General features: G+C 61.7%; 55 protein-coding genes and 1 tRNA gene. 25 read left to right on the top strand and 31 right to left on the bottom strand.

Annotation, left to right across the window (positions count from 1 at the left end):
• Positions 1 to 219: 219 nt before the first annotated feature.
• Entirely contained in the window at positions 220 to 1,101 is an 882-nt protein-coding gene (locus tag CO660_RS29470) for a 3-hydroxybutyryl-CoA dehydrogenase (protein WP_064805274.1), read from the top strand.
• Positions 1,102 to 1,274: 173 nt separating this feature from the next.
• Here the strand turns inward: CO660_RS29470 and CO660_RS29465 are convergent, their stop codons facing one another.
• On the bottom strand, positions 1,275 to 1,937 hold the full coding sequence (locus CO660_RS29465) for a TlpA disulfide reductase family protein (RefSeq protein WP_097601578.1): 663 nt from the start codon (positions 1,935 to 1,937) through the stop codon (positions 1,275 to 1,277).
• A gap of 24 nt (positions 1,938 to 1,961) precedes the next feature.
• Between CO660_RS29465 and argH the strand changes: the two genes are divergently transcribed.
• From argH to CO660_RS29445, 4 genes are all read left to right on the top strand, one after another.
• Positions 1,962 to 3,365, top strand: a complete 1,404-nt coding sequence (argH, locus tag CO660_RS29460; protein ID WP_097601577.1) for an argininosuccinate lyase — start codon at positions 1,962 to 1,964, stop codon at positions 3,363 to 3,365.
• 149 nt (positions 3,366 to 3,514) lie between these two features.
• Positions 3,515 to 3,709, top strand: coding sequence for a lipoprotein (locus CO660_RS29455; RefSeq protein WP_003582619.1), 195 nt, complete (start codon positions 3,515 to 3,517; stop codon positions 3,707 to 3,709).
• Positions 3,710 to 3,721: 12 nt separating this feature from the next.
• Positions 3,722 to 4,990, top strand: coding sequence for a diaminopimelate decarboxylase (lysA, locus tag CO660_RS29450; protein ID WP_097601576.1), 1,269 nt, complete (start codon positions 3,722 to 3,724; stop codon positions 4,988 to 4,990).
• 268 nt (positions 4,991 to 5,258) lie between these two features.
• Positions 5,259 to 7,928: a TIGR02302 family protein gene (locus CO660_RS29445; protein WP_097601575.1), complete on the top strand. Its 2,670-nt coding sequence runs from the start codon at positions 5,259 to 5,261 to the stop codon at positions 7,926 to 7,928.
• A gap of 33 nt (positions 7,929 to 7,961) precedes the next feature.
• Here CO660_RS29445 and CO660_RS29440 read toward each other — a convergent pair whose 3' ends face one another.
• From CO660_RS29440 to CO660_RS29430, 3 genes are all read right to left on the bottom strand, one after another.
• Positions 7,962 to 8,321: a response regulator gene (locus CO660_RS29440; protein WP_010028815.1), complete on the bottom strand. Its 360-nt coding sequence runs from the start codon at positions 8,319 to 8,321 to the stop codon at positions 7,962 to 7,964.
• A gap of 136 nt (positions 8,322 to 8,457) precedes the next feature.
• Positions 8,458 to 9,000, bottom strand: a complete 543-nt coding sequence (gene hpt / locus CO660_RS29435) for a hypoxanthine phosphoribosyltransferase (protein WP_064805282.1) — start codon at positions 8,998 to 9,000, stop codon at positions 8,458 to 8,460.
• Positions 9,001 to 9,129: 129 nt separating this feature from the next.
• Complete coding sequence (locus CO660_RS29430) at positions 9,130 to 9,783, bottom strand: hypothetical protein (RefSeq protein WP_097601582.1); 654 nt, start codon at positions 9,781 to 9,783, stop codon at positions 9,130 to 9,132.
• Between the two features lie 206 nt (positions 9,784 to 9,989).
• Between CO660_RS29430 and ftsE the strand changes: the two genes are divergently transcribed.
• The 4 genes from ftsE to CO660_RS29410 all read left to right on the top strand — a co-directional run bounded on the left by ftsE (position 9,990) and on the right by CO660_RS29410 (position 13,330).
• Positions 9,990 to 10,649, top strand: coding sequence for a cell division ATP-binding protein FtsE (gene ftsE / locus CO660_RS29425; protein WP_097601574.1), 660 nt, complete (start codon positions 9,990 to 9,992; stop codon positions 10,647 to 10,649).
• Positions 10,642 to 11,661: an ABC transporter permease gene (locus CO660_RS29420; RefSeq protein WP_097601573.1), complete on the top strand. Its 1,020-nt coding sequence runs from the start codon at positions 10,642 to 10,644 to the stop codon at positions 11,659 to 11,661. Before ftsE ends, CO660_RS29420 begins: the two co-directional genes overlap by 8 nt.
• Positions 11,662 to 11,728: 67 nt before the next feature.
• Positions 11,729 to 12,445, top strand: a complete 717-nt coding sequence (locus tag CO660_RS29415) for a YdcF family protein (RefSeq protein WP_176536409.1) — start codon at positions 11,729 to 11,731, stop codon at positions 12,443 to 12,445.
• An 87-nt stretch (positions 12,446 to 12,532) separates the two neighbouring features.
• A complete protein-coding gene (locus CO660_RS29410) occupies positions 12,533 to 13,330 on the top strand; it encodes a 1-acyl-sn-glycerol-3-phosphate acyltransferase (RefSeq protein ID WP_097601572.1) in 798 nt (265 codons plus the stop codon).
• Here CO660_RS29410 and CO660_RS29405 read toward each other — a convergent pair whose 3' ends face one another.
• Positions 13,331 to 13,861 carry a gamma-glutamylcyclotransferase gene (locus CO660_RS29405; RefSeq protein ID WP_097601580.1) on the bottom strand — a complete coding sequence of 177 codons (531 nt, stop codon included), beginning with the start codon at positions 13,859 to 13,861 and terminating at the stop codon, positions 13,331 to 13,333. It lies immediately after the preceding gene.
• Positions 13,862 to 13,910: 49 nt separating this feature from the next.
• On the opposite strand from CO660_RS29405, the gene CO660_RS29400 reads away from it, so the two are divergent.
• A complete protein-coding gene (locus CO660_RS29400; RefSeq protein ID WP_097601571.1) occupies positions 13,911 to 14,927 on the top strand; it encodes a DUF2125 domain-containing protein in 1,017 nt (338 codons plus the stop codon).
• Here CO660_RS29400 and CO660_RS29395 read toward each other — a convergent pair.
• The 4 genes from CO660_RS29395 to CO660_RS29380 form a co-directional block, all read right to left on the bottom strand.
• On the bottom strand, positions 14,924 to 15,379 hold the full coding sequence (locus CO660_RS29395; RefSeq protein ID WP_085779638.1) for a GNAT family N-acetyltransferase: 456 nt from the start codon (positions 15,377 to 15,379) through the stop codon (positions 14,924 to 14,926). The genes CO660_RS29400 and CO660_RS29395 overlap by 4 nt on opposite strands.
• 9 nt (positions 15,380 to 15,388) lie before the next feature.
• A complete protein-coding gene (locus CO660_RS29390) occupies positions 15,389 to 16,315 on the bottom strand; it encodes a prephenate/arogenate dehydrogenase family protein (protein WP_085779639.1) in 927 nt (308 codons plus the stop codon).
• Positions 16,312 to 17,409 (bottom strand): histidinol-phosphate transaminase, encoded by a 1,098-nt coding sequence (hisC, locus tag CO660_RS29385; protein ID WP_176536408.1) that lies wholly within the window; start codon positions 17,407 to 17,409, stop codon positions 16,312 to 16,314. The genes CO660_RS29390 and hisC overlap by 4 nt, the downstream gene beginning before the upstream one ends.
• Positions 17,410 to 17,531: 122 nt before the next feature.
• Positions 17,532 to 18,308, bottom strand: coding sequence for a class I SAM-dependent methyltransferase (locus tag CO660_RS29380; protein ID WP_088390792.1), 777 nt, complete (start codon positions 18,306 to 18,308; stop codon positions 17,532 to 17,534).
• A 53-nt stretch (positions 18,309 to 18,361) separates the two neighbouring features.
• Here CO660_RS29380 and gloB point away from each other — a divergent pair, with 53 nt between their 5' ends.
• Together gloB and CO660_RS29370 are read left to right on the top strand one after the other, a co-directional pair.
• Complete coding sequence (gloB, locus tag CO660_RS29375) at positions 18,362 to 19,132, top strand: hydroxyacylglutathione hydrolase (RefSeq protein ID WP_097601569.1); 771 nt, start codon at positions 18,362 to 18,364, stop codon at positions 19,130 to 19,132.
• The gene (locus CO660_RS29370) at positions 19,132 to 19,554 is read left to right on the top strand and encodes a cupin domain-containing protein (protein ID WP_097601568.1); all 423 of its coding nucleotides are present in this window, start codon (positions 19,132 to 19,134) and stop codon (positions 19,552 to 19,554) included. The genes gloB and CO660_RS29370 overlap by 1 nt, the downstream gene beginning before the upstream one ends.
• A gap of 3 nt (positions 19,555 to 19,557) precedes the next feature.
• Here CO660_RS29370 and CO660_RS29365 read toward each other — a convergent pair whose 3' ends face one another.
• Positions 19,558 to 20,448 carry an EamA family transporter gene (locus CO660_RS29365; RefSeq protein ID WP_097601567.1) on the bottom strand — a complete coding sequence of 297 codons (891 nt, stop codon included), beginning with the start codon at positions 20,446 to 20,448 and terminating at the stop codon, positions 19,558 to 19,560.
• 30 nt (positions 20,449 to 20,478) lie between these two features.
• Positions 20,479 to 21,258: a DUF3108 domain-containing protein gene (locus CO660_RS29360; protein ID WP_097601566.1), complete on the bottom strand. Its 780-nt coding sequence runs from the start codon at positions 21,256 to 21,258 to the stop codon at positions 20,479 to 20,481.
• Positions 21,259 to 21,498: 240 nt separating this feature from the next.
• Between CO660_RS29360 and rpmB the strand changes: the two genes are divergently transcribed.
• On the top strand, positions 21,499 to 21,795 hold the full coding sequence (gene rpmB / locus CO660_RS29355) for a 50S ribosomal protein L28 (RefSeq protein WP_008527777.1): 297 nt from the start codon (positions 21,499 to 21,501) through the stop codon (positions 21,793 to 21,795).
• Between the two features lie 109 nt (positions 21,796 to 21,904).
• Positions 21,905 to 22,540 carry a VUT family protein gene (locus CO660_RS29350; RefSeq protein ID WP_097601565.1) on the top strand — a complete coding sequence of 212 codons (636 nt, stop codon included), beginning with the start codon at positions 21,905 to 21,907 and terminating at the stop codon, positions 22,538 to 22,540.
• Here the strand turns inward: CO660_RS29350 and CO660_RS29345 are convergent.
• From CO660_RS29345 to CO660_RS29325, 5 genes are all read right to left on the bottom strand, one after another.
• The gene (locus tag CO660_RS29345; RefSeq protein WP_097601564.1) at positions 22,537 to 23,103 is read right to left on the bottom strand and encodes an AAA family ATPase; all 567 of its coding nucleotides are present in this window, start codon (positions 23,101 to 23,103) and stop codon (positions 22,537 to 22,539) included. The genes CO660_RS29350 and CO660_RS29345 overlap by 4 nt on opposite strands.
• A 58-nt stretch (positions 23,104 to 23,161) precedes the next feature.
• Positions 23,162 to 24,187 (bottom strand): esterase-like activity of phytase family protein, encoded by a 1,026-nt coding sequence (locus CO660_RS29340; protein ID WP_097601563.1) that lies wholly within the window; start codon positions 24,185 to 24,187, stop codon positions 23,162 to 23,164.
• Positions 24,188 to 24,208: 21 nt separating this feature from the next.
• Positions 24,209 to 26,110 (bottom strand): cobaltochelatase subunit CobT, encoded by a 1,902-nt coding sequence (gene cobT / locus CO660_RS29335; RefSeq protein WP_097601562.1) that lies wholly within the window; start codon positions 26,108 to 26,110, stop codon positions 24,209 to 24,211.
• A 13-nt stretch (positions 26,111 to 26,123) separates the two neighbouring features.
• Entirely contained in the window at positions 26,124 to 27,116 is a 993-nt protein-coding gene (gene cobS, locus CO660_RS29330; RefSeq protein ID WP_064805316.1) for a cobaltochelatase subunit CobS, read from the bottom strand.
• Between the two features lie 308 nt (positions 27,117 to 27,424).
• Complete coding sequence (locus tag CO660_RS29325; protein ID WP_085779650.1) at positions 27,425 to 28,042, bottom strand: J domain-containing protein; 618 nt, start codon at positions 28,040 to 28,042, stop codon at positions 27,425 to 27,427.
• A gap of 102 nt (positions 28,043 to 28,144) precedes the next feature.
• Between CO660_RS29325 and CO660_RS29320 the strand changes: the two genes are divergently transcribed.
• Positions 28,145 to 28,429 carry a BolA family transcriptional regulator gene (locus CO660_RS29320; protein WP_176536407.1) on the top strand — a complete coding sequence of 95 codons (285 nt, stop codon included), beginning with the start codon at positions 28,145 to 28,147 and terminating at the stop codon, positions 28,427 to 28,429.
• Between the two features lie 47 nt (positions 28,430 to 28,476).
• On the opposite strand, the gene CO660_RS29315 is transcribed toward CO660_RS29320, so the two are convergent.
• Genes CO660_RS29315 through CO660_RS29305 form a run of 3 tightly spaced genes read right to left on the bottom strand, consistent with a single transcriptional unit; the run spans position 28,477 to position 31,501 of the window.
• A complete protein-coding gene (locus CO660_RS29315) occupies positions 28,477 to 29,790 on the bottom strand; it encodes an HlyC/CorC family transporter (RefSeq protein WP_097601561.1) in 1,314 nt (437 codons plus the stop codon).
• Positions 29,787 to 30,917, bottom strand: coding sequence for a 3-dehydroquinate synthase (gene aroB, locus CO660_RS29310; protein ID WP_097601560.1), 1,131 nt, complete (start codon positions 30,915 to 30,917; stop codon positions 29,787 to 29,789). The genes CO660_RS29315 and aroB overlap by 4 nt, the downstream gene beginning before the upstream one ends.
• Positions 30,914 to 31,501 (bottom strand): shikimate kinase, encoded by a 588-nt coding sequence (locus CO660_RS29305; protein ID WP_097601559.1) that lies wholly within the window; start codon positions 31,499 to 31,501, stop codon positions 30,914 to 30,916. Before CO660_RS29305 ends, aroB begins: the two co-directional genes overlap by 4 nt.
• 148 nt (positions 31,502 to 31,649) lie before the next feature.
• On the opposite strand from CO660_RS29305, the gene CO660_RS33500 reads away from it, so the two are divergent.
• The 5 genes from CO660_RS33500 (at position 31,650) to CO660_RS29280 (ending at position 35,460) form a co-directional block, all read left to right on the top strand.
• Entirely contained in the window at positions 31,650 to 31,826 is a 177-nt protein-coding gene (locus CO660_RS33500; RefSeq protein WP_097601558.1) for a hypothetical protein, read from the top strand.
• 5 nt (positions 31,827 to 31,831) lie between these two features.
• A complete protein-coding gene (gene xerD, locus CO660_RS29295; protein WP_097601557.1) occupies positions 31,832 to 32,785 on the top strand; it encodes a site-specific tyrosine recombinase XerD in 954 nt (317 codons plus the stop codon).
• Between the two features lie 62 nt (positions 32,786 to 32,847).
• Positions 32,848 to 33,801 (top strand): acetyl-CoA carboxylase carboxyltransferase subunit alpha, encoded by a 954-nt coding sequence (locus CO660_RS29290; RefSeq protein WP_085779655.1) that lies wholly within the window; start codon positions 32,848 to 32,850, stop codon positions 33,799 to 33,801.
• 196 nt (positions 33,802 to 33,997) lie between these two features.
• Positions 33,998 to 35,230, top strand: coding sequence for a murein L,D-transpeptidase family protein (locus CO660_RS29285; protein ID WP_085779656.1), 1,233 nt, complete (start codon positions 33,998 to 34,000; stop codon positions 35,228 to 35,230).
• Positions 35,231 to 35,235: 5 nt separating this feature from the next.
• Positions 35,236 to 35,460 carry a sulfurtransferase TusA family protein gene (locus tag CO660_RS29280; protein WP_085779657.1) on the top strand — a complete coding sequence of 75 codons (225 nt, stop codon included), beginning with the start codon at positions 35,236 to 35,238 and terminating at the stop codon, positions 35,458 to 35,460.
• A gap of 62 nt (positions 35,461 to 35,522) precedes the next feature.
• Here the strand turns inward: CO660_RS29280 and CO660_RS29275 are convergent, their stop codons facing one another.
• Both CO660_RS29275 and CO660_RS29270 read right to left on the bottom strand, forming a co-directional pair.
• Positions 35,523 to 36,692 carry a GTP-binding protein gene (locus CO660_RS29275; protein WP_097601556.1) on the bottom strand — a complete coding sequence of 390 codons (1,170 nt, stop codon included), beginning with the start codon at positions 36,690 to 36,692 and terminating at the stop codon, positions 35,523 to 35,525.
• Between the two features lie 30 nt (positions 36,693 to 36,722).
• The gene (locus CO660_RS29270; RefSeq protein WP_097601555.1) at positions 36,723 to 37,856 is read right to left on the bottom strand and encodes a D-alanyl-D-alanine carboxypeptidase family protein; all 1,134 of its coding nucleotides are present in this window, start codon (positions 37,854 to 37,856) and stop codon (positions 36,723 to 36,725) included.
• A 157-nt stretch (positions 37,857 to 38,013) separates the two neighbouring features.
• Here CO660_RS29270 and CO660_RS29265 point away from each other — a divergent pair, with 157 nt between their 5' ends.
• Positions 38,014 to 39,177: a M20 aminoacylase family protein gene (locus CO660_RS29265; RefSeq protein ID WP_097601554.1), complete on the top strand. Its 1,164-nt coding sequence runs from the start codon at positions 38,014 to 38,016 to the stop codon at positions 39,175 to 39,177.
• A gap of 54 nt (positions 39,178 to 39,231) precedes the next feature.
• Positions 39,232 to 39,308 (top strand) — tRNA-Arg (locus CO660_RS29260).
• A 90-nt stretch (positions 39,309 to 39,398) separates the two neighbouring features.
• Here the strand turns inward: CO660_RS29260 and CO660_RS29255 are convergent.
• Positions 39,399 to 39,923: a DUF2937 family protein gene (locus CO660_RS29255; RefSeq protein WP_097601553.1), complete on the bottom strand. Its 525-nt coding sequence runs from the start codon at positions 39,921 to 39,923 to the stop codon at positions 39,399 to 39,401.
• A gap of 146 nt (positions 39,924 to 40,069) precedes the next feature.
• Here CO660_RS29255 and CO660_RS29250 point away from each other — a divergent pair, with 146 nt between their 5' ends.
• Both CO660_RS29250 and CO660_RS33495 read left to right on the top strand, forming a co-directional pair.
• On the top strand, positions 40,070 to 40,351 hold the full coding sequence (locus CO660_RS29250) for a hypothetical protein (RefSeq protein ID WP_097601552.1): 282 nt from the start codon (positions 40,070 to 40,072) through the stop codon (positions 40,349 to 40,351).
• 116 nt (positions 40,352 to 40,467) lie between these two features.
• Positions 40,468 to 40,620, top strand: coding sequence for a hypothetical protein (locus CO660_RS33495; RefSeq protein ID WP_176536406.1), 153 nt, complete (start codon positions 40,468 to 40,470; stop codon positions 40,618 to 40,620).
• Positions 40,621 to 40,677: 57 nt separating this feature from the next.
• Here the strand turns inward: CO660_RS33495 and CO660_RS29245 are convergent, their stop codons facing one another.
• Positions 40,678 to 40,968: a BON domain-containing protein gene (locus CO660_RS29245; protein ID WP_097601551.1), complete on the bottom strand. Its 291-nt coding sequence runs from the start codon at positions 40,966 to 40,968 to the stop codon at positions 40,678 to 40,680.
• A gap of 60 nt (positions 40,969 to 41,028) precedes the next feature.
• Positions 41,029 to 41,679 (bottom strand): hypothetical protein, encoded by a 651-nt coding sequence (locus tag CO660_RS29240; protein ID WP_097601550.1) that lies wholly within the window; start codon positions 41,677 to 41,679, stop codon positions 41,029 to 41,031.
• A 378-nt stretch (positions 41,680 to 42,057) separates the two neighbouring features.
• On the opposite strand from CO660_RS29240, the gene dxr reads away from it, so the two are divergent.
• Entirely contained in the window at positions 42,058 to 43,248 is a 1,191-nt protein-coding gene (gene dxr / locus CO660_RS29235) for a 1-deoxy-D-xylulose-5-phosphate reductoisomerase (RefSeq protein WP_097601549.1), read from the top strand.
• A 12-nt stretch (positions 43,249 to 43,260) separates the two neighbouring features.
• On the opposite strand, the gene ugpC is transcribed toward dxr, so the two are convergent.
• The 7 genes from ugpC to CO660_RS29200 all read right to left on the bottom strand — a co-directional run.
• A complete protein-coding gene (gene ugpC / locus CO660_RS29230; protein ID WP_176536405.1) occupies positions 43,261 to 44,334 on the bottom strand; it encodes a sn-glycerol-3-phosphate ABC transporter ATP-binding protein UgpC in 1,074 nt (357 codons plus the stop codon).
• Between the two features lie 23 nt (positions 44,335 to 44,357).
• On the bottom strand, positions 44,358 to 46,280 hold the full coding sequence (locus tag CO660_RS29225; protein ID WP_097601579.1) for a glycoside hydrolase family 127 protein: 1,923 nt from the start codon (positions 46,278 to 46,280) through the stop codon (positions 44,358 to 44,360).
• A gap of 127 nt (positions 46,281 to 46,407) precedes the next feature.
• Entirely contained in the window at positions 46,408 to 47,271 is an 864-nt protein-coding gene (locus CO660_RS29220; RefSeq protein ID WP_097601547.1) for a carbohydrate ABC transporter permease, read from the bottom strand.
• A complete protein-coding gene (locus CO660_RS29215) occupies positions 47,268 to 48,185 on the bottom strand; it encodes a sugar ABC transporter permease (protein WP_097601546.1) in 918 nt (305 codons plus the stop codon). The genes CO660_RS29220 and CO660_RS29215 overlap by 4 nt, the downstream gene beginning before the upstream one ends.
• A 74-nt stretch (positions 48,186 to 48,259) precedes the next feature.
• The gene (locus CO660_RS29210; RefSeq protein WP_097601545.1) at positions 48,260 to 49,498 is read right to left on the bottom strand and encodes a sugar ABC transporter substrate-binding protein; all 1,239 of its coding nucleotides are present in this window, start codon (positions 49,496 to 49,498) and stop codon (positions 48,260 to 48,262) included.
• A 54-nt stretch (positions 49,499 to 49,552) separates the two neighbouring features.
• Positions 49,553 to 50,617 (bottom strand): LacI family DNA-binding transcriptional regulator, encoded by a 1,065-nt coding sequence (locus CO660_RS29205; protein WP_245362110.1) that lies wholly within the window; start codon positions 50,615 to 50,617, stop codon positions 49,553 to 49,555.
• A gap of 252 nt (positions 50,618 to 50,869) precedes the next feature.
• The coding region (locus tag CO660_RS29200) for an aminotransferase class I/II-fold pyridoxal phosphate-dependent enzyme (protein ID WP_141504939.1) at positions 50,870 to 51,418 on the bottom strand (549 nt) is incomplete at its 5' end.

The following is a 51,418-nucleotide window of genomic DNA, read 5'->3' as shown; positions in this document are numbered from 1 at the left end:
TCCAGGTTGCCGACTACGGCCTCGTCGCCGATCTCTTTGACGCGCTGCCGGAATTGCAAAAGGCGCTCTGAGCGAGGCAAATGCCTTTCTTTCGCACTTGCGAATGACTGGAAAATTGTCTTTTATCGGTCTACTACTTACTGCCGGGCGATCTTTCGTCCGGCAGTATTGCTAATATAATACGGCAACGCGGGGGCGACTGCCGGCGGGGGTTTGGAGATGAATGCGGTGTTGAAGAATATTGGTATTATCGGTGCTGGCCAGATGGGCTGCGGCATCGCGCATGTTTCGGCCGCCGCAGGTTACAGGGTTCACATCTACGATCTCTCGCAGGACCGCATCGAATCCGGCCTCGCCACCATCAACGGCAATCTCGCCCGCCTGGTGACGAACGGCAAGATGACCGACGAGGAACGCAAGGCGACCCTGTCGCGCATATCAGGCTCCGCCGATGTCAACGATCTCGCCCCGTCCGATCTCGTCATCGAGGCGGCCACCGAGGACGAAAGCGTCAAGCGCAAGATTTATAGCCAGGTCTGCCCGGTGATGAAGCCGGAAGCGCTGCTGGCCACCAACACCTCTTCGCTTTCCATCACCCGTCTTGCTGCTGCCACCGACCGCGCCGAGCGCTTCATGGGCATACATTTCATGAACCCGGTGCCAGTGATGAAGCTGGTCGAGCTGGTGCGTGGCATTGCGACCGACGAGAAGACCTTCACCGCCGCCAAGGAATTCGTCGGCTCGCTGGAGAAGACCGTCACCGTCGCCGAGGACTTCCCGGCCTTCATCGTCAACCGCATTCTGTTGCCGATGATCAACGAGGCGATCTATACGCTCTACGAAGGTGTCGGCACCGTCGACGCCATCGACACGGCGATGAAGCTCGGCGCCAACCATCCGATGGGGCCGCTGCAGCTTGCCGATTTCATCGGCCTCGACACGTGCCTCTCGATCATGCAGGTGCTGCACGACGGGCTGGCGGACTCGAAGTATCGCCCCTGCCCGCTGCTGGTGAAATATGTCGAAGCCGGCTGGCTCGGACGCAAATCCGGCCGCGGCTTCTACGATTATCGTGGCGAAGTGCCCGTCCCGACCCGATAAGCAGAGATCATCAGAAAGGGCGAGTGGACCGCACGCCCGCTAAATGCTTTCCTTGCCGGAACGGGAGGAATGCCATGTCGACCGAAACACCCATGTTCCTGCTGCAATGCTGCGTCCTTATCGGACTCGCGGGCGTCTTCCTCATAAGAGGAGATGGGGACTCCTGAGCGCACTCACGACCCGATCGCACCCTTGATCAGCGCCTTTGCATCTTCGCTGTCCCAAGCGGCAGGCCCGTTCATGGCCGAAATCAGGCAGCCCTTGTCGTCGAGCAGCAGCGTCACCGGCAGGCCGAAAGCGAGACCTTCCTTCTTCAGGCTGTTGAAGACGCCGATCGTATTGTCGCGGTAAAGCTGCAGCGCATCGACACCGGTCTCGGCAAGGAAAGTCTTCGGCTTCTCATCATTGCCAGTGTCGATATTGACGGGCACGACCTGGAACTTGTCGCTGCCCATTTCCTTTTCCAGCGCGTTCAGCGCCGGCATCTCCTCGCGACAGGGCACGCACCATGTGGCCCAGAGATTGAGCAGCACGGTCTTGCCGGCGAAATGATCGAGCGTCAGCGATTTACCATCCGGTCCGTTGAAGGAAACCGTCGCCAGTTTGCGCGGCTCGTTGGCGGCAACCATGGCGGCGACCTGCCCCTTCATCAGCGGCGCCAGTTTGGCGGCGCTCTCCTTTGCCTGCGGGCATTCGGCCGAAGCGCTACTGCCGATGCCATTGCCAATGCCCGTCTCCTTCACGTATACCGCTGCCGCACCTGCAACGACACCTGCGACGGCGGCGATTGCGATCAGTTTTCCGGACGGCAGGCCGAAGGGTTTTTTCGTCGTCATTTCATTCTCCAGGACGGGCATCTTATGGCCGAGAACAACACGGACACCAAATCCTCCAACCAGATGTGGGGTGGGCGCTTCGCCTCCGGCCCGGACGCGATCATGGAGGAGATAAATGCCTCGATCGGTTTCGACAAGAAGCTATTCGCGCAGGATATCCGTGGTTCCGTCGCCCATGCGACGATGCTCGCCCATCAGGGGATCATTTCGTCAGACGATAAGGACAAGATCGTTCACGGGCTAAACACGATCCTGTCAGAAATCGAAAGCGGCAATTTCGAATTCTCCCGCCAGCTCGAAGACATCCATATGAATATCGAGGCACGCCTGGCGACGCTGATCGGTCCGGCGGCCGGCCGGCTGCACACCGCCCGCTCGCGCAACGATCAGGTGGCGCTCGACTTCCGTCTCTGGGTGAAGGAAGAGCTTGAGAAGACCGAACGGATGTTGACCGGCCTGATCGCCGCCTTCCTCGACCGCGCCGAGGAACATGCCGAAAGCGTCATGCCGGGCTTCACCCATCTGCAGACCGCCCAGCCCGTCACCTTCGGCCATCACTGCATGGCCTATGTCGAAATGTTCGGCCGTGACCGCTCGCGCGTGCGCCATGCTATCGAGCATCTGGACGAGAGCCCGATCGGCGCTGCCGCCCTTGCCGGCACCGGCTATCCAATCGATCGCCATATGACGGCCAAGGCATTGGGTTTCCGCGAGCCGACCCGCAATTCCATCGATACGGTCTCCGACCGCGACTTCGCCATCGAATTCCTGGCGATCGCCGCGATCACGGGCATGCATCTGTCGCGCCTCGCGGAAGAGATCGTCATCTGGTCGACCCCGCAATTCGGTTTCGTGCGCCTGTCCGACGCCTTCTCGACCGGCTCCTCGATCATGCCGCAGAAGAAGAATCCGGACGCAGCCGAACTGGTGCGCGCCAAGACCGGCCGCATCAACGGCTCGCTGATCGCGCTGCTGACGATCATGAAAGGCCTGCCGCTCGCCTATTCAAAGGATATGCAGGAAGACAAGGAGCAGGTGTTCGACGCCGCCGAGAGCCTGGAACTGGCGATTGCCGCCATGACCGGCATGGTGCGCGACATGACCGTCAACACCGCGCGCATGAAGGCGGCGGCCGGCTCCGGTTTTTCGACGGCGACCGATCTTGCCGACTGGCTGGTGCGCGAAGCGGGCCTGCCCTTCCGTGATGCCCATCACGTCACCGGCCGCGCCGTGGCGCTCGCCGAAAGCAAGGGCTGCGATCTTGCCGAACTGCCGCTCTCCGACCTGCAGGCGATCCATTCTGCAATCACCGACAAGGTCTACGACGTGTTGACGGTGGAAGCCTCGGTCGCCAGCCGCAAGAGCTTCGGCGGCACGGCCCCGTCCGAAGTCCGCAAGCAGATCGCCTTCTGGCGCGCCCGCAATTGAGGGTACAGGGCAGGCCGAAAGCCGCCTCGCCCTTCTGCCAGCGCTCGAAACCGCCCAACAATCAGGGTGCACAAGGCTGAGAAACTTCGCTATGAAGATCCCGTCGTTCGATGAACGATATCAGCCATAGGCCGCACAAGAGGATATCCATGCAGAAGAGCTTGCCGCACCTCATCCGCCTGACGGCGGTGCTCGCCGTCATCGGCCTTGCCGTTGCCGGATGCGGACGTAAGGGCGATCTCGATCCGCCGAGTGCTGCGGCGACGAAGGAAGGCGACGTTTCCAAGCCGACGAAACAGCCCGGCACCGTTGACAAGCCCTTCCTCCTTGACCCCCTCCTTTAAGGCGCGCACCCCGTGAACCATTTCGATTACCGCGACGGCATCCTTTACGCCGAGAACGTCCCCGTTCCGGAGATCGCCAAGGCGGTCGGCACGCCGTTCTACGTTTATTCAACCGCAACGCTGGAGCGCCACTATCGCGTCTTCTCGGAAGCCTTCGCCGATGTCGACTCCATGGTCTGCTATGCGATGAAGGCGAACTCGAACCAAGCCGTGCTGAAGACCCTGGGACGCCTCGGCGCCGGCATCGACGTCGTTTCGGAAGGCGAACTGCGCCGTGCACTTGCCGCCGGCATTCCGGCGAGCCGCATCATGTTTTCGGGCGTCGGCAAGACGCCGCAGGAGATGGATTTCGCCCTCGAGGCTGGCATCTACTGCTTCAACGTCGAATCCGAGCCTGAGCTGGAGATTCTTAACCAGCGCGCCGTCAACGCCGGCAAGAAGGCGCCGGTCTCCTTCCGCATCAATCCGGATGTCGATGCCAAGACGCATGCGAAGATCTCGACCGGCAAGAAGGAAAACAAGTTCGGCATCTCCTGGGATCGCGCCCGCGCCATCTATGCCCATGCCGCCAAGCTGCCCGGCATCGAAGTCACGGGCATCGACATGCATATCGGCAGCCAGATCACCGAGCTGCAGCCCTTCGACGACGCCTTCAAGCTGCTGCGCGATCTCGTCGCGACATTGCGTGCCGACGGCCACTCCATCCATCACGTCGATATCGGCGGTGGCCTTGGCGTTCCCTATAAGGATGACAACAATCCGCCGCCGCTGCCCGATGCCTATGCGGCGATCGTCAAGAACCAGCTTCGCGGCCTGAACTGCAAGATCGTCACCGAACCCGGTCGCCTAATCGTCGGCAATGCCGGCATTCTCGTGACCGAAGTTCTTTATGTTAAGGACGGCGGCGAGAAGACTTTCGTCATCGTCGACGGTGCGATGAACGACCTCATTCGACCGACGCTCTATGAGGCCTATCACGAGATCCGTCCGGTGACGATATCGGCAGCAAACGCGCCGCGCATCCGCGCCGACGTGGTTGGCCCCGTTTGCGAGACCGGCGATTATCTGGCGCTCGACCGCGAAATGGCGATGCCGAAGCCCGGCGACCTGATGGCCGTCAGCACTGCCGGCGCCTATGGCGCGGTGCAGGCCGGCACCTATAACAGCCGCCTGCTGGTGCCCGAAGTTCTGGTCAGGGGCAGCGATTTTCATGTGATCCGCCCGCGCAGGACCTATGCCGAGCTGATCAGCCTCGATTCCGTTCCGGCCTGGCTCGACTAGAGCATGCCGCTCGAAAGTGTGAAGCGATTTTGCGTTAACGACATCCGTAAAGCATAGAGCTAAAGCGCAAGAAGCGAATCTGAAAGATCGCGGCGCGCTTTAGCAGCACCATCACTTTTCGGCGAATAAACGTGAAAAGGCGGTATTCCTGCCCGTTCGCCCTCGCCTTCGCCACAAAGAGTGTTATCCTTTCGTTCATGAGCGTATTGCCCCGCAATCGCCGGAAGCGCCCTCTGTACCAGAACGCCAGATCGCGGAGACCGGACCGATGACAAGCCCCTCAAGGCAGAGGAAGGGTGCATTTGCGCTCCGTCCCTCGCTTGCCCGGCTGGTAACGACGAAACGCCTGCTGGCGCGCACCGTGCTTTTCTTCGAGCAACTGCTGCCGCTGCTGATGCCGGTCCTCTCCATCGTCGCCATTTATCTTTCGGCCTCCTGGTTCGGTATCTTCCGCAACGTGCCGGACTGGCTGCGCATCCTGTTGCTGATCGCCTTTGCCGCGGCGTTCCTCGTCTCGCTTGTTCCCTTCCGCCATCTGCGCTGGCCGAAAACCGCTGAAGCCGATCGCATGCTGGAAGAGCGCAACGGCCTGCCGCACCAGCCGGTTGCCGTCCAGGAAGACGAGCCGGCCTACGACACACCCTTTTCGCGGGCACTTTGGCGTGAGCACCAGGTGCGCATGGCCGAAAAGATCGCAGCACTCGATGCCGGCATGCCGCGGCCTGATATCGCCGCACATGACCGCTTCGCCCTGCGCGCCATCCCTGCTCTGCTTGTTGTCACCGCTTTTGGCTATTCGCTGTCGCTCAACGGTGGCTCGGTCAGTGACGCATTGCAGTCAGCGCCCGAACAGGTGGCGGTCGATCCGGCGGTGCGCATCGATGCCTGGGTGACGCCGCCCTCCTATACCGGTCGCGCGCCGGTTTACTTGACCGCCGACGGCAGCGAACAGGCGCCGATCGGCGTTCCGCAGTTCTCCGGCCTCACCGTGCGCGTCAGCGGCGGAAAGACGGCCGAAAAGGTCGTGTTCCGCAAGGCGAACGGCGAGGCGCGGGATATCGCCGTGCAGGCTGACGCAAAGCCACAGCAGGCAAGCGCGCCTGCCGGCGAGCAGCCGACGGCCGGCGCGCCTGCCAATAATGCCCTCATCGCGCAGACGCATGTGATGAAGCTTGAGGAAAACGGCGCGCTCGAAGTCAACGGCCGCCGCTGGAGCTTCGACGTGCTGCCTGACAAGGCGCCTGAAATCGCCTTTGACGGCATGCCGAAGGCAAGCGTCAACGGCGCGCTGGAAATCGGCTTCACCGTCAAGGACGATTACGGTGTCCAGGAGGCCCATGCGGAGATCGTTCCTCTGGAAAATGATGCGACGGCGACGCCGCTATATCCGCTGCCGGAGTACCGGCTGGATATTCCCCGTCGCAACGCCCGCGACGCCAAGGGCGTGACCAGCCGGAATCTGACCGAACATCCGCTTGCCGGCAAGCCGGTGCGCATTACCCTCGTCGCCAAGGATGCCGCCGGCCAGACCGGCCGCAGCCCGCCCTACGAGATGACGCTGCCGTCGCGACCCTTCAACGAGCCGCTTGCCGCAGCTGTCGCCGAGGAACGGCAGGTTTTCGCGCTCGATACCCGCAAGATGCCGCAGGCGATCGCGCTGAACGAGGCGCTGACCATCCGTCCCGAGGAGACCATCCCCAAGCTTACCAACTACTTGCTGCTGGAATCGGCCTTGGCCCGCATGAAGCTGGCAAGAGGCGAGGAGGCGCTGAAGGATACTGCCCAGTATCTCTGGGAAATCGCGCTCGGCATGGAGGACGGCGATCTTTCGCTTGCCGAGCGCAAGCTGCGTGAAGCCCAGCAGAAGCTTGCAGACGCACTGGACCGCAACGCGCCCGACGAAGAGATCAAGAAGCTGATGGATGAGCTGCGCAAGGCGATGCAGGACTATCTGACGGAGCTTGCCGAACGCATGCAGAATGCCCCGACGATGCAGCCGAACCAGAACGCGCAGAACATCCTGCGCCAGCAGGATCTGGAACGGATGATGGACCAGATCGAGAATCTCGCCCGCTCCGGCAATCGCGACGCGGCACAGCAGATGCTGTCGGAATTGCAGCGCATGATGAACAACCTGCAGGCCGGCCGGCCGCAGCGGGGCCAGCAGGGTCAGGAAAACAGCGAAGCCCGCAAGCAGATCGACAAGCTCGGCGAGATCCTGCGCGATCAGCAGAAGCTGATGGAAGAAACCTTCCGCCTCGATCAGCAGCTCAAGGACCGTATGCAGCGTGGCGAATCCGATATGGGCGAAAACGATCCGCTGCTCGACGATATGATGCCGGGAGAGAATGGCGAACCGCAGGACCAGCAGCAAGGGCAGCAAGACCAGAGCCAGCAAGGTCAGGGCCAGAAACCTTCCGACCAGATGACCGCCGAGCAGCTCAGAGAAGCGCTGAAGCAGTTGCGCGCCCAGCAGGATGCCCTCGGCAAGCAGCTCGGGGAATTGCAGAAGAAACTCGGCGAAATGGGCATGAAGCCCGGCCCGGGCTTCGGCCAGGCCCAACGCGAGATGGACGGCGCCGGCCGCGAGCTCGGCCAGGGCCGCGGCGACACGGCCGTCGAGAACCAGGGCCGTGCGCTGGAAGCCCTTCGCCAGGGCGCTCGCGACATGATGAACCAGATGATGCAGGCGCAGCGGGGCCAGCAGGGACAAGGCCCGAACGGCCAGGTCGGCCAGGGCGATCAGAACGGCCGGGATCCGTTGGGGCGACCGCGCATGACCAACGGCTATATCGACAACGATGGCGTGAAGGTGCCTGACGAAATCGACGTTCAGCGCGCACGCGAAATTCTCGATGCGATCCGCGAGAAGCTCGGCAACAATCCGCCACAGGAAATGGAACGGCGGTATCTCGAACGGCTTCTGGACATCCAGTAAGCCTTATACCGCCGTCAAAGATAGGCGTGCGCTTTAAGCGACAAGTGCCCGGGCGACAGCCTTGCGGATATCGGGAAGCGCAAATGGCTTTGCGACGACGTCGATGATTTTTTCTGCGAGATCGTCGGCGCGCTCGCGCTGCTCGGCATAGCCGGTCATCAGCAGGATCTTCAAAGCGGGGAAGGCGTCCTTCGCCTGATGGGCGAGTTCGATGCCGTCCATCACGGGCATGCGGATGTCCGACAGCAGCAGATCGTAGACCCCGTCCTTCAGCTTCTCCAGCCCCTCGGCGCCGTCAGCCGCTTCATCGGTCTCGTGACCGTCAAGCCGCAAGGCCCGGGCTACGAAAGACCGCAGGGAATCCTCGTCTTCCGTAATCAGAATTCTTGCCATATGTGCATTGCTCCGTCTTCAGCCCCGCGACGGAAATCACCAGACTTTCCTTTTCGATCGGTAAAGATGGCGAAGCGATAGGCGAGATGGTTAACAACCCGTCTTCACGCGGCAATGAAGCGACGCCTGCATTCCCTCAGGCGTCGCCGGTCACTACGCCCACGAAAGGCAGTTCGCGAAACGCATAGGCAACGTCCATGCCGTAGCCGACGACGAAGTAATCGGGACATTCGAAGCCGACATAATCGGCCTCCAGCTTTTCCTTGCGCTTGACCCGCTTGTCGAGCAGCACGGCGATCGTCACGTTGCGCGCGCCACGTTCGAAGAGCAGTTCCTTGGCAAAGAGCAGCGTCCGGCCGGACTCGAGAATATCGTCAATCAGGAGGACGTCTCGGCCATGTACGTCGCTGTCGATATCCTTGACGATGCGCACGCCCTGCGAAACGGTGCCGGTGCCGTAACTCGACAGCGTGATGAACTCGACCTCGGGGGCAAGTCCGGTGTCGTGCAGGGCGCGGATCAGGTCGGCGGCGAAGATGAAGGAGCCCTTGAGCACGGCAATGACGAGCAGGTCCTTGGTCGGACCGTTGGCGATCTCCCGCGCCATCGCATGATTGCGCTCCGCGATCTGCTCGGCGGTGAAGAGCGGCTCGATATTTTTTCCGCGCACGACAGGCATAAGGGCTTGCTCCATGAAAAGAAGGGTAAGCCGTTAGCACATATGCGCGCCTGAAACAGCCTCGCCGCTCATGAAATCAACGGGATTGGTGCGTCCTGTGGCGGAAAGCCATCACGAAACCCGTTATTTCTACGGCAGGAAAGAAAGCCGGACCTCCGGCAATTTTCCGCCGGCGTGCTGGACGCGGGCTGAAAAGCCACGGCTTTGGCCGTCGTAGATGACGTCGGCGGGCGGATCGATGACGACGCTTGCCGTCAGTCGTTCGTCGGTCACCAGATCGGCGCGGATCGGATGCACCGTCTGCGTTGTGCCGCTTTCGTTTTCGATGATGCCGTTGACGACGAGCACACGCATGCCGTTCGCATCACGCGGCGTCACGGTGACATGGGTGAAATGCAGCGGCGCTCCGGAGGAGGCGCCCGCGGCGGAAAGGCCGGAAAAGCCGCCTGCGAGCCCGAAAACGAGCACGGCGAGCGCCAGTACCAGCACCGCGAAACTGCGCGGCGACGCTCGCTGCAGCCAGGATTCCGCCCTTCGCAGAGCGGAAGCAGCCATCGCCGACAGGAGCGGCGGCCGTGCGACGCGCGCTGCCGCCATGCGCCCGCCGTTGTCGTTATGGATCTTGGTGCTGAAGTCCTTCGGCCGGGTTTTGCCGACCGTCACGAATTCGGCGTCGGAGACATCAGCAGGACGTGTCGAACGATACTGGCGGCGTACGGGTTCGGGCGGCAGGAAATCATAGGCCTGGCCCGGCGTACGGCGGCTGAAGGAGGATGCTTCCATGGTGGCTGCCTCGCAGATGTCCACATGGTTTCGCTGCCGCAAGAAATCTTGGCATTGAAACGAATCCTGCTCAGTCGTAAATTTTAATGGTTAATGCTTCGCAAAGATTGCCATTAAACGGGCGTCTTTTCGGCAAACTTTACCGGCTGTTAACGGTGTTGGTTAACAAGTCACGCGGTGAAACCAAGAACAGACTGAGCTGCCCGTTGATCCACTTCGAGAATGTCGGTTTGCGCTATGGCATGGGCCCGGAAATCCTCCGGGACATGACCTTCGACATTCCGAAGAAATCCTTTCAGTTCCTGACGGGCCCATCCGGCGCCGGCAAGACCTCGCTGCTGCGGCTGCTCTTCATGTCGCTGCAGCCGACACGTGGTCTGATCCGCATGTTCGGGCGCGACATTTCCGAAATTCCCCGGCCCGAACTGCCGCTGCTGCGCCGGCGCGTCGGCATTGTCTTCCAGGATTTTCGCCTGCTCGACCATCTCACGACCTATGAGAATGTCGCTTTGCCCTTACGCGTGCGCGGCAAGGAGGAAAGCTCCTACAAAACCGACGTTTTGGAACTCTTGAAATGGGTCGGGCTCGGCGAACGCATCAACGTGCTGCCGCCGGTCCTCTCCGGTGGGGAAAAGCAGCGCGCCGCCATTGCACGGGCGCTGATGGACCGGCCGGAAGTCCTACTGGCCGACGAGCCCACGGGCAATGTCGACCCGCCGATGGCAAGGCGCCTGCTCAATCTTTTCCTCGAACTCAACCGGCTTGGTACGGCGGTTGTCATCGCCACCCATGATCTGGCGCTGATGGAACAGGTAGAAGCCCGCCGTATGATCCTCTCGGAGGGGCATCTCGATATCTATGACTGAACCCCCGTCCAGGAACCGAGAGAAGGCGCCGGCTCAGCCTGCCGTTCAGCAGAAGCGGCCGGAAATGCGCGTGCGCCCGACCGCGCCGATCCTGCCGCCCTCCAATATCCAGGGCAACGCCCTGATGGTGGTTATATCGATCATGGCCTTTCTTGCCTGCCTGACGCTCGGCGGCGTCAGCATGGTGCGTTCGACGGCGGCAAGCTGGGAGAGCCAGATCTCCCGCGAGATAACCATCCAGATCAAGCCGGACGACAATCTCGATATGGAAAAAGCGCTGACGCAGGCACGCGACCTGGCGCTGACATTCGTCGGCACCAAAAGCGGCCAGATTGTCGACAAGGCAGCCACCGCCCGGCTACTCGAACCCTGGCTCGGCCCCGGCCTCGATCTCAAGGATCTGCCTGTTCCCCGTCTCGTCGTCATCACCATCGACGAAAACAGTCCGCCGGATTTCGATGCAATGCGAGGGCTCCTCAAGGACAGCATTCCGCAGGCGAGCCTCGACGATCACCGCACCTGGGTTGACCGGCTGGTCTCCATGGCGCACACGACGGTGCTGATCGGCACCGGCGTCCTGCTTCTGGTCTTCTCGGCAATGGTGCTGACCGTCGTCTTCGCCACGCGCGGCGCTCTGTCGGGCAACCGGCACATCGTCGAAGTGCTGCATTTCGTCGGCGCCGAAAGCTCCTTCGTCGCCACCGAATTTCAGAAGCATTTCCTGAAGATCAGCCTTAAGGGTTCGGCGATCGGCAGCGCGCTTGCCGCTCTTTTTTTCGCTAGCGCCGGCTTCTGGCAAAGCCGTACGTTGGCGACGCCGGAGACGGATCAGGCAACGGCGCTGTTCGGCACCTTTTCCGTTGGTGTCCTCGGTTATGCCGGCATCTTCGCGACAATGATCGTCATCGCACTCTTGACGACCGTCACGGCGCGGCTGACCGTCATGCGGACGATCTATGAAATCGATACATTGCGTTCGGACCCGACACGCACCGACGGCATCGCAAGTTGATCGTGACCATGCCGTTTTATCGTGAAAGCGTCTGTTCCGCGCCGCAATCAGCGTATAATCACGATTCATGACCATGGGCGATACGACACGCAATCCGATTCGGCAGGACCCGGAGCTTGATCGTCCGGCGGGCCTGCCGCCGCGGCGCGGTCCGATCCGCCGCCTGCTGCGCTGGGGCGGCTTTGGTTGCGTTCTGGCAATCGCCCTGGTGTTCGGCGGCTTTCTGCGGTTTGCCGATTCCGTGACAACGCTCAAGCCTCCGGCCGAGCCCAAGGCAGACGCGATCGTCGTGCTGACAGGCGGCTACCAGCGTATCGACCAGGCCGTGGAACTGCTGCAGAAGGGGGCGGGCAAACGACTGCTGATCTCGGGCGTCCATCCGACGACGACGCCGGCGCAGATTCGCAAGATGACGCAAGGCTCGGCCGATCTTTTCTCCTGCTGCGTCGATATCGGCCACGATGCGATAGACACGATCGGCAACGCCGAGGAAACCTCCAATTGGATCCACGCCAGGGGATACAGAAGCGTTCTCGTTGTCACGAACAATTATCATATGCCGCGCAGCCTCGCAGAACTCTCCTATGTCGATCCGGACATCGAGTTTATCCCCTATCCGGTGGTCAATTCGGACTTGAAGACCCGCAACTGGTTTACCGACCCGAACGCGATGCGGGTCATGCTCGCCGAATATGCAAAGGTGCTGTTAACGGGTGCTCGCAATATCACCGGCTTCGGCCGTCACACCGGACTGCGCTCGGCAGGTGTATCCGCCGCAGACTGAGCTTTTGCATCGGGGCGGCATCAAACGCTTTTTATCACGGGCAATATCGTGTAGGCCGGTCGCATGAGCATGCCTCGGGATAATTTCATGATCGCCCTGCGTTCCGTCCTCTTCAACACGATCTTCTATGCCAATCTCATCGTCCGGATGATCGTGCTCTCGCCCTATTATTTCGTGGTGCCGCGGCTGACCGCCTATGAGATCCCAAAGAATTGGGCGCGCTCCAACCACTGGCTGATGCGCATGATCGTCGGCACGACCTTCGAGATCGAGGGGCTGGAGAACCTACCTGAGGGCAGTTTTATCCTGGCGCCGAAGCACCAGTCCTTCTGGGACACCTATGCGCTGCTGCCTGATCTCAAGGATCCGGTCTACATCCTGAAGCGCGAGCTGATGTGGATTCCGCTCTTTGGCTGGTATGCGAAGAAGCAGCGCATGATCCCGGTCGACCGCGGCGCCCGCGGCAAGGTGATGGTGGAAGTGCTGAAACGCACCAGGGAGGAGCTTTCGACCGGTCGCCAGCTGATCATCTATCCTGAGGGCACCCGCCGCCCGCCGGGTGCCGAGCCGGTCTATAAATACGGCATCGCCCGCATGTACCGCGATCTTGGCATTCCCGTCGTGCCGGTTGCGATGCATCCAGGCCTCTTCTGGCCGCGGCGGAGCGTCCGCCGTTATCCCGGTCATTTCAAGGTCAGGATCCTGCCGCCGATCATGCCGGGAATGGATCCCGATGCTTTCTTCGCTCATCTGATCGAGGTCACGGAACGGGCAAGCGACGAGCTCCTCATCGACACCGTCGACCGTAATCCGCATCTGCCGTTGCCGCCGACAGCGGTCGCTCGGCTGACAGAGCTGCGCAAAGTGAGGGCGGCGACGGACTGATCAGCCGGCCCGCAGCCGCTCCACCTCGTTGCCGACCTGCTCCAGCCACGGGTCGCGAATGCCCATCTGTCTCAGGTGCGCAAGCGTGTTGAAGACGTAGGCGTCGTTCGGGCCTGACTGCCCCCTGGCCTCGTTCACCACCCGCGCGGCCGCAAGCGCATCGAGCGTACCGGCATATTGCTCGTGGTCGCGATCAGCGATGTAGGTAACCGCTTCCGTTCGGCGACCGCCGGCAAACTGCAGCCGAACCCGGCGCTCCAGATAGACATTGGTGACGAGTTCGCGGGCGCGGAGATAATCGATCACCTCGTCCCATTTCTGCGGCGAAACACGAAACGCCATGCCACGGCATGCTCCACCCCTGTCGAGGCCGAGAACCAGGCCGGGATTGTCCGGGGTGCCGCGATGGACGAAGGATCGGACGCACAGCGAACGTCGGTAACCATGCACAAGAGCTTCTGCCCGCTCCAGGAACTCGAAGCCCGGATTCCACATCAGCGAGCCGTAGCCAAACACCCAAAATTCGTCCATATCCCACGCCAGACCGGAATCACATTGCGATTCACCATTGGAGAACATCATGGCAGCGTCAAGCCGATCCGGCAGCAGCCAAACCGGCAACAGCAAGAAATTCTTGTTGCTGGGCGGAGGCATCCTCCTGGTGATCGCGCTTTATACCGGCGGCTGGTTCTATGCCGCATCGGCCTTGAAAACGACGGTGCTGAAAGCAATCGCGCCGCGCGATCAGGCCGGCGTCACCGGCGAATGTTCCGATATCGAATTCCGCGGCTATCCTTTCCGCATCGGTCTGTTCTGCTCCAAGGTGGATGTCGACGACAATGTCAACGGCGTCTCCGCCACCTTCGGCGCATTGCGGTCTGCCGCGCAGGTCTATGCGCCGAGCCATATCGTCTGGGAGCTCGATTCACCCGCCGATATCCGCACCACAAACGGCCTTTCGGTCTCGGCTCAGTGGACGAATCTGCAGGCGAGCCTGACGACCAGGCTGCAGGGCATCGATCGCAGCTCGACCGTCATCGAGGGCCTGAAGGCGACGGCGGTCTCCTCCTATACCGGCCAGACCATCAGCTTCGACGCGGCTCGCACCGAAATTCACCTGCGCCAGAACGGCGCCGATCTCGACGGCGCGATCTCCTTGCAGGATGCGAACACCGCGATCAAGGACTGGCCGCAGCTCTTCCCGAAACTCTCTGCCAGCATCGATCTCACGATTGCCGGCAAGGCCGGCCTGATCGACGGCAGCGACCCGAACGGCCTCAATGGTTCTGCCGGCGAACTGCGTCGCATCGTTGCCGACATCGGCGACGGCAAGGTCATGACGCTCACCGGTCCGTTTTCCTTCGACGAGCAAGGCTTTCTCTCCGGGAAGTTCAAGCTGGAAATTGAACGGCTCGGCCCCTGGGGCGACAGCCTGAAACAGGCTTTCCCGGATCTTGCTCCGACCGTCAACACGGCGACGAAGATGCTGAAGGCGCTGGCCGGCGGTAGAGACAAGGTCTCAGTCGATCTCGTCGTCGATCGCGGCAATGCCACCGTCAGCGGCTTCATTCCGCTCGGTCAGATCCCACCGATCTAAGGCTTTTCCGGGGCTGGAGTGCTGGAAAGGCCGTAATCAATCCGCTTGATAAAAAAAACCTCAGGCACCGATTGCAGACCAGGCAGCTCGATCGCACCGGTTTCTGTAAATCCGTTACGCCGATGCCAGTCCTGCGGCCGGCTCTCATCGCATTCGCTCGACGTCATCAGCAGCCGAGCGCCCTCGCCGCGCATGGCTCTTTCCCAGGCGAGAAACAGCGCGGTGCCGACGCCCGACCGGCGATGGCCGGGCAGAACGCGGATCATCTCCATATAGGGAACCCTGCCCCAGAAGCGGGAGAAGCGCAGGAAGCCGACGATCTCGCCGGCCTCCCTGGCAACGAGATATTCGCCAAGCGCGACGCATCGCGATACCCACACCTTGCCTGCAGTGGCATCCTCGCGAGCCAGCCAGTCGATATCCGCCTGACTTGCGCTCGCCACCTCCACCATCGCGAGAGTCTACTTCTTATCCAGCGCGTGGGGGCGGCCGAAATCGGGGGCGTCGACATCCTGGCCGGCCTGGATGATCGAGCGGCGGATCGCGCGCGTGCGGGTGAAGAGTTCAAAAATCTTGTCGCCTTCACCCCAGCGGATCGCGCGCTGCAGATAGGCGAGATCTTCTGAGAAGCGCGCCAGCATTTCGAGGATCGCATCGCGATTGTGCAGGCAGACGTCGCGCCACATCGTCGGGTCGGAAGCGGCAAGACGGGTGAAATCGCGAAAGCCGGAGGCCGAATATTTGATGACCTCGGACTCCGTCACCGTCTCCAGATCGTCGGCGGTGCCGACGATGTTGTAGGCGATGATATGCGGCAGGTGCGAAACGATCGCGAGCACCTTGTCGTGATGCTCCGCATCCATCTCGTCGACCTTCGATCCGAGCGCTTCCCAGAAGCCGCGCAGCCGCTTCAGCGCCGTCTCGTCGGTGCCGGCAACCGGCGTGAAGATGCACCAGCGGCCTTCGAAGAGGCCGGGGAAACCGGCATCCGGGCCGGATTTTTCCGTGCCGGCCAGCGGATGGCCGGGGATGAAATGCACATTGTCGGGCATATGCGGCTGCATCTGCGCGATGACGGATGCTTTGGTGGAACCGACATCGGTGACGATAGCGCCGGGCTTGAGATTGCCGGCGATTTCCTTCGCCACGCTTTCCGAAGCGCCGACCGGAACCGAAACGATGATGAGGTCGGCATCTCGAACAGCATCGGCCGAAGAGGTCGTATAGCGGTCGCCGAGACCGAGCTCTTCGGCGCGCTTCAACGTCTCGGCGCTACGTGTCGCAACGACGATCTCCTTGGTAAGCCCGAGCCGCCTGATGTCGTGGGCGAGCGAAGAGCCAATCAGGCCGATGCCGATCAGCGCGATGCGATCGAACAGCACGCTCATGCCTGCCGTCCCATGAACTCACGCAGCGTGGCAATGACGCCGCGATTGGCCTCTTCCGGACCGATGCTCATGCGCAGCGCATTGGAAAAGCCGTAGCTGCGCACGGCGCGGAGAATATAGCCGCGGCTCGTCAAAAGCTCGTCGGCATCGGCCGCGCGCTTTCCATCGATGTCGGGGAAGTGGATAAGGACGAAATTGGCGACGGACGGCGTCACTTTCAGCCCGATCGCTTCGAGAGCCTCCGTGAGCGTCTCCACCCACATCTGGTTGAAAGAGACGGCCTGCTGGACGAAGGCCTGGTCGCGGATGGCCGCGGCACCGGCGGCGATCGCGGCCGCATTCAGGTTGAACGGAGCGCGTACGCGGTTCACGGCGTCGACGATCTCCACTGGCGCATACATCCAGCCCACGCGCAGAGCCGCAAGACCGTAGGCTTTCGAAAAGGTGCGGGTCATCACCACGTTGGAACTGGACGATACGACCTCGATGCCGGCTTCATAATCGTTGCGGCGTACATATTCGGCATAGGCCGCATCGAGCACGAGGACGACATGCTTAGGCAGGCCGGCCTGCAGGCGGCGAATCTCGCTGACGGGAACGTATGTACCGGTGGGATTGCCGGGATTGGCGATGAAGACGATCTTCGTCCTTTCCGTCACCGCCGCCAGGATCGCGTCGACGTCGACGGTATAGTCCTTCTCCTTGACGATGACGGGCATGGCGCCCGTGCCCATGATCTGGATCTTGTAGACAAGGAAGCCGTGCTCGGTGATGATGCCTTCGTCACCGGCGCCCAGATAGACATGGCACAACAGGCCGAGCAGCTCGTCGGAACCATTGCCGCAGAGGATGTTTGCCGGATTGAGGCCATGTACAGCGGCGATCGCCTCGCGCAGTTCGACCGCCTGCCCGTCGGGATAACGTCCCAGATTGTCGGCAGCTGCCTTGACGGCCTCTATCGCCTTCGGGCTGGCGCCGAGCGGCGTCTCGTTGGAGGAGAGCTTGTAAACGCGGGCGACACCCGGCGCATGTTCCTTGCCCGGCACATAGGATGCGATATCGAGAATACCGGGACGCGGAACGGGCTTGCTCATCTCAACGCTCATGGGTCGACCTTGGATTTTCCGGAAAATGACCAAGTGGCATTAAAGCGGAATGTGATTGTTGTCGAGAGGCATGGGCGTGACACAAGCAACCGGAGAATGTCCCACGCTCTTCAGCTGTTGCGTGTGGTCGGTACGCCATGCGGCGCGAGAACGGGCACGAAGACACGGCGGGAGGCGCGGGCGGCGACCGGCAACCCCTGATAGAGCCGCTTCTGCGCCTCGACGATGATGACACCCGAAAAGGCTGGCCATAAAGTGCGGCCGATCCGCTCGAAGGCGCGGCGAAGGCGCAGGATGGTTCTGAGTTTCGAGGGCGGAAAGAACAACGCTTCGGCGGTCGCACCCGGCGTGAAATTCGTCTCGCGCAGCAGATGCGTCAGCTGACCGCGGGAATAGGGCCGGCCCGAGCCGAAGGGCGTGTGCTCCATGCGGGCCCAGACCCCGCGCCGGTTCGGCACCACGATAACAAGCCGCCCGCCCGGTGCCAGCACCCGCCAAAGCTCTTTCAGCGTCTCGCGCGGGCTTTCCGCAAACTCGAGCGAATGCACCATCAGCACCCGGTCGATCGAGGAATCCGGCAGCGGTAGTTCCTCATCGAAAATCAGCGTCGTCGACGACAGCGAGCCCATCGGCCAGTTCACCGCCCCCTGTCCGGCCGGCATGAAGGCGAAGGTGCGTTCGGTATCGGCCTGGAAGCGATCGAGGAACGGCACGGCATAACCGAGCCCGACGAGACGCTCCTGTGGCAGGCGCACCCACAGCGAGGAGAGCGCCATGGCGATCGACTGCTCGGCAAGACGCCCGAGGTCGGAGTGGTAGAACTGACGAAGGTCGACGATATCTGCGTGCATCGCGATAAATGTTATCAGCGGGCGGTTGGACTTCAAGGCCGGAGTCTCTACATTCCCGCGAGAGTCGTGGGACAAGGGATTGTTTGAAGATGAAACCTTTGGAATTAGACGTTTTTCTCTGCCGCACCGACAATTTCGGCGTGCTCGTGCACGATCCGGAGACAGGATTTACCGCATCGATCGATGCGCCGGAGGAGGCGCCGATCCTGGAAGCGGCAACACAGCGCGGCTGGAAGATCACCCACATCTTCACCACGCATCACCACACCGATCATGTCGCCGCAAACCTGACGCTGAAGGAGCAATTCGGCTGCGAGATCATCGGCCCGATCAACGAGGCCATCGCCATTCCCGGTCTCGACCGAACGATGGCCGATGGCGACAGCTTTCTTTTTGGCGATCACACGGTCAAGGTCATTGAGACCCCCGGTCACACCGCCGGTCACATCTGCTATCACTTCGTCGACGACAAGCTGCTCTTTGCCGCCGACACCCTGTTTGCCCTCGGCTGCGGCCGCCTTTTCGAACGCCCCGCCGCCGACATGTGGCATTCCCTGCAGAAGCTCGCGGTGCTGCCGGACGAGACCGCTGTCTATTTCGGCCACGAATATACATTGTCCAACGCCCGCTTCGCACTGACGGTCGATCCCGACAATGAGCGCCTGAAAAGCCGCGCTGCCGAGATCGAAGCTCGGCGCGCCGAAGGCAAATTCACCATCCCCACGACGCTCGGGCTGGAAAAGGAAACCAACCCGTTTCTGCGCGCCGCCGATCCCGCGATCCGCCGCAATCTGATCATGGAAGGCAAGACGAATGAGGAGGTCTTTGCCGAGATCCGCAAGCGCAAGGACAATTTCTGATGTCGCCTGAGAAGATTATTCGCGAGCTCGGCATGCAGCCGCATCCCGAAGGCGGCTGGTACGTGCAGACGTTCCGCGACACGGCGGGTGGAGAGCGCGGCCATTCGACGGCGATCTATTATCTGCTGACAAAAGGACAGCGTTCGCACTGGCATCGCGTCCATGACGCGGTCGAGGTCTGGCATTATTACGCCGGCGCACCGCTGGCTCTGCACCGCTCGCAGGACGGGATGACAAGCGAAACCCTGACGCTCGGAACAGACCTTGCCGCCGGCGAGCGGCCGCAGGCAATCATCCCCGCCAATTGGTGGCAATCGGCCGAACCGCTCGGCGACTTCGCCCTGGTCGGCTGCACTGTCTCGCCCGGCTTCGAATTTTCGAGCTTTGAGATGGCGCCGGCGGATTGGAAGCCGGGCGATTGAGGGCTACTCCGCTGCCGCAGATTGCGCCGGAATTTTGCGGCGGAACATTTCCTGGGCGGCGAGCACCGCTCCACCGGTGACGAGCAGGCAGGCGAGAGCAATGCGCCAGCTCGGCTCGGCAAATCCGAACAACGTCAGGATGAGCGTCGAAAGCAGCGGCGCGGCATAACTTGCCGCGCCGAGAATCTGGATATCGCCATTCTTGACGCCGTAATCCCAGGCATAGAAGGCCGCCCCGACCGGGAAGAGGCCGAGTCCGACGACGGCCACCCATTCGACGCTGGTTTCCGGCCAGACAGTCACCTCCAGGCCGAGATGGCTGAAGAGGGACAGGATGGAGGTCGCAAGGCAGAAGCCAGTGACGACATCTGTGGAGACAGCCTCGAAACGCCTGGTCAGCAGCGAATAGCCCGACCATGTGAAGGCGCAGAGGAAGGCAGCCCCATAACCGACCGCGTAGGCGCCGTCAAAATCGATGCCGTTGCGGCCGACGATCAGGAAGGTGCCGCAAAGCCCGGCAAGCGCGCCCGCCACGTGATACCAGCGCAACCGTTCGCCCGGCAGCAGCGCTGAGCCGACCACGATCAAGAGCGGCCAGAGATAGGCGATCAGTCCCGCCTCCACCGCCGGCGCGTTCCTGAGCGCGGTGAAATAGAGGAAATGATAGCCGAACAAGCCTGCAATACCGGTTATCCAGACCTTTGGCGGCTGCTTCAGCAACGCCAGCCGCGCCGGATTGAGGACAAGCATGACGAGGCCGGGAATGCTGCCGATCGCAAAGCAGACGGCCGAAAGCTGGAAGGGCGGCATCTTTCCGGAGCCGGCCGTCAGCAGTGCCAGGAACGACCACATCAGAATAGCCGTAAAACCGACCACCGTCGCACGAAGCTTCACCTGTCCCCCTTCACGGAGGCGAAAGCTCCGTCAGCTGACACTGCCATATTTGACGGCAGTGATCGTCACCATTCCATATTCCGTGGGAATGCGCACATAGACCGGAGCATATACATTGGCCGCCTCCGACTTGGCAAACCAGATCTCCATGCGGTCGCTCTTGCTGAGATAGTCGATGTCCTTGCGGCCTTTTTTGTAGCCGGAGCGCGGCACGAAGCGCACGCCGCAGACGACCGCCTTGCCCTTGAAGCCGTCGGTCGAAAAATCCTCGTCGCCTTTCGGCGAAAGCACGAGGTCCATGCGCGTCTCGCCGTCGAAGATCGGCAGCGTCTGCGCGCAGACCTTGGTATCCCCGGTGAAAACAAGGCCGGAGATCGGATCGAGCACCGAACGCATGTCGCCCGGCGTGACGTCGATCCAGTTCTTCGGCCGTTTCGGCGGCGGCGTCGTCGTTGCCGAGATGATGTTGCCGTTGCGGTAGCTGACCTCGTAGACGCGGGCCTTCCTGCCGCTCTTGTAATAGAGCGAATATTTCAGCGCCTGCAGCCGATCGTTACGGACGACGCCGGTGACGCTGGTCTTTGCCGAGATCGTCTTGACGAGATCGGCAAGCCCGGCGGATTTGATATCGCCGGCAATCTTGTAAGAGTGATCGTCCTCGATCTGCGTCAGAAACGCCGCACGCGCGATCGGCAGGCCGGCAAGCGTCACCCGATAGACGGTCTGATGCTGGATTTCGGCCGCCGATGCCGGTATGGCAAGGAGTGCGGCGATGGCCGAAATGAAAATGCGTCTGCCCGAATGAGCCATGAGTGAAGCCTTGTCTTGCCGCGCGCCGGCAGCCCTGCCGAACGCTCTATACTCCTGCCGTAAAGAGAAGAAAACAGCAGCTTTTTGACAGAATTGCGGGAAAGGCCAAGGTTTGGCTTGACGCGCGCAGCCTCTCTGACTATAGAACCGCAACTTTCCAATCATGCCTGTTGGATTGCGAGCCCGGTTTTGCCGGGGATAGCAATTCGATGGCCCGAGAAAAACAAGAATAGGTGTTCAATGTCCCGCGTGTGCGAATTGACCGGCAAGGCCGTCCTGACTGGTAACAATGTCAGCCATGCCAACAACAAGACCAAGCGCCGGTTCCTGCCGAACCTGTGCCAGGTAACGCTGATCTCCGACGCTCTCAACCAGCGTTACCGTCTTCGCGTTTCGGCTGCGGCTCTTCGCTCCGTCGAACATCGTGGCGGCCTCGATGCCTTCCTGATCAAGGCAAGCGAAAACGAACTGTCGATGCGCGCGCGCCTGCTGCGCCGTCAGATCGTCAAGAAGACCGCCGAAGCCGCTGCTGCGTAAGCTTCTGACCTTCTTTCATACGGCTTCAAAAGGCTTGAACGGATGATGCCGGACAAGCCTTTTGCTTTGCCTGGGCACTCCAACTGGTGGCATCACCCAGGATAAAAAAATGCTGAAGACCCGCTATACGCTTGCCTATGTCGCACTGATGACGCTTGTCGTCGTCGCCTCCAACTTCCTCGTCCAGTTTCCGCTGAACGCCGAAGTCTCGGGCATCAACTTGGCCGACATCCTGACCTGGGGCGCCTTCTCCTATCCGATCGCCTTCCTGATCACCGATCTGACCAATCGTCAGTTCGGCCCGCAGGCAGCCCGCAAGGTCGTTTTTGCCGGCTTCGTCGTCGGCGTGACGCTGTCCTTCTTCACCTCGGTGCCACGCATCGCCATCGCCTCCGGCTCGGCCTATCTCGCCGGTCAGTTGCTCGATATCGCCGTTTTCAACCGCCTTCGCCGCCAGGCATGGTGGCGCGCGCCGCTCTTGGGCTCGCTGATCGGCTCGGCGCTCGACACGGTGATGTTCTTCTCGTTGTCCTTTGCGGCGTTTTTCGTCTTCCTCGGCCCGAACGAGCCCTTTGCGCTCGAAGCAGCTCCTGTCCTCGGCATCTTCGCCGCCGAGGCCCCGCGCTGGATTTCCTGGGCGATCGGCGATTTCGCCGTGAAGATGATCGTCGGCCTCGTGATGCTGCTGCCTTATGGCGCGCTGATGAACGTGCTGCGGCCGATGCAGCCCGCACGCGTCAGCTAACGGCGCTGCCGGACCGCGCCAGCGGCGATTGCGGGATGCAGCAGAACCTCTGCAGCCAGATCATCGATCTCTCGTGACGAATCAAGCCGCAGGACCGGGGCCGTCTGCGTTTCCAGCCATTGCTCATGCGCTGCAAGACTGCGGCGTTCCGGACCGGCCGTGTCGTAATTTGCCGCCCATTCCATGAATTCCCCGCTTTTGATTTCCATGTCACCGCCAGGCCCGATCCTGTCTCCGTAGCGGGCAATCTCCCGCGCGCGGATCCGCGCCATCCGCAGCTCCGGCTCGATCCTGAGAAACACGATCAGTTCATAGAACGGCTCGATCGGCCTCGCCCATTTCAGCGCCGATCCGGAGAGGACCCAGCCGTCATGCCGTGCCGCTTCTGCAAGCAGCAGCCGAATGCGTTCGTCGGCGTCACGCGGCGTCGTGAATGGCGGGTCGGTCGGCAGCCAGAAGAAATCGTCAGTATCGAGATGGGCGATATCGAGCCGTTCGGCAAGCGTATGACCGAGCGAAGTCGTGCCGGAACCGGATGCACCCATGATATGAATATGCACCATGATTGTCCCTCCGAAAGCTGCTCTCGACGCGACAATGGCATAGCCGGGACATGTGACGTCAATCTGACGCCGCGCTGAGGATGCGGCTATCGGAGAGCCGGAATTCCAGCATCAGATTGCGCTGCAGGATCGAATGGTTGTCGTCCGACACCATGATGATATGGGTCGTGCCGTCGGCGGCCTGAAACACGTCAAGCCCTTCCATATTGTCGATCTGCGAGTTGAAATTGCCTTCGAGCAGCAATTCGCCATCAACGACGGCCTGCGGCCGGATATCGGCGCCTTTGATGCGCCGAAGCCGCATGCCGATGCCTTCGGCCATGTTGAAGCGCCGCTCCAGGAGCAGCAGGTCGCCGTCCGGCAGGAAAGCACCGTCGGTGACGTCGAAGCTGCCATCGCGTTTGATCGAGAACAGCCCTTTCAGCGGGCCGCTGAGAATAGCCGCCATCCGATTGCCCTCGCTGTCGAGACCGCGCTCGGAGACGATGACCACGCCGCTCTTCAACGGACTGGAGGCGGGTGCCACGGCTATGGTTTCGATACCGCGATTGTCGCTCAGCATCTGGCGCGGGATGAGGATCGGCAGGGTAGCGGTCGCGCGCGATGCGGCAAAGCCGGGATCGGGATAAACGTCGACGCGATGATTTTGCTCGAAAGAGACCAATATCCGGTCGCCGTCGAGCGCCACGCCCTCGGCATCCATATAGCCCTTGCCCTCGAGGCTGCGGCCGGCGCGGTTCTTCATCGGGGTGATCTCGACCTGAGAAAGGCCTGAAAGCCTGCCCCTCGCATCGCGCTCGATGCTGCCGGTCAGCCACTGGCCGGTATCGAGCACGACGATGAAGTGTTTCTGGTCCTGCCGGAAACGGATGGAGGAAAGCGAGCCGAACAACGCTCGGCTGGAAACCATCTCCAGCCCGCCGAGAAATTCCAGCGAGCCGAACGTCGTCTCCGACGATCCGATCCTGAAATCGGTAATTTGCCGGCTAATTATGGGTATCTCGTCGCCGGCCATAGCCGCGGAAGCTCCCCCTGCCAGGCAGAGCGAGATCGATGCCGCGCGGCACAGGCGCTTGACCATCATTCGATATGTTTCCTTCCCGCGTCAGCCGGCACGGCGTAACCGGCCGCCGCGAGGCTGGGCGGATTGATCTTCGAAGAGCGAGGCGAGCTGTTCGGTCATCGCGCCTGCAAGCTCGTCCGCATCGACGATCGTCACGGCGCGGCGATAGTAGCGCGTCACATCGTGACCGATGCCGATTGCCAGCAGTTCGACGGGCGAGCGCGTCTCGATCTGCTCGATGACGGCGCGCAGATGCCGCTCGAGATAATTGCCCGGATTGACGGACAGCGTCGAATCGTCGACCGGCGCGCCGTCCGAGATCATCATCAGAATGCGGCGCTGTTCACGGCGGGCGAGCAGGCGGTTATGCGCCCAGATCAGCGCCTCGCCGTCGATGTTTTCCTTGAGCAGGCCTTCGCGCATCATCAGCCCGAGATTGGCGCGTGCCCGCCGCCACGGCGCGTCGGCCGATTTGTAGACAATGTGGCGAAGGTCGTTGAGACGACCCGGCGTCTGCGGCTTGCCGCCGGCAAGCCAGGTTTCACGCGCCTGCCCGCCCTTCCAGGCTTTCGTGGTGAAGCCGAGAATCTCGACCTTAACGCCGCAGCGCTCCAGCGTGCGGGCGAGAATGTCGGCGCAGGTGGCGGCTACCGTGATCGGCCTGCCGCGCATGGAGCCGGAATTGTCGATGAGCAGGGTGACGACCGTATCGCGGAACTGCGTGTCCCGCTCCATCTTGAAGGAGAGCGGCTGCATCGGGTCGATGATGATGCGCTGTAGCCGCGCCGTATCAAGATAGCCCTCCTCCAGATCGAAATCCCAGGAGCGGTTCTGCTGTGCCATCAGGCGGCGCTGCAGCCGGTTGGCCAAGCGCCCGACCGCGCCCTGCAGATGCGCCAGTTGCTTGTCGAGAAAGGCGCGCAGGCGCTCCAGCTCGGCGGCGTCGCAGAGTTCCTCAGCGGTGATGATCTCGTCGAACTCTTCGGTATAGACGTGATAATCGACCTTTTCGTTGAAATCGGCAAACGGCGTATTCGGGCGGCGGGTCTCGCCAGGCGTTTCCGAATCGTCCTCGCCCTCTTCCATCATGTCGTCGTCGGAGATTTCGGCGCCTTCAGTCTCGCCGTCCTCCATCTGCTCGTCGGAAACCTCGCTGTCCTCGACCGGGGCGGCATCGGTACCGGCATCCTCGTCGACCTCGTCCTGGTCCTGCTCCTCGCCGCTCGGCTGGTCTTCCTGCTCCGACTGATCGTCATTGTCAGCTTCGCTGTCGTCGTCGCCATACTCCTCGGCCATTTCCATCGCCGACAGCATGTTGCGGACGACCTTGGCGAAGGCCTGCTGGTCGTTTATCGCACCCGACAGGTTACCGAGTTCAGCCCCCGCCTTGTCTTCGATGAAACCGCGCCAGAGATCGAGCACCTTGCCGGCGGAGGCAGGCGGACGCTGGCCGGTCAGCTTCTCGCGCACCATCATGGCGACGGCTTCGCCGATCGGCGCGTCTTCCTGGCGCTCGATGCCGGTGAAATTCGCCTTGGCATATTTCTCTTCCGTCATGGAACGCAGGTTCGCCGCCACGCCCTCCATGCGCAGCGTCCCGATCGATTCGACACGCGCCTGCTCGACCGCATCGAAGATCGCTCGGGCGTCGGAGCCCTGCGGCGCCATCGTCGTATGCATCTTCTCGTCATGGCAGGCGAGGCGCAATGCCATGGAATCGCCTAGCCCGCGGGTGACCGCCAGCTCATGCGCCGTCGGCCGCTTGGAAAGCTCCGGCAGCCGGATGCGCTCGCCGGTCATACCAGGCCGTTCGTTGGCGAAGGTCACCTCGACATCGCCGTCGCCGGCGATCGAGCGGACGCAGCCGGATATCGCCCGGCGCAACGGCTCGACGTCGACGGGCGCACCGGGCTTTGCTTTCGAATTGTCACCGCGAGCTGCCATGATCGGTCGGGCCTCAGGCTCCGAGGACGATGTTGGCAGCACTTTCCTTCAGCTCCACGCCGAAGGCGCGCTGATAGTGCTCGGCGACCAGCGGGCGCTCCAGCTCGTCGCACTTGTTGAGGAAGGTGACGCGGAAGGCAAAGGCGAGATCGCCGAAGATTTCGGCATTCTCGGCCCAGGTGATGACCGTGCGCGGGCTCATGACGGTCGAAAGATCGCCGTTCATGAAGGCGGCGCGCGTCAGATCGGCAACGCGGACCATCTTCGAGACGATCTCACGCCCTTCCCTGTCCTTGCCGAAGCTCTTCACCTTGGCGGCGACGATATTCACTTCGTGATCATGCGGCAGGTAGTTCAGCGTCGTGACGATCGACCAGCGGTCCATCTGCGCTTGGTTGATCTGCTGCGTGCCGTGATAAAGGCCGGTGGTGTCGCCGAGGCCGATCGTATTGGCGGTCGCAAACAGGCGGAAAGCCGGATGCGGCCGGATGACGCGGCTCTGGTCGAGCAGTGTCAGGCGGCCTGACGATTCCAGGACGCGCTGAATGACGAACATCACGTCGGGACGGCCGGCATCATATTCGTCGAAGACGAGCGCGACATTGTGCTGATAGGCCCAAGGCAGGATGCCGTCCTTGAACTCGGTCACCTGCAGCCCGTCCTTGACGACGATCGCGTCTTTGCCGACGAGATCGATACGGCTGACATGGCTGTCGAGGTTGATTCGCACGCAGGGCCAGTTGATGCGCGCCGCCACCTGCTCGATATGCGAGGATTTGCCCGTGCCGTGATAGCCGGAGATCATCACGCGGCGGTTATGCGCGAAGCCTGCGAGAATGGCGAGCGTCGTCTCGCGGTCGAACAGGTAGTCGGGATCGAGATCCGGCACATAGGCGTCACCCTTGCTGTAGGCAGGAACGCGGATGTCGGAATCGATGCCGAAGGTCTCGCGGACCGAAACGGTAGTATCGGGCAGTTCTGAAATATCGAGGTCGATCTTGCTCATCATGTCTCCAAGGCGGGTGAAGCCACCCGGCCAAACTGTCTCAGGCCATGTCGCAACCGTGACGCCGCGATTTTATTCCGCGCCCGTCCAGGTCGGAACGTCGGCGATACCTCTCCGGGACTGAAACGAAACCTCGGCGGATGATGACCGCGTGCGAGCATTCTTGAAAGAGTCCCGGACAAGAAACGCCGCGTCCGGAAGGTCGGCCGAGGCGATGTCGGGAAAACACGCAGATAGGAGCCGCGTTTGCCTGCGGCCTCAGCCGATTTGGACCATACCCGATTGAAGCCCAAGAGCAAGGACGGGAATTAACAAAAACCGTTCTGCTTCAACAATTGATACGCCTGGATGACGGCGCGGAAACGCTCTTCCGAGCCGCGGTCGCCGCCATTGGCATCCGGATGGTGCTTCTTGACCAGCTCCTTGTAGCGGCTCTTGATCTCCGCCGAGGTCGCGTTGGCGTGGAGACCCATCGTGTCGAAGGCTTTGCTTTCGAGCGATTTCAGCTTGCGCGCCTGGGGAAAGCGCGGCCCGCTGCCCTTGCCGCCTTCCTTGACGAAGCCGAAGGGATCGCGAACGCGCGAGTAGGCGCCGGAGCGCACCTCGGAATGCAGCGGGCTGTCCTTGGCCGACTTATTGACGCCGACGGTCCATGTCGGTCGATGGCCGGTGATCGCCTCTTTCTGGTAGCGCGCGATCTCGCCGTCCGAAAGGCCGGAGAAATAATTATAGCCCTTATTGTATTCCTTGACGTGCTCGAAGCAGAACAAAAAGAACTGGCCTTCCGCATTGCGCCCCACCGGAGCGCGATGCGCACCTTTCTTATCGCAGCCGTCCCATTGACAGGTAGGCGGCGCCTGCTCCGTCTCCTGCTCGCGTTTGCGGCGTGTGCGGATGCGATCGAAGTATTTTGAATCAAGTCTCATGGCGGCGCTAATTATGGGGCTGTCGCGAGGCGACAACAAGAATTGACAAATGGGAATGTTGCTGGCTTGGTGGGAACCCTTTTCGCGAAGCAGCAAGACCGGATGATGACCCTGCGGACCCGCATCGAAGAAAAACTTATCGAAGCCTTCGCGCCCGAACGCTTGAGCGTCATCGACGAAAGCCATCTGCATGCCGGCCACCAGCCTGACATCACGGGCACCGGCGAAACCCACATGCGGGTGAGGATCGTTTCGACTAAATTTGCCGGCCTCTCCCGCCTGGCGCGCCACCGGGCGATCACCGATCTGTTGAAACCGGAGCTCGATGCCGGCCTGCACGCGCTGGCCGTCGAACCGGCGGCACCTGGTGAACCCACCCGCTGGTAGCGGCACAGCAGCCTATATGGGTATAAGGCGCAGGCAATCCAACCGGATCACACCGGTTTTGTGTCGTCTTCCTGCGCGGGGCGGATGCGCAGCTTGGTGATGCGGTTTTTCTCCCGCTTCATCACGACGAAACGTTTGCCGTAGAAGGTGAAGGCCTGACGCTCTTCCGGGATGGTCATCGATTCATGGATGACGAGGCCGGCGATGGTCGTCGCCTCCTCGTCGGGCAGGTTCCAGTCGAGCGCGCGGTTGAGATCGCGGATCGGCACGCTGCCATCGACGACGACAGAGCCGTCCGCTTCCTGACGCACGCCCTGCATCTCGATATCGTGCTCGTCGGAAATGTCGCCCACGATTTCCTCGAGAATATCCTCCAGCGTGACGATGCCCTGCACCTCGCCATATTCGTCGACGACGACGGCGAAATGCTGCTTGCGGCGCAGAAAAGCGTTGAGCTGGTCCTCAAGATTGGTGCTGTCGGGCACGAACCACGGCTTCTGCGCGATCTTCACGATATCGAGATTCTGCGGCTCCATGTTCGGCTCGGCCAGTGCCCGCAGAAGGTCCTTGGCGTGGACGACGCCGATGATGTTGTCGATCGTGGCGCGCCACAACGGCATGCGCGTATAGGGACTTTCAAGAATGGCGCGCACCACCGCTTCCGGCGGATCGTCGGCATTGATCGCCCGCATCTTGGTGCGGTGGACCATGATGTCTGATAGCTCCAGCTGGCTGAGGTCGAGCACGCCGCCGAGGCGATCGCGGTCGGCCTTCACCACCGATCCCTCGCGGTGCAGCAGATCGACGGCGCCGCGCAGCTCCTCATGCGCCGTCAGCATCGAAACTTCCCGCGAAAGATTGATGCCGAACAGCGCCAGGATCTGTCGCACAACCGCATTGACGAAGGAGGACACCGGGCCGACGATGGCGACGAACAATCTGGCGGGAAATGCGACGGCGAGCGCGAAGCGTTCCGGCGCCGAGATCGCCCAGCTCTTCGGCAGCACCTCCGCGAAGATGACGAGGATGATGGTCATGGCGAGCGTCGCCAGCGCCACACCCGAACTGCCGAACAGCCCGAGAAAAAGGCTGGTGGCGATCGAGGAAGAGAGGATGTTGGCAAGATTGTTGCCGATCAGCAGCGTACCGATCAGCCGGTCGCGCCGTTCGATCAACTGCCGGACGAGGCCGGCGCGTTCATCGCCGTTGACCTCAAGCGTATGAATGCGGCTGCGCGAAACGGCGGTGAGCGCCGTCTCCGTGCCGGAGAAGAAGGCGGACGTCAGCACGAGCGCCGTGATCGAAAGGATCTCCGGCCAGTATGTCGCAAGAAACGCCAAAGCGCCTTCGATCGTCGTCAAGGATGTTTTTCCCGGAGAAAACTGAGCACTTCGGATGCCGGAACATCGTCGGCGACGAAGGACTGACCGATGCCGCGCGTCAGGATGAAGGTGAGCTTGCCGCTCTTGACCTTTTTGTCCTGCGCGATCGCATCCATCAGCGATTCAGCCGGCGGCAGCTCGCCCATGATATCCGCCATGCGGGTCGGCAGGCCGACTTCCTTCAGATGCCGCTCGACGCGCTGCGCAGCGTCTGGGCTCGCAAGGTTCATTCGTGCGGAAAATTCATGCGCCAGCACCATGCCGATCGACACGCCCTCACCATGCACCAGCCGGCGGCTGTCATAAGCGGTCGCCGCTTCCAGCGCATGCCCGAACGTATGGCCGAGATTGAGCAGCGCCCGCTGGCCGGTTTCCCGCTCGTCGGCAACGACGACATCGGCTTTCGCCTGGCAGCTGGCAGCGATGGCCTCGATGCGGGCCGAGCCGCCCGTAAACACCGACTTCCAGTTCGCTTCCAGCCAGGCAAAGAAATCCGGCTTGTCGATCAGCCCATACTTTGCGACCTCGGCGTAGCCTGCGCGGAATTCCCGCCCGCTCAGCGTATTCAGCACATCCGTATCGGCCAGGACCAGGTCCGGCTGATGGAAGACGCCGATCAGGTTCTTGCCGTGGCGGGAATTGATGCCGGTCTTGCCGCCGACGGAGGAATCGACCTGCGCCAGCAGCGAAGTCGGCACCTGCACGAAGCGCACGCCGCGGCGGACGATGCCGGCCGCAAAACCCGAGAGGTCACCGATGACGCCGCCGCCGAGCGCGATCACGCAGTCGTTGCGCTCGACCCTGGCTTCAAGCACCTTGTCGCAGACATCAATGAGATGTTCGAAGCTCTTCGTCTTTTCGCCGGGCGGCAGCACGACCTCGGCCGAGACGATACCTGCCGCATTGAGGCTCGCGACGACGGACTCGAGATAGAGCGGAGCGACGTTTTCGTCGGTGATGATGGCCGCCTTGCGGCCTTTGAGACGCGAGGCGATCTCGGCGCCGGCCCGCGCAATCAGCCCTGGCCCGATCAGGATGTCATAGGCGCGCTCGCCGAGCGGTACATGCACCGTCTGGACTGATGAGGTGGAGCTTATCGCATTCATGACGCTGCACTTTCTTTCTGTTCGACCACAGCCTTCAGCACCTCGTCCGCCATGATTTCCTTGCGCACATCACGCGAGAGTATGGTGAGGTCTGCCTGCGCATAGATCGGGTAACGCGCCTTCATCAGATTTTCGAGGGTCTGCTTGGGATTTTCGGTCTTGAGCAGCGGCCGCGTGTCACGCTTGTTGACCCGCTCCCAAAGCACGTCGAGATCAGCCTTCAGCCAGATCGACAGCCCGCCCTTTTTTATAAGCCTGCGGGTGCGGTCATTGATGAAGGCGCCGCCACCGGTGGAGACGACGCGCGGTCCGCTCTTCAGGAGCCGCTTCATCACTCGCGTTTCCAGCGCCCGGAACTCTTCCTCGCCATAGGCTGCGAAAAGTTCGGCAATGGTCATGCGCGACACCCGCTCGATCTCATGATCACTGTCGATGAAGGGAATGCCGAGTTGGCTGGCGACGATGCGCCCGACGGAGGATTTCCCGGCGCCCATCAGGCCGACGAGGATCAGATTGCGTGAACCGAGCGCAGCGCGAGCTCTGTCTTTCAGGCTGTCAGCAACGGTCAGCAGTGGTTCACTCATCGGTCCATTCACACTTTGTTTGCAAACCGTATCGACAAATGCAGGTGGAGCGTCAAGTCGCGGACAAGGGAATCATGGCTCGAATGGCGCTTCTTGCACTTGCGAATACGCTTCTTATAACAGAAGCACAGCATGAAGGAGTTGCCGGATGCCGACCCTGTTCCGTTTCCTGTTCTTCTGCGCGATTCTCGCCGGGACGGTTTACGGAGCGATGTGGGCGCTCGTGACCTTCGTCGAGCCCAAGCCGCGCGACGTAACGATCCGTATTCCCTCCGAGCGGGTCAACCCGCCGGCGACGGGCACAATCGACACGACCGGGAAGTGAGTGAGATGATGGATCTAAGCCGCGTCCACATGGAATCCTTCCTGGAAATGATGAGCGCCGAACGTGGGGCTGCCGCCAACACCCTGCAATCCTACCAGCGCGACCTCGACGATGTCAGCGCTTTCCTGAACGGCCGCAGCATAAGGTTGACCGAAGCAGGTTCCGCCGACCTGGCCGCCTATCTCGCCTCGCTCGCCCGCCAGGGCTTCAAGCCCTCCTCGCAAGCACGCCGGCTCGCCGCGATGCGGCAATTCTACAAGTTCCTCTATGCCGAGGGCCTGCGGACCGACGACCCCACAGGCGTTCTCGATGCGCCGAAGAAGGGACGTCCGCTACCTAAGACGATGGGGGTCGAGGAGGTCGGCAGGCTGCTGTCGCAAGCGCAGGCCGAGGCCGACGATCCGGCTCCGGGCCAGTTGCAGCGCCTGCGCATGCTGGCGCTGTTGGAACTGCTCTATGCCACCGGCATGCGCGTCAGCGAACTCGTCTCGCTACCGGCCCGCGTACTTGACCAGGAGGGCCGTTTCCTGATGATCCGCGGCAAGGGCAACAAGGAGCGGCTGGTGCCGCTGTCGCACTCGGCGATCGCGGCCCTGAAATCGTATGGGCGCCTGCTGGCGACCGAGACCGCCGCGGCGAAGGAGCCGCAGGAAAGCCCTTGGCTCTTTCCTGCCGCCTCCAAGGAGGGATACCTGCCGCGCCAGGTTTTCGCCCGCGACCTCAAGAACCTGGCGATCCGCGCCGGCCTGACGCCGTCGCTGATCTCGCCGCACGTCATGCGCCACGCCTTTGCCAGCCACCTGCTTGCCAACGGCGCCGATCTGCGCGTCGTGCAGGAACTCCTCGGCCATTCGGACATTTCGACCACACAGATATATACGCATGTCCTCGAAGAGCGGCTGCAGCAGCTCGTCCAGATGCATCACCCCCTTGCCAAACAGGCGAAAAAGCACGAATAGGACCGGCGACAAGGGGCGGAGCCAGGAAAACGCCCCGGGCACAAGGAACGGAAACGCACCTCATGCACAATTATCTCGACTTCGAAAAGCCGATCTCCGACCTCGAAGGCAAGATCATCGAGCTGAAGAAGCTCGCAATGGAAGACGAGAGCATCGACACCACCGATGAGATCGGCAGGCTGGAGGTTCGCGTCCGCGAAGCGATCGTCGAAATCTATTCCAAGCTCAATGCCTGGCAGAAGACGCAGGTCGCCCGCCACCCGCAGCGCCCGCATTTCGTCGATTACGCCAAGACGCTGTTTCAGGAATTCACCCCGCTTGCCGGCGACCGCAAGTTTTCCGAGGATGCCGCGATCCAGGCGGGCCTTGCCCGCTTCCGCGGCCAGCCCGTCGCCGTCATCGGCCAGGAAAAGGGCAACGACACCAAGACTCGCCTGAAGCACAATTTCGGCAGCCCCCGGCCGGAAGGCTACCGCAAGGCGATCCGCATCCTTGAAATGGCTGACCGTTTCGGCCTGCCTGTCATTTCGCTGGTGGATACGGCAGGCGCCTATCCCGGCGTCGGCGCCGAGGAGCGCGGCCAGGCCGAGGCGATTGCCCGCTCGACGGAAATGTGTCTCGGCGTCAAGGTTCCCCTCGTTTCCGTCGTCATCGGCGAGGGCGGCTCGGGCGGCGCGATCGCGATTGCCACCGGCAACAGGGTCTACATGCTCGAGCATTCGATCTACAGCGTCATTTCCCCGGAAGGGGCAGCCTCCATCCTCTGGCGCGATTCGACCCGCGCCCGGGAAGCGGCGACCAATATGAAGATCACCGCCGAAGACCTGAAATCGCTCGGCGTAATCGACGGCATCATTTCCGAGCCGCTCGGCGGCGCCCATCGCGATCCCGATAGCGTGATTGCCGCAACCGGCGACGTGATCGCCAATGCGCTCGGCGAAATGGCCTCGCGTTCCGGCGAACAGCTGCGCAATGAGCGGCGTCAGAAATTCCTCAATATGGGCCGCAACCTCTAAGACAAGTTGCGCTTTTCAGCGATTGGGGCCAAATCTTGGCCACATTGATATTATCTGTAACATTCGCGCTTGCGGGGATGTTCGAGGCACGTCATAGGCTGGTAAGGTTTTATAAAGTATAAGCCGCCTATGATTCCTTCCAATGCCCGAACTCCATAGGCGGACCGGGTCGCACTATCTTTATGGGCTAGTTTGGATGCGCATACGTCATTTTGCCTATGTTTCCGTCATGGCGCTGGCTCTCGCCGGCTGCAACGATACGTTGGAAGTGGCACAGGTCGATCTTTCCAAGGTCAAGAACAAGGTCGAACAGCCGCTCCCTCCCCATATCCTCAACGCCATGGCCGCAAAAGGCATGGACCGCAATTCGCCCATCATGATCCGCATCTTCAAGGAAGAAGGTGCAATGGAGATCTGGAAAGCGAAGACCGACAACCGTTTTGACAAGATCGCCGATTACAAGATCTGCGCCTGGTCCGGCCGCCTCGGTCCGAAGGTCAAGACCGGCGACCGGCAGGCGCCGGAAGGCTTCTACGAGCTGACCCGCGCCAACCTGAACCCGAATTCCAAATATTATCTGGCGATCAACACCGGCTTCCCGAACCGCTACGACGCAGTGAACGGCCGCACCGGTTCCGATCTGATGATCCACGGCGCCTGCTCGTCATCCGGCTGCTATTCGATGACCGACCAGCAGGTGCTGGAGATCTATGCCTTTGCCCGTGACGCCTTCAAGGGCGGCCAGTCGACCGTGCAACTGCAGGCCTTCCCGTTCCGCATGACGGCGGAAAACATGGTCAAGCATCGCCTCGACCCGAACTATGACTTCTGGAAGATGCTGAAGGTCGGCTACGACAATTTCGAAGTGACGAAGCGCCCGCCGGAGGTCAACGTCTGCGAGAAGAAATATGTCTTCAACCAGCAGGCAACCGATGGCGGCGCCTTCAACGCCGCCGGCAAATGCCCTGCCATGTCGACGCCGCCGGCGCTGACGGCAGCCCTTGCCTCCTACGGCAAGACCTATGACGCCGACTATGCCAAGGCGATGAGCAAATATGACGGCATGGCCTGGTACGACCCGTCCGAAGCCGAGCGCAAGGCCGTGGTCGCCAAGCTGCGCAAGGGCCGCGAACTCGCTTTCGCGCCGACAGGCACCTCGCTGGAAGCCGGCCGCATGGTCAAGGTCGCCGAACTCGAGGACCTGATGGCCAAGCGCACGACGCAGAGCCTCACCGCCAACTCCGCGGCCGGCGCCACACCCGCAACGCCGGCCCAGCCGCAGGCAACGACCGTCGCCGCCGCAACGCCTGCGGTCGTGCCGGTGCCGATGCAGAATCCGCTCGCTTATGCCGCGCCAGCGCCCGAACCGCAGGAGACGGCAGAAGCCGCGGCAAAGAAGCCGTTCTGGAAATTCTGGGCGCGGAACTGAACGGCTTGAACCCCGTTCGCTACGATCTTCGCGGCCTGAAATGCCCACTCCCCGTGATGAAGACGCGCCGGAAGCTTGCCGCCATGACAAGCGGCACGCTCGTCCTCGTCGATACCAGCGATCCGATGGCAGTGATCGATATGCCGCATTTCTGCAATGAGGACGGTCACGAACTGGTCGCGACGGAAAAGACCGAAGACGGCCACCGCTTCCTGATCCGCAAGCGGTAAAACATGTCACTTTACGTAGCAGCCTGAAAAATCGGACTCGATAAGAACGACGCGGCGCGCCTTTAGATGCGCAAACCCGGAATGGCGAGTGGATTGTCGGACAGCGCCTGACGATCCGGTGTGTCGATCCGCGGCTTGCCGAGGAAGGCGTCGAAAAGATCCTTCACGAAAGCTTCGGGCAGATCCTTGGTGATCAGCACCATGCGCGTGCGCCGGTCTTGCGGATTCGGCCACGCCGGCAGCCGCACCGGCGGGTGAAAGATGCTCTGCACGCCGTGCAGCACCAGCGGCCGTTCCGGTCGGTCGGAGACGGACACGATCGCTTTCATCCGCAACAGCTTTTCGCCATGGGCCGAGCGCAGGAGATCGACGAACATTTCGAGCGCCATCGGATCGATCGGCTTTTCTTCGACGATAGAGAAAGACCGGATCGAGCCATCGTGACGATTGACGTCGTGCGGATCCTGCTGCGCATGATCATGATGGTGGTGGCCGTGGCCATCACGATGATCGTGATGGCCATCGTGATCGTGGTCATGATCATGATGATGCGCCTCATGCGCATCCTCGTCGTGCAGCCAGCGCCCGACATCGGCGATCTTCGTTGCCGGGTCGTAGAGACCGTTCACCAGGAGCGCGGCGCTGCCCGCCTCGGCGACGTCGGCATCCATCATCGCCGCGCGCGGATTGAGCGCCCGCAGGCGCTGTTCCAGCTCCGCCGTTGCCCGGGCCATCGACCTCTTCGAGACAATCAGCCGGTCTGCAACCGCAGCCTGCCTGCGCGCTTCTTCGTGATTGTCGAGCGTCTGCAGCCCATTGACCGCATCGACGACCGTCACGACGCCGTCGAGTTCGAAATTTGTGGCGATGACCGGATTGCCCATGATTGCCTGCATGACGGGCGCAGGATCGGCAAGACCGGTCGTTTCGATGACGACGCGCTTCACCGGCTTAACGCGGCCCGTCTGGACGGCGTCCATCAGGTTCGCCAGCGTATCCACAAGCTCGCCGCGCACCGTGCAGCAGAGGCAGCCGTCGGACAATTCGATGATCGAATCGCCGGAACTTTCGACCAGCAGATGGTCGATGCCGACATCGCCGAATTCATTGATGATGACAGCCGCATCCTTCATGTCAGGATCTTTGAGGATGCGGTTCAGCAGCGTCGATTTGCCGGCGCCGAGAAAGCCGGTCAGGATGGTGACCGGAATCCTGTCGTTAAACGCGCTCATATCTGCCTTACCTTAGAAGCCCATCTTGTCTTAAAACGCGGTCGGGCGTGGCAGCGGCACCGGCACGTTGGCGATGCCGCCAGCCGTATCGCCGGTCGCCACCTTTTCCGGCTGCTGAGACGGCTGCGGGTCCTGCCCCGGAATGAGGCCGGCGAAGACGAATTGCGGGTCGTGGTCCATTTCCAGAATATAGGGCGAGTGCACCTTCATGCGGCCGACCTCGTCTCGCGTTTCGCTGCGTATCTTGGCGCCCTTGGCGCTGCATATATCGGCTGTAATGTCGGTCACCTGGTCTTGTCCGGGCCCGTAGGGCTTTAGCGAACCCAGCGTCTCATTGCCGGGAAACTGCGTCGCAAAGCCCTTCTGCAACAGATTCGCCGTCGCATCGGCACGCGCCGCGAGACTGTCCGTGCCGAGCACGACGGAAACAAGCGTACGGCCGTTGCGCGTCGCCGAACCGATCTGGTTGAAGCCCGAGGCGCAGATGAAGCCGGTCTTCATGCCGTCGGCGCCGGCGAAGCGGCCGATCAGCATATTGAGGTTCGGCACGTTCTGCTGGCCGGTGGTGAAGCCCTCGAGCGCGAAATAGCTGGCATATTGCGGAAACTCGCGACGCAGCGCCACCGTTAGCACCGCCAGGTCGCGCGCCGTCGTATATTGCCCCTTGCCCGGCAGGCCGTTCGGATTGACGAAATGCGAATCCGTCATGCCGAGCTTGAGCGCCTCGCCGTTCATCCGGGTCACGAAACCTTCCTGCGTACCGCCGACGGCTTCTGCGACCGCGACCGCAATATCGTTGGCCGATTTCACCATCAGGATCTTCAAGGCACTGTCGAGCGTCAGCTTCTGGCCCGGCTTGAAATACATCTTGGCGGCCGGCTGCGCGGCGGCGCGCTTGCTCATGACGATGGGCGTATCGAGGCTGATCTGGCCGGCGCGGATCGCATCGAAGACGGTATAGACGGTCATCAGCTTGGTGAGCGAGGCCGGATACCACTTTCGGAAGGCTTCTTCGTGTTCGAGAACGCGGCCTGTCTGCACGTCGACGAGAATATGCGGATTGGCCTGGACGAGCGAAACGGAAGCGACAAAAGCGGCAGTCGCCGCAACCATGAAACGAAACGGCCGCATGGCGGCAAACAAACGGAAGTGGCTCGTCGACACGGTTCGTCCTTCAGATGTCCGGAAAATCTCGCAACCTTCATCTATCTAGCCTATATGGCTATGACATGGCAAAGGTCATTGACGAAGTAATTGCACGGGCCTCACGCCCATTTGAAGCGACGAATGATTGTCGGGATTTGATAACAGGAACGCCAATATGCCGATTTTGAACAGAGCCGCCGAATTGCAGGACGAAGTCGCCGAATGGCGCCACCATATCCATGCCCGGCCCGAGCTTCTTTTCGCGGTGGAAAACACGGCCGCTTTCGTCGCTGAGAAACTCAAGCAATTCGGGGTTGACGAGATCGTCACCGGCATCGGCCGCACCGGCGTCGTCGGCCTGATCAAGGGCAAGGGCGAAGGTCGCCGCACGATCGGCCTGCGCGCCGACATGGATGCCCTGCCGCTGACTGAGATCACCGGTAAGCCCTGGGCTTCGAAGACGCCGGGCAAGATGCATGCCTGCGGACATGACGGCCACACCGCCATGCTGCTCGGCGCGGCGAAATATCTCGCCGAAACCCGCAATTTCAATGGTAATGTCGCCGTCATCTTCCAGCCCGCCGAAGAAGGCGGCGGCGGCGGCAATCTGATGGTCAAGGATGGCATGATGGAGCGCTTCGGGATCGAAGAAGTCTACGGCATGCACAACCTGCCGGGCCTGCCTGTGGGACAGTTTGCGATCCGCAAGGGCGCCATCATGGCGGCAACCGACGAATTCACCGTCACCATTAAGGGCCGCGGCGGCCACGCCGCCCAGCCGCACCGGACGATCGACCCGATCGCCATCGCCGCCCAGATCGTCAACAACCTGCAGATGATCGCCTCGCGCACCGCCGACCCGATCCGCTCGGTCGTCGTTTCGGTGACCAAGTTCAATGCCGGTTTCGCCCATAACGTCATCCCGAACGATGCGACCTTCGCCGGCACCGTTCGCACCCTCGACCCTGAGATGCGAACACTTGCCGAGACGCGCTTTCGGCAGATCATCGAGGGCCTGGTCGCTGCTCATGGGGCCGAGGCCGAAATCAGCTTCAACCGCAACTATCCCGTCACCGTCAACCATCCCGATGAGACCGAGCACGCGGTCGCCACTGCGAGCGCCATTGCCGGCGAAGCAAACGTCAATTCCGAAATCGATCCGATGATGGGCGGCGAGGACTTCTCCTATATGCTGAACGCCCGTCCCGGCGCCTTCATCTTCATCGGCAACGGCAACAGCGCCGGCCTCCACAACCCGGCCTACGACTTCAACGACGAAGCCATCGCCCACGGCATCTCCTACTGGGTGCGCCTTGCCGAACAACGCCTCGGGCTTTGACGAGAATTAAGGCTTGGCTTCGCGCCAAGCCTTTTGTATGCATGGCATCCAAGTGGTCCCGTAGCTCAGCAGGATAGAGCATCAGATTCCTAATCTGGGGGTCGCGCGTTCGAATCGCGCCGGGATCACCATTCTCAAACGCTGAGCCATACGTCCACTGCGGGAATGGGTGGAATGACTGATCTCGTCTTGTAGATCGCCGCTGAAGGCTTTGCCTCGCATCAAGCTCGCGGCACCTGACGATAGGCTCCTCGTCTTCTTATGATCCGCCGTGCCCCTAGTCCCAGCAACGCCGCCACAACCGATCCGCCGACAAAACCGATTGCGCCCCAGACGAGGCCGGCAAAGCTCATAGGCACCCCAAGCACGAAGTCGCGCCAGGTATTGGCGAAAACCACATCATCCGCATTACTCAGCAGCACGAAGGGCTTGGCGACGGGGGCGGCGGCGGCGAGTTTCAGTTGCTGCGACTGCAGTGTTTCGTAACGCGTGATCGTGCTCTGCATCGAGACGCCGCGGTCGCGCAGGAAATCGTCGGAAGATTGGGCATAGGCGTTCAGCGCCTGCTCGCGGTCGAGTTGATGCTGGGCGGCTTGGCGGTTGAAGTCCTCGACGATGACACGCAGCTCATCGATCGCGCCGCCGATCCGCTGGCGATATTGCTGCGCAAATTCAGGCGCTTGCGAAAAGACCGTGCCGCCGGCAAGTCCGGCGACAAGGGCGATGATCCTTGCAATCTGTCCCACGACCGTGGTCTCCGGCTGTTTCCTGCGCTAACGATCCGCGGCCGCAAAGGTTTCTGCCTTCGACACAATCGGTAACGCTATGTGATTGAACCGGCGGCGCTTCCGGCGAGTTGAGACTATGACCAACTCAGAAAGAGAGGCTCGTCATGAAACAGTTCATTCTTGCTTGCACGCTCGCTGCAGCGTCCATCCTTTCCGCCATGCCGTCCCAGGCGGCAAGCGTGACTATCACCACCGATAACCCGCGTCCTTATTATGGCGATTTGGAGCGTCCTTATTATCGCGATTCGGAGCGCCCTTATTATCGCCACCGGCCCTACTACCGCCATCACATGATGCGCCGCGTCTCCGATGAGTGCTTCACCAAGACGGAAAGAATCCGCCGTCACGGCCATACGATCATCAAGGAGACTCGGATCTGCCGATAAGGCGGTCCACGCACGAAAAGCCCGGCCGCTCCTCCCCAGCCGGGCTCTTCACCTTTCCGCTGATCAGGAACTTCGCAACATCGGCTGCGTTTATCGCGAAAACGGGAGAACTCGTCATGCGTATCAAGATGACTCTTTTGGCAATCGCCTATGTCGCCGTCAGCGCTCTGCTGCTCGCCATCGCCTATCAGCCGCAGGGGTCGGTAGCCACAGCGAAGACCGATCGCCTGGAAGGCGCGTCCTTCCTCGTCGAGCGCTTCGCCGGTTGATCAGCCGAGCGCCGGCGTAGAGGCCGGCGCTCGCAAGCGGGACGCGTTTCGCTAATATCAATGCGGGTTGCCGACGGCAGACCCGCTGAGCAGGATTCGGTTCTGCACCGCGGTCACGCCCTCGACCGCCCGGGCGACGGCGGTTGCCCGTTCGATTTCCCCGACCGTACCGACGGTGCCTGTCAACACGACCTGATCTTCCTCCATCGTCACTTCCACATCCGACGCATCGATGCCGCCGGCAATTGCCAATGCATTGGCGACGGCGGCCTCGAGAGATGCGCGATTGGCGATCTCCGCTTCCACTTCGGGCGCAAGCCCGTGAAATGTCGGCTCTTTGAAAACCATATTCCGTTCCTCCGAAAAATCTCAAGAAGAAACGCCATATGCCTGGTTTGGTTTCCTGCGTTACCAGCTGACGCGATAGCGGAGAGTGACGCTGCTCGCCTCATCAGGCGAGAACGGCTTGCTGACCGAGGCATCGAGGTTGAGGTTCGGCAGGATCGCCTGGTCGACCGCCACTGTGCTCGAGAAGTCGCCGCTGGCATTGCTGACCCCGGCGCCTGCCGAAAGCGAGGTTCCCGTCCAGGGATGGATCAACTTCAGCGCCTGTGACGCCGTCACCGAAGTCTCCCTGGCATCGACTGGATCGTAACGGACGCTCAGGGAGCGGCTCGATTGCATGTCGAGCGAATCCGACAGGATCCAGCTGCGCGAGCGGCTGAGCGTCAGAGCGCCGCTGCCGCGCAGCGTATCGACGCTGACCCTGGCGCCCTGCTGCGATTGGCCTGCCGGCGTAACGCTCGTCTTGCTGATCCTGCCCCAGAGCATGGCCTGTTCGGAATCGGGTAGCGGCGCGCCGCCTTTTGTTGCTGCCAATGCGAGATCGGCGCCGGCGCTCGTCTCCCATTCCGCCGGCAGACGAAAACCCATCGTTGCCTTGTATGACCGATCCGAGACTTTGGCAGGCGACCAGATCAACAGGTCGTCCGCCTTTACGGTCGCGATCAGCGAAAGCACGATGGCGGAAAGAATGATGGCTATTCTGAGTATCGTCATGTGTTCCGATCGTTTTGACCTGACACGTGCTGGCTCATCGAATGGCACGATACCGCACCAAAGTGCCGGCAGCGAACACGGACAGGCAGCACGGCCAAGCCGTTCATCCCGATGTCATCGTCGATTTAGTGTTTGGCCGAAAAAGCCGAGGGCAGCCAAGTGCCCTTTTTCAATGGCCGCCGCAGCGCCCCGATTGCCCACGCGCCGACGAGCGGCGGCAGGGGAATCACATCCCTTCAGGAATGTCATAAGGATCACACCCCGCCGCCGCTCTGTAAACCCCCGAGGAGCTGAAATCTGCTGCACCGCACACTTGCCGCACCCTCCAAACCCTAGTAGAGCCTGAGCCTACGAGAGACATTTTTCGCGAAATTCCAAATGATGACCGGCAAAACCGCGCCGCGGCGCCTCAGCATCTTCGGCTCGACCGGGTCGATCGGCCGCAATACCCTCAATGTCGTCGAACATCTGGGCGGGCGGGAGAACTTCGAAATTTCCGTTCTGACAGGCAACGGCAATGTCCAGCTGCTCGCCCGGCAGGCCAGATCCTTCGGCGCGCGGCTGGCGGTGACGGCAAACGACCGGCATTATGAAGCGCTGAAGGGCGAACTTTTCGGCAGCGGCATCGCGGTCGCGTCGGGGAAATCCGGCCTGATGGAAGCGGCCGACCGCGAAGCCGACTGGGTGATGGCGGCAATCGTTGGCACGGCGGGTCTGGCGCCGACGCTTGCCGCTGCGCGCCGTGGCGCTGATATCGCTCTTGCCAACAAGGAATGTCTGGTCTCGGCCGGCGATCTCTTCATCGGGGCGATCCGCGCCGGCGGCGGCAAGCTGCTTCCCGTCGACAGCGAGCACAATGCGATTTTCCAGGTGCTGGAAGAAACCCAGCGCCATGCCGTCGAGCGTGTCATCCTGACCGCCTCGGGCGGTCCCTTCCGTACCGCCTCGTTGAAGGAGATGGCCGATGTGACGGTGGAAACCGCACGCGCCCATCCGAACTGGTCGATGGGCTTGAAGATCTCGATCGACAGCGCCTCGATGTTCAACAAGGCGCTGGAAATGATCGAAGCCCGCCATCTTTTCGGACTGAGGCCCGAGCAGATCGAGGTGATCTTCCATCCGCAGTCGATCATCCATTCCATGGTGGGTTATACCGACGGTTCGGTGCTGGCGCAGCTCGGCGCGCCTGATATGCGCACCGCCATCGGTTACGCGCTGTCCTTTCCGCGCCGGCCGAACCTGCCGGTCGAGCGGCTGGATTTCGCCAAGCTCGCGAGGCTGGATTTCGAAGCGCCGGATGAGGTGCGGTTTCCCGCCTTGCGGCTGGCGCGCCTTGCGATGACGCGCGGCGGCGTTCAGGGCGCGGTGCTCAACGGCGCCAAGGAAGTGGCGCTCGAGGCCTTCATCGAGGGGCGCCTCTCCTTCCTCGCCATGGCCGAGGTCACCGAGAGGGTCATGGATGACCTGGCCCACCTGCCGCCGGCTGCCGGCATGGACGATGTCTTCAACGCCGACCGGCAAGCCCGGCAGCGCGCGGCGGCGCTGCTGAAACTCGATCTCGTCGGTTGAGAGCTCGGTCGGCTAGCGCAGCCGATTGCCGTGCTCGTCGAACAATCGGCAATTCGAGGGCTCGAACTGCAGGCTGACCTCTTCGCCGGCCGCAATGCTGGTCGGCGACCGGTGCTCGACGGTGAGCGACTGACCATCGCCGAGCTGGCAATAGAGATACTGCGTTCCGCCGAGATACTCCGAAAAATCGACTCTTGCCCTCAGGCTGCCATTGAGCTCGGGCGCCACTTTCAGATGCTCCGGCCGCAGACCGAGCGTCACGGCCGCACCGGCCAGCCTGTCTTTCGCCAGCAGGCCGCTTTCGACGCCCCCGCCGGCGATATCGACCAGGCCGCCTTCGCCCCATCGGGCATTCAGGAGATTCATCCTCGGCGAGCCGATGAAACCCGCCACGAACGTATTCGACGGATTCTCGTAGATTTCCCGCGGCGTTCCGGCCTGCTCGACGCGGCCGTCGCGCAGCACGACGATCTTGTCGGCGAGCGTCATCGCCTCGGTCTGATCATGCGTGACATAGATCATCGTATTGCCGAGTTCGCGATGAAGGCGGGCGATCTCGATGCGCATGGACACGCGCAGCTCCGCATCGAGATTGGACAGCGGTTCGTCGAACAGGAAAACATCGGGCTCGCGCACGATCGCCCGGCCGATCGCCACGCGCTGGCGTTGGCCGCCGGAAAGCTGGCCGGGGCGCCGGTCGAGCAGATGGTCGATCTTCAGGATCGCCGAGGCTGCCTTGACGCGCGCCTCGATCTCCGCACCATTCGTACGTGCCATCTTCAGGCCGAAGGCCAGGTTGTCGCGCACGCTCATATGCGGATAGAGCGCGTAGGATTGGAAGACCATGGCGATGCCGCGCTCGGACGGATCGAGATCGGTGACAACACGTCCCTTGATCTCGATCTCGCCCTCGGTCACGTCCTCCAGGCCGGCGATCATGCGAAGCAACGTCGATTTTCCGCACCCGGACGGCCCGACGAAGACGACGAATTCGCCCTCCTCGATCGTCAGGTCGATGCCATGGACCACCTGCAGATTGCCATAGCTTTTTCGCACGTCCTGAAGGACGACGCTCTTGTTACCCATACCGTTCGTCATCCCCAAACGACCTACTTGTCCGCCTGGACCCAGACGAGCATCTCTCCGGGCGCGCGGTTGTCCCAGAGATGATAGGGCACGAAGCGTGCTGTGGCGACCCGCCTTTCGGCCGGCGCCTTGCGGTAGAGCGATGTGCCCCAATTCGATGTTTCCTCACGCTCGACCTTAAGATCGAGAGCGACGGCATCATTGAGGTCCTTCAGCACGACGGTTTCGGCGGCCGACAGGTCGCGGGGCAGAACGATGGTGTTGAGGTCCTCGCCATTGTCCGTTGTCTCGACGCAATAGACGAGCGGACCGCGCATCAAGGCGACGCGGCCGGCATCCTGGCGCACTTTCGGATTGGCATATTGCGGACGAAGCGCCAGCGGCAGGTAGACGGCCACCTTATCACCGTCCGCCCATTCGCGGTCGATCCTCGCATATCCGTCGCGGACATGGGCACCGAGGTCGAGCATCGCCCCGTTGACGCTGAGGGTTGCGCCCTCTGCCCAATCCGGGATGCGCAGCGACAGCGCGAACCGAGCCGGCTTTGCCAGCTTGACAGTGAAGGCGACCGCGCCGTCCCACGGATAATTGGTGCGCTGCTCCAACGCCAACTCGGCACCATTGGCAAGCTTCAGCCGGGCGGTGCTTTCGCCATAGAGATGGACGGCGATCTCATCATCGGCAACCGCATACATGTATGAGCCGATCGACGTCACCAGACGGGCGATGTTCGGCGGGCAGCAGGGGCAATGGTGCCACTTCCAGCGGTGGTGCTTGCCCGCACTTTCGAGCGGATTGTCATAGAAGAAGGTCTTGCCGTCTGTGGAAAGACCCGGCAGCGCGCCGTTATAAAGCGCCTGCTCCATGATATCGGCATAGCGCCGGTTCGGTCCGCGCCCGAGCATGCGGCTCGCCCAGAAGACCAGGCCGACGGAGGCGCAGGTTTCCGCATAGGCCGTGTCGTTGGGCAGATCGTAATAATCGGTAAAGCCTTCGTTAGAGGCGGCCGGGCCGATGCCGCCGGTGATGTACATCTGCTTGGTCGTCAGATCGTCCCAGAGTGTTTCGAGCGCCGCCGTCAGACTGTCGTCCTTGTATTCGGTGGCAATATCGGCCATGCCGGAATAGAGGTACATGGCCCGCACAGCATGGCCGACGACCTTCGTCTGTTCGCGCACCGGGAGGTGCGCCTGGCCATATTCATAGGTCTTCTGATGGAAATCGGCAGCGCTCCGGCCGTCGCGAGCGGCCTCGGCCGTAAAGAAGTGCGGCTCGGTGCCGCGTTCGTCGATGAAGTATTTCGACAGGTCGAGATATTTCTTCTCGCCGGTCACCCGGGCGAGCTTGACCAATGCCAGCTCGATTTCCTCGTGGCCGCAATAGCCGGGAATCTGTCCCTCGCCATGGCCGAAAACCTTGATCATGTAATCGGCGTAGCGGCACATGATGTCGAGCAGCTTGCGCTTGCCGGTCGCCTGATAATAGGCGACCGCGGCTTCCATCAGATGACCCGCGCAATAGAGTTCGTGATGATCGCGCAGATTGGTCCAGCGGCGGGATGGCTCGACGCGCTGGAACCAGGCGTTCAGATAGCCGTCCTTGTCCTGCATCCGCTCATACATGTCGATGATCTCATCGGCGCGCGCCTCGAGCTTCGGGTTCGGCCGGCGATAAAGCGAGTAGGCGATCGTCTCGATCGACTTGCCGAGATCGGAATCCCAGAACATCTGCGTCGTCCCGCCCCAGGGCTGAATGGGAATGACAACGCCCGGGCTCGGCTGGTTGACGTCGATCGCTTTCAACATCCCGGCCTCGACGCAGCGGTCGAGCAGAGTCTCGGCGGTGGAATTGCAGACGGCTTCCTGCCACTTGCCCCAGAAGCCGCCGAGCTCGACATCGGGAACGGCGACGGGACGAAACTGGCGGTCATTGCTTGACTTGGTCATGGGCTCTACCTTGAGCATGATGCCGAAAAGTGTGAGCGGTTTTCGGACGACATCATGCTCTAACTATTTAATTTAGAACAGGATTCAGATTTTAGGCCGACGGCCTAAAATCATCCTGTTCTTGCGATCATTTCACCGCGCCGGCCATCAGCCCGCGCATGTAGTAGCGTTGCAGGAGCAGGAAGACGATCAGGCAGGGGATCGTCATGACGACGACACCAGCCTGCACCGCTCCCCAGTTGATGGCGCCGAGCCGTCCGGCGCGAACTGCCGTCATCAGTACCGGCAGGGTGTATTTCTCATTGCTGGAAAGCAGCACGAGCGCAGCGAGAAACTCGTTCCAGGCATTGAGGAAGGCGAAGATCGCCACCGTCGCGACACCGGGCAGCACCAGCGGCAGCAGGACGCGCGCCAGCAGCCTCAGATCGCGCGCACCGTCGATGCGCGCTGCCTCTTCGATCTCCTTGGGCACGGCGTCAAAGGCATTGCGCATCATGAAAACGGAGAAGGGCAGTTGCAGCGTCACATAGACGAGCGTCAGCCCGAGCAGCGAATTGTTGAGGCCGAGTTTTGCCAGGATGATGAAGAGCGGCGTCAGGATCGACTGGAACGGGATCATCAGCGTAGCAATGATCAGCACGAACAGTGCATTCTTCATCGGGAAGCGATAACGCGAGAAGCCATAGCCGGCGAGCAGGCTGACGATGACGGTCAGCACCACAGTGGCGACCGAAACGAACAGCGAATTGATCATGTGCCGCCAGATGCCGGCGCCGAACGTATCGAGCAGCGCATAGGCATCAAAGCTGATGCCGGATGTCGGCCACGGCGGCAAGGGCGGCAGGCTGGCTTCGGCACCCTGCCGGAAGGAAGCGAGCAGCGTGACCGCGAACGGCGCCAGGAAGAAGATGGAGATGGCGATGCCTGTCAGATGATAGGCCGACTTCGTGCGGATGGCCTTGCGGGCGCGGCGTTGCCTTGAGGTTGTCATGGACGCTCCTCCCCGACGCGCAGCAGCCAGAGCTGCACGATGCTGATGGCGACCAGAATGGCGAGGAGCGCAATCGAGAGGGCCGCGCCATAGCCGAGATTGAAGGAGACGAAGGACTGGTTGAAGATGTAATAGACCACCGAGATCATCTTGTTCTGCGGTCCACCGGCCGTCATGATATAGAACTGGTCGAAGGCGAGGATCGAGCCGGTAACCGAGACGATCAGGGCTAGCGCGATCGTCTTGCGCATCAGCGGCAGCGTCAGGTGCCGGAAGCGCTGCCAGCGGCCGGCGCCGTCGATGCGGGCCGCCTCCGTCAGCTCGGATGGAATGGCCTGCAGCCCGGTCAGCAGAATGATCATGGTGAAGCCGGCGATCTTCCAGACGACCATCACCACGACCGTCAGAAAGGCGGTGTCGAAGGTCGCAAGCAGGTTGGGGCTCTTTTCCAGAAGACCGAGTGCTTTCAAGGCTGGGCCGATGAAGCCGCTATCGACATTGGCAAGCCAGACCCAGAGCAGCGAGGCCGTGGCAAGGCCGACCACGACCGGCAGGAAGATGATCGTGCGGTAGGCGCTGACGAACTGCCGTTCCTTTTCGACGAAGATCGCCAGCGGAAAGGCGACAGCGAAGATCGCGACAGTGACGATCACGGTGTAATAGGCGGTGAAATTCAGTGCCGCCATGAAACGGGTGTCCTTGAACATACGGAAATAATTGTTGAAGCCGATCCAGCGCGACGCTCCCATCAGCGGCCAGTTGTGAAGGCTCATCCACCCCGTGAAGAGAACCGGCATGACGAAGAAGACGATGACCAGCGCCATGGCCGGCGCGATGTAGAGCGGGCCGCGCCAATTCGATCTGCGCCGCCGCTTTCGCCGGGGCAATAGGATATTCGAACCGGAACCGGTCATCGAAACGCTCCGCATCTGTCAATTGAAAATGGCCGGGAAGCTGCCACCGCTCCCCGGCCGCGGCCTTGGGAGAGTTATTGGCCGCTATCGATGATCGACTGCATTTCGGACTGGGCGCTCGAGAACGCGCCGTCGACATCGTCGCCGAAGATCGCCGCGTTGGTGAAGCTTGCCCATGGGCCGTTGGCGCTGTTGATCAGGTCGTTGAACTGCAGCGTATAGGGCGTCTTGGCGACGCTGATCGCCTTGAGGCCGACCTGCATGCGCGGATCGAGACCTTCCAGCACCTTACCGGCGATGTCGCCACGGGTCGGCAGGCTGCCATATTTCGCCATCACCTTCTGGCCGTCCTCGGAATAGATATATTCGAGGAACTCCTTCACGGCGTCGATCTTCTTGGTGCCCTTGGTGATGACGAAGTTGTCGCCGCCGGCAAAGGAGGAAGGCTTGCCGTCGACCCCGGGGATGAGGGTCACACCGAAATTGATTTCGGGATGCTGGGTCACCAGCGTGCCGATGGCAAAGGCGCCGAGGCTCTGCTGGCCGATCTTGCCGTTGGTGAAGGTCAGGAAGTTCGTACCGTTGTCGCTGGCCGCACCCGCCGGCACGAGGTCCTTTTTGACCATGTTGCGGTAGATGTCGACGGCCTTGCGCATCTGAGGCGTATCGAGCGTCGCCGTCTTGCTGTCGGCCGACAGGATGTCGGCGCCCGCACCCCAGACGAGCGGCGTGAAGGTGAAGATCATGCAGCCACCGCAGCCGCCGCCGGAGAAATAGAATCCGTAGGTGTCGTCACAGAGTGCCCGAATCTTCTCCGCATTGGCGGTGATTTCATCCCAGTTCGCCGGCGCCTTCTCCGGGTCGAGACCGGCCTTCTTGTAGAGATCCTTGTTCCAGGCGAAGACCGATGTCTCGACGGAGAGCGGCAGGCCGTAGATCTTGTCCTGATAGGTGCCGAGCCGGACATGCGACGGCGAAAGCGAGTTGAAATAGGGCAGCGACTTCGCCCAGTCCGTCAGATCCTCCAGCTGGCCGGCCGCGGCAAAGGCAGGATTGTAGATGAGGTCCATCGACAGCGCGTCGGGCGCCTGTCCGCCGGCGATTGCCGTCGCATATTTCTGCACCAGCTCGGAGAACGGCACTTCGGTCATTACGACCTTGTTCTCGTGGCTGGAATTATAGGCTTCGACGACCTTCTTGAAGGCGTCGCCGATCCCCGAGCGGACCCACATTTCGACGTTTTCGGCCGCCGATGCAGCCGACACCATGCACAAGGTAGCGATGCCGGTCGCCGCCAATAGACGCTTGATCATGACACTCCTCCCAATATGGCGCATCTCCTCGCGCCTTTGCTCATTTCCCTGATCTCATTCCTCGGGGGGCCTACCCCCGCATGACCGCCGGACGACGAGCCGGCAGGGCAATTTTCTCACTCCCGGCTCGACAGGCCGTCCTTCCGCAAGCGCCAGCACGGTCAATCCGGCCTGCCGCCCCAGCTCCTTCAGCTCCATATCAACCGTCGTCAGCGGCGGCCGCGTCTGGGCCGCGACAATCTCCCAATTGTCGAAGCCGATCACCGAGACGTCCTGCGGCACCTTGACGCCGCGCTCGCGCAGCGCATCTACCGCGCCACGGGCGATCTGATCGTTGCCGCAGAAAAGCGCGTCCGGCTTTTCCCCCGGCCTCTTCCAAAGCTGTTCCACCGCTTCATGACCCCAGCTTTCCGACCAGACGCCGTAGAGCACCGGCTCGCGGTGGCCCGCCACCTGATGATAGGCCCCGGCCCGCTCCCGCACCGAAAAGAAGTCTTCCGGCCCGGTAATATGGGCAATCCGCCGCCGCCCGATCGTCACGAGCCATTCCACCGCCAATCTCGCACCCTGCTCGTCGTCCGAACGGAAAGTAACGCTGTTCGGCGTCCCCTCGGTGAAGGCATAGACGACAGGCACATGCAAATTCGACAAATCGACAGGCAGACGCTTGTCCAGCCGCTTGCCGGTTGCGATGATACCGTCGACCTGCTTGTCCAGCATCGCATCGACATGGATCTGGGCGAGTGCCGGATCATCTTCGATGGCGCACAAGAAAACCGAAACGCCATGATCGACGAGAGCGTCCGAAATACCCGCCATCACAGGCAGCGTGAAACGGCCGTAGGTGTCGTTCGTCAGCAGCCCGACGGTGAAGCTGCGCTTGCTGAGAAGACCTCTTGCCAGCGCATTCGGCCGATATCCGATTTCGCCGGCAATCCGCTTAACCCGCTCGCGGGTTTCTGCCCCCATCCGGCCGGTGTCGTTGAGCGCCTTCGACGCCGTCGAGATGCTCACGCCGGCGGCCGACGCGACCTCATGGATGGTGATCCTGCCTCTTTTTCCTCCCGATATGTTCAGGCCTTCCTCCTTCTCAAGTGGCTTGAGAAAAGCTTTTACCAATCTTTCTGTCAAGTGAGAAAAGGTTTTCTCATGTAGATCCAGAGACGGAACATCGAGGCAGGCAGCAGGAAGGAAGGCGGGGAATCGGCCAATGCGAATCCATGAGACGGGATTGCAATGCGTCATTCACGGGTAGTGCGCCAGCCCACCGCTGGACAATCTTGCCCGGCTAATGAATGTGGAACAAACAACCGCCGTCAGAACCCGATGGAGGTTCTGATTCGCGGAGCTAGAACCCAAGCGATCGCTAGATCAGGCGACGTGCCTTGCCAGCGCGCAACGCGACCAGAGCGAATGCAGGGCCTCGACGAGATGGGCGATATCGGCGTCGGAATGCAGCGGCGTCGGGGTGATGCGCAGTCGCTCGGTCTTCTTCGGCACGGTGGGATAGTTGATCGGCTGGACATAGACGCCGCAATTGTCGAGCAGCAGGTCGGAGATCCACTTGCACTTGGCCGCATCGCCGACGAGCACCGGCACGATATGACTGGGATTGTGCATATGCGGAATGCCGTTCTGGTCGAGCAGCGAGCGGAGTTTGCGCACGCGGTCCTGGTGGCGGGCGCGCTCGAATTGGCTGACCTTCAGATGCTGGATCGAGGCCACCGCACCGGCGGCGAGCGCCGGCGGCAGCGCCGTGGTGAAGATGAAGCCGGAGGCGAATGAGCGGATGAAATCGCAAAGGGCCGTCGACGCGGCGATATAGCCGCCCATCACCCCGAATGCCTTGCCGAGCGTGCCCTCGATCACCGTCAGCCGGTCCATCAGTCCCTCCCGCTCGGCAATGCCGCCGCCGCGCGG

The sequence above is a fragment of the Rhizobium sp. L9 genome (assembly GCF_002531885.1).
Taxonomy (GTDB): Bacteria; Pseudomonadota; Alphaproteobacteria; order Rhizobiales; family Rhizobiaceae; genus Rhizobium.
This window is presented reverse-complemented; position numbering and strand designations above follow the sequence as displayed.

Coding starts and splice junctions, on each gene's coding strand:
- CO660_RS29470 (WP_064805274.1), top strand. CDS start 220: ATGAATGCGGTGTTGAAGAATATTGGTATTATCGGTGCTGGCCAGATG.
- CO660_RS29465 (WP_097601578.1), bottom strand. CDS start 1,937: ATGACGACGAAAAAACCCTTCGGCCTGCCGTCCGGAAAACTGATCGCA.
- argH (WP_097601577.1), top strand. CDS start 1,962: ATGGCCGAGAACAACACGGACACCAAATCCTCCAACCAGATGTGGGGT.
- CO660_RS29455 (WP_003582619.1), top strand. CDS start 3,515: ATGCAGAAGAGCTTGCCGCACCTCATCCGCCTGACGGCGGTGCTCGCC.
- CO660_RS29445 (WP_097601575.1), top strand. CDS start 5,259: ATGACAAGCCCCTCAAGGCAGAGGAAGGGTGCATTTGCGCTCCGTCCC.
- CO660_RS29440 (WP_010028815.1), bottom strand. CDS start 8,321: ATGGCAAGAATTCTGATTACGGAAGACGAGGATTCCCTGCGGTCTTTC.
- hpt (WP_064805282.1), bottom strand. CDS start 9,000: ATGCCTGTCGTGCGCGGAAAAAATATCGAGCCGCTCTTCACCGCCGAG.
- CO660_RS29430 (WP_097601582.1), bottom strand. CDS start 9,783: ATGGAAGCATCCTCCTTCAGCCGCCGTACGCCGGGCCAGGCCTATGAT.
- CO660_RS29420 (WP_097601573.1), top strand. CDS start 10,642: ATGACTGAACCCCCGTCCAGGAACCGAGAGAAGGCGCCGGCTCAGCCT.
- CO660_RS29415 (WP_176536409.1), top strand. CDS start 11,729: ATGACCATGGGCGATACGACACGCAATCCGATTCGGCAGGACCCGGAG.
- CO660_RS29410 (WP_097601572.1), top strand. CDS start 12,533: ATGATCGCCCTGCGTTCCGTCCTCTTCAACACGATCTTCTATGCCAAT.
- CO660_RS29405 (WP_097601580.1), bottom strand. CDS start 13,861: ATGGACGAATTTTGGGTGTTTGGCTACGGCTCGCTGATGTGGAATCCG.
- CO660_RS29400 (WP_097601571.1), top strand. CDS start 13,911: ATGGCAGCGTCAAGCCGATCCGGCAGCAGCCAAACCGGCAACAGCAAG.
- CO660_RS29395 (WP_085779638.1), bottom strand. CDS start 15,379: ATGGTGGAGGTGGCGAGCGCAAGTCAGGCGGATATCGACTGGCTGGCT.
- CO660_RS29390 (WP_085779639.1), bottom strand. CDS start 16,315: ATGAGCGTGCTGTTCGATCGCATCGCGCTGATCGGCATCGGCCTGATT.
- hisC (WP_176536408.1), bottom strand. CDS start 17,409: ATGAGCAAGCCCGTTCCGCGTCCCGGTATTCTCGATATCGCATCCTAT.
- gloB (WP_097601569.1), top strand. CDS start 18,362: ATGAAACCTTTGGAATTAGACGTTTTTCTCTGCCGCACCGACAATTTC.
- CO660_RS29370 (WP_097601568.1), top strand. CDS start 19,132: ATGTCGCCTGAGAAGATTATTCGCGAGCTCGGCATGCAGCCGCATCCC.
- CO660_RS29360 (WP_097601566.1), bottom strand. CDS start 21,258: ATGGCTCATTCGGGCAGACGCATTTTCATTTCGGCCATCGCCGCACTC.
- rpmB (WP_008527777.1), top strand. CDS start 21,499: ATGTCCCGCGTGTGCGAATTGACCGGCAAGGCCGTCCTGACTGGTAAC.
- CO660_RS29350 (WP_097601565.1), top strand. CDS start 21,905: ATGCTGAAGACCCGCTATACGCTTGCCTATGTCGCACTGATGACGCTT.
- CO660_RS29345 (WP_097601564.1), bottom strand. CDS start 23,103: ATGGTGCATATTCATATCATGGGTGCATCCGGTTCCGGCACGACTTCG.
- CO660_RS29340 (WP_097601563.1), bottom strand. CDS start 24,187: ATGATGGTCAAGCGCCTGTGCCGCGCGGCATCGATCTCGCTCTGCCTG.
- cobT (WP_097601562.1), bottom strand. CDS start 26,110: ATGGCAGCTCGCGGTGACAATTCGAAAGCAAAGCCCGGTGCGCCCGTC.
- cobS (WP_064805316.1), bottom strand. CDS start 27,116: ATGAGCAAGATCGACCTCGATATTTCAGAACTGCCCGATACTACCGTT.
- CO660_RS29325 (WP_085779650.1), bottom strand. CDS start 28,042: ATGAGACTTGATTCAAAATACTTCGATCGCATCCGCACACGCCGCAAA.
- CO660_RS29320 (WP_176536407.1), top strand. CDS start 28,145: ATGATGACCCTGCGGACCCGCATCGAAGAAAAACTTATCGAAGCCTTC.
- aroB (WP_097601560.1), bottom strand. CDS start 30,917: ATGAATGCGATAAGCTCCACCTCATCAGTCCAGACGGTGCATGTACCG.
- CO660_RS29305 (WP_097601559.1), bottom strand. CDS start 31,501: ATGAGTGAACCACTGCTGACCGTTGCTGACAGCCTGAAAGACAGAGCT.
- CO660_RS33500 (WP_097601558.1), top strand. CDS start 31,650: ATGCCGACCCTGTTCCGTTTCCTGTTCTTCTGCGCGATTCTCGCCGGG.
- xerD (WP_097601557.1), top strand. CDS start 31,832: ATGATGGATCTAAGCCGCGTCCACATGGAATCCTTCCTGGAAATGATG.
- CO660_RS29290 (WP_085779655.1), top strand. CDS start 32,848: ATGCACAATTATCTCGACTTCGAAAAGCCGATCTCCGACCTCGAAGGC.
- CO660_RS29285 (WP_085779656.1), top strand. CDS start 33,998: ATGCGCATACGTCATTTTGCCTATGTTTCCGTCATGGCGCTGGCTCTC.
- CO660_RS29275 (WP_097601556.1), bottom strand. CDS start 36,692: ATGAGCGCGTTTAACGACAGGATTCCGGTCACCATCCTGACCGGCTTT.
- CO660_RS29265 (WP_097601554.1), top strand. CDS start 38,014: ATGCCGATTTTGAACAGAGCCGCCGAATTGCAGGACGAAGTCGCCGAA.
- CO660_RS29250 (WP_097601552.1), top strand. CDS start 40,070: ATGAAACAGTTCATTCTTGCTTGCACGCTCGCTGCAGCGTCCATCCTT.
- CO660_RS33495 (WP_176536406.1), top strand. CDS start 40,468: ATGCGTATCAAGATGACTCTTTTGGCAATCGCCTATGTCGCCGTCAGC.
- CO660_RS29245 (WP_097601551.1), bottom strand. CDS start 40,968: ATGGTTTTCAAAGAGCCGACATTTCACGGGCTTGCGCCCGAAGTGGAA.
- CO660_RS29240 (WP_097601550.1), bottom strand. CDS start 41,679: ATGACGATACTCAGAATAGCCATCATTCTTTCCGCCATCGTGCTTTCG.
- dxr (WP_097601549.1), top strand. CDS start 42,058: ATGATGACCGGCAAAACCGCGCCGCGGCGCCTCAGCATCTTCGGCTCG.
- ugpC (WP_176536405.1), bottom strand. CDS start 44,334: ATGGGTAACAAGAGCGTCGTCCTTCAGGACGTGCGAAAAAGCTATGGC.
- CO660_RS29225 (WP_097601579.1), bottom strand. CDS start 46,280: ATGACCAAGTCAAGCAATGACCGCCAGTTTCGTCCCGTCGCCGTTCCC.
- CO660_RS29220 (WP_097601547.1), bottom strand. CDS start 47,271: ATGACAACCTCAAGGCAACGCCGCGCCCGCAAGGCCATCCGCACGAAG.
- CO660_RS29215 (WP_097601546.1), bottom strand. CDS start 48,185: ATGACCGGTTCCGGTTCGAATATCCTATTGCCCCGGCGAAAGCGGCGG.
- CO660_RS29210 (WP_097601545.1), bottom strand. CDS start 49,498: ATGATCAAGCGTCTATTGGCGGCGACCGGCATCGCTACCTTGTGCATG.